This window comes from Streptomyces sp. NBC_00385 (assembly GCF_035917155.1).
Classification (GTDB): Bacteria; Actinomycetota; Actinomycetes; order Streptomycetales; family Streptomycetaceae; genus Streptomyces; species Streptomyces poriferorum.
In genome coordinates this window covers 1,489,837-1,545,909 of the sequence record NZ_CP107951.1, presented here as the reverse complement: position 1 = coordinate 1,545,909, position 56,073 = coordinate 1,489,837, and the positions used below count along the sequence as shown (strand labels likewise).

48 protein-coding genes, 10 pseudogenes and 1 riboswitch (2 of these 59 cut by a window edge) are annotated in these 56,073 nt (G+C 68.6%); of the genes and pseudogenes, 23 read left to right on the top strand and 35 right to left on the bottom strand.

The window, feature by feature from the left end:
• Positions 1-319: the 5' portion of a DUF6086 family protein gene (locus OG959_RS06720; RefSeq protein ID WP_326657235.1), read on the bottom strand. Its footprint begins 128 nt before the window's first position; 319 of the gene's 447 nt are visible here — the first part of the coding sequence; it begins with the start codon at positions 317-319; the stop codon falls past the left edge of the window.
• A 196-nt stretch (positions 320-515) separates the two neighbouring features.
• Between OG959_RS06720 and OG959_RS06715 the strand changes: the two genes are divergently transcribed.
• On the top strand, positions 516-944 hold the full coding sequence (locus OG959_RS06715) for a DUF6234 family protein (RefSeq protein WP_326657234.1): 429 nt from the start codon (positions 516-518) through the stop codon (positions 942-944).
• A gap of 116 nt (positions 945-1,060) precedes the next feature.
• Here OG959_RS06715 and OG959_RS06710 read toward each other — a convergent pair whose 3' ends face one another.
• From OG959_RS06710 to OG959_RS06695, 4 genes are all read right to left on the bottom strand, one after another.
• The gene (locus OG959_RS06710; protein ID WP_326657233.1) at positions 1,061-1,849 is read right to left on the bottom strand and encodes an ABC transporter permease; all 789 of its coding nucleotides are present in this window, start codon (positions 1,847-1,849) and stop codon (positions 1,061-1,063) included.
• Positions 1,846-2,838, bottom strand: a complete 993-nt coding sequence (locus OG959_RS06705) for an ATP-binding cassette domain-containing protein (protein ID WP_326657231.1) — start codon at positions 2,836-2,838, stop codon at positions 1,846-1,848. Before OG959_RS06705 ends, OG959_RS06710 begins: the two co-directional genes overlap by 4 nt.
• An 80-nt stretch (positions 2,839-2,918) precedes the next feature.
• Positions 2,919-3,764 (bottom strand): DUF4097 family beta strand repeat-containing protein, encoded by an 846-nt coding sequence (locus tag OG959_RS06700; protein WP_326657230.1) that lies wholly within the window; start codon positions 3,762-3,764, stop codon positions 2,919-2,921.
• 82 nt (positions 3,765-3,846) lie between these two features.
• Complete coding sequence (locus OG959_RS06695) at positions 3,847-4,365, bottom strand: toxin-antitoxin system HicB family antitoxin (RefSeq protein WP_326657229.1); 519 nt, start codon at positions 4,363-4,365, stop codon at positions 3,847-3,849.
• A 406-nt stretch (positions 4,366-4,771) separates the two neighbouring features.
• Here OG959_RS06695 and OG959_RS06690 point away from each other — a divergent pair, with 406 nt between their 5' ends.
• Positions 4,772-5,173, top strand: coding sequence for an SAV_915 family protein (locus OG959_RS06690; protein ID WP_326657228.1), 402 nt, complete (start codon positions 4,772-4,774; stop codon positions 5,171-5,173).
• Positions 5,174-5,238: 65 nt separating this feature from the next.
• A complete protein-coding gene (gene lysA, locus OG959_RS06685) occupies positions 5,239-6,570 on the top strand; it encodes a diaminopimelate decarboxylase (RefSeq protein ID WP_326666250.1) in 1,332 nt (443 codons plus the stop codon).
• A gap of 95 nt (positions 6,571-6,665) precedes the next feature.
• Here lysA and metE read toward each other — a convergent pair whose 3' ends face one another.
• From metE to modA, 5 genes are all read right to left on the bottom strand, one after another.
• Positions 6,666-8,984, bottom strand: a complete 2,319-nt coding sequence (gene metE, locus OG959_RS06680; protein WP_326657227.1) for a 5-methyltetrahydropteroyltriglutamate--homocysteine S-methyltransferase — start codon at positions 8,982-8,984, stop codon at positions 6,666-6,668.
• 160 nt (positions 8,985-9,144) lie between these two features.
• Positions 9,145-9,360, bottom strand: a riboswitch (cobalamin riboswitch).
• Between the two features lie 79 nt (positions 9,361-9,439).
• A complete protein-coding gene (locus tag OG959_RS06675; protein ID WP_326657226.1) occupies positions 9,440-10,084 on the bottom strand; it encodes a LysE family translocator in 645 nt (214 codons plus the stop codon).
• Positions 10,085-10,265: 181 nt separating this feature from the next.
• Positions 10,266-11,351 carry an ABC transporter ATP-binding protein gene (locus OG959_RS06670; protein WP_326657225.1) on the bottom strand — a complete coding sequence of 362 codons (1,086 nt, stop codon included), beginning with the start codon at positions 11,349-11,351 and terminating at the stop codon, positions 10,266-10,268.
• Entirely contained in the window at positions 11,348-12,208 is an 861-nt protein-coding gene (gene modB / locus OG959_RS06665) for a molybdate ABC transporter permease subunit (RefSeq protein ID WP_326657223.1), read from the bottom strand. The genes OG959_RS06670 and modB overlap by 4 nt, the downstream gene beginning before the upstream one ends.
• Positions 12,205-13,023 (bottom strand): molybdate ABC transporter substrate-binding protein, encoded by an 819-nt coding sequence (gene modA / locus OG959_RS06660; protein ID WP_326657221.1) that lies wholly within the window; start codon positions 13,021-13,023, stop codon positions 12,205-12,207. The genes modB and modA overlap by 4 nt, the downstream gene beginning before the upstream one ends.
• A gap of 280 nt (positions 13,024-13,303) precedes the next feature.
• On the opposite strand from modA, the gene OG959_RS06655 reads away from it, so the two are divergent.
• Positions 13,304-13,786, top strand: a complete 483-nt coding sequence (locus OG959_RS06655) for a molybdopterin-dependent oxidoreductase (RefSeq protein ID WP_326657219.1) — start codon at positions 13,304-13,306, stop codon at positions 13,784-13,786.
• Between the two features lie 101 nt (positions 13,787-13,887).
• Here OG959_RS06655 and OG959_RS06650 read toward each other — a convergent pair whose 3' ends face one another.
• Positions 13,888-15,066: an amidohydrolase gene (locus tag OG959_RS06650; RefSeq protein WP_326657218.1), complete on the bottom strand. Its 1,179-nt coding sequence runs from the start codon at positions 15,064-15,066 to the stop codon at positions 13,888-13,890.
• A 79-nt stretch (positions 15,067-15,145) separates the two neighbouring features.
• Complete coding sequence (locus OG959_RS06645) at positions 15,146-16,594, bottom strand: MFS transporter (protein ID WP_326657217.1); 1,449 nt, start codon at positions 16,592-16,594, stop codon at positions 15,146-15,148.
• Positions 16,595-16,748: 154 nt separating this feature from the next.
• On the opposite strand from OG959_RS06645, the gene OG959_RS06640 reads away from it, so the two are divergent.
• Entirely contained in the window at positions 16,749-17,774 is a 1,026-nt protein-coding gene (locus tag OG959_RS06640; protein WP_326657216.1) for an Lrp/AsnC family transcriptional regulator, read from the top strand.
• 67 nt (positions 17,775-17,841) lie between these two features.
• On the opposite strand, the gene OG959_RS06635 is transcribed toward OG959_RS06640, so the two are convergent.
• A complete protein-coding gene (locus tag OG959_RS06635) occupies positions 17,842-19,797 on the bottom strand; it encodes an FAD/NAD(P)-binding protein (RefSeq protein WP_326657215.1) in 1,956 nt (651 codons plus the stop codon).
• Positions 19,798-20,364: 567 nt separating this feature from the next.
• Positions 20,365-20,811, bottom strand: coding sequence for a winged helix-turn-helix transcriptional regulator (locus OG959_RS06630; protein ID WP_326657213.1), 447 nt, complete (start codon positions 20,809-20,811; stop codon positions 20,365-20,367).
• Positions 20,812-20,961: 150 nt separating this feature from the next.
• Between OG959_RS06630 and OG959_RS06625 the strand changes: the two genes are divergently transcribed.
• Positions 20,962-21,693, top strand: a complete 732-nt coding sequence (locus OG959_RS06625; protein WP_326657212.1) for an SDR family NAD(P)-dependent oxidoreductase — start codon at positions 20,962-20,964, stop codon at positions 21,691-21,693.
• On the opposite strand, the pseudogene OG959_RS06620 reads toward OG959_RS06625, so the two are convergent.
• A pseudogene (locus OG959_RS06620) lies at positions 21,690-22,932 on the bottom strand (IS256 family transposase). The gene OG959_RS06625 and the pseudogene OG959_RS06620 overlap by 4 nt on opposite strands.
• Positions 22,933-23,267: 335 nt before the next feature.
• Between OG959_RS06620 and OG959_RS06615 the strand changes: the two are divergent.
• Positions 23,268-23,441: pseudogene (locus tag OG959_RS06615) on the top strand (DUF5655 domain-containing protein); the annotation flags it as partial.
• Positions 23,442-23,448: 7 nt separating this feature from the next.
• On the opposite strand, the gene OG959_RS06610 reads toward OG959_RS06615, so the two are convergent.
• From OG959_RS06610 to OG959_RS06605, 3 genes are all read right to left on the bottom strand, one after another.
• Positions 23,449-24,069 carry an IS5 family transposase gene (locus OG959_RS06610; RefSeq protein ID WP_442805731.1) on the bottom strand — a complete coding sequence of 207 codons (621 nt, stop codon included), beginning with the start codon at positions 24,067-24,069 and terminating at the stop codon, positions 23,449-23,451.
• Between the two features lie 48 nt (positions 24,070-24,117).
• The gene (locus OG959_RS38635) at positions 24,118-24,810 is read right to left on the bottom strand and encodes a transposase (RefSeq protein WP_442805546.1); all 693 of its coding nucleotides are present in this window, start codon (positions 24,808-24,810) and stop codon (positions 24,118-24,120) included.
• A gap of 64 nt (positions 24,811-24,874) precedes the next feature.
• Positions 24,875-25,312, bottom strand: coding sequence for a MarR family winged helix-turn-helix transcriptional regulator (locus OG959_RS06605; RefSeq protein ID WP_326666249.1), 438 nt, complete (start codon positions 25,310-25,312; stop codon positions 24,875-24,877).
• A 123-nt stretch (positions 25,313-25,435) separates the two neighbouring features.
• Between OG959_RS06605 and OG959_RS06600 the strand changes: the two genes are divergently transcribed.
• Positions 25,436-26,272 carry an alpha/beta fold hydrolase gene (locus tag OG959_RS06600; RefSeq protein WP_326657210.1) on the top strand — a complete coding sequence of 279 codons (837 nt, stop codon included), beginning with the start codon at positions 25,436-25,438 and terminating at the stop codon, positions 26,270-26,272.
• Positions 26,273-26,281: 9 nt separating this feature from the next.
• Here the strand turns inward: OG959_RS06600 and OG959_RS06595 are convergent.
• Positions 26,282-26,443, bottom strand: a pseudogene (locus OG959_RS06595) (transposase); the annotation flags it as partial.
• 8 nt (positions 26,444-26,451) lie between these two features.
• Between OG959_RS06595 and OG959_RS06590 the strand changes: the two are divergent.
• Positions 26,452-26,748, top strand: a pseudogene (locus tag OG959_RS06590) (telomere-associated protein Tap); the annotation flags it as partial.
• Positions 26,749-26,750: 2 nt separating this feature from the next.
• Positions 26,751-27,317, top strand: a pseudogene (locus tag OG959_RS06585) (transposase); the annotation flags it as partial.
• 43 nt (positions 27,318-27,360) lie between these two features.
• Here the strand turns inward: OG959_RS06585 and OG959_RS06580 are convergent.
• Positions 27,361-27,930, bottom strand: coding sequence for a histidine phosphatase family protein (locus tag OG959_RS06580; protein ID WP_326657209.1), 570 nt, complete (start codon positions 27,928-27,930; stop codon positions 27,361-27,363).
• A gap of 116 nt (positions 27,931-28,046) precedes the next feature.
• On the opposite strand from OG959_RS06580, the gene OG959_RS06575 reads away from it, so the two are divergent.
• The gene (locus OG959_RS06575) at positions 28,047-28,178 is read left to right on the top strand and encodes a hypothetical protein (RefSeq protein WP_326657208.1); all 132 of its coding nucleotides are present in this window, start codon (positions 28,047-28,049) and stop codon (positions 28,176-28,178) included.
• A 223-nt stretch (positions 28,179-28,401) separates the two neighbouring features.
• Here the strand turns inward: OG959_RS06575 and OG959_RS06570 are convergent, their stop codons facing one another.
• Entirely contained in the window at positions 28,402-29,016 is a 615-nt protein-coding gene (locus OG959_RS06570; protein ID WP_326657207.1) for a hypothetical protein, read from the bottom strand.
• 68 nt (positions 29,017-29,084) lie between these two features.
• Positions 29,085-29,921, bottom strand: a pseudogene (locus OG959_RS06565) (helicase associated domain-containing protein); the annotation flags it as partial.
• 318 nt (positions 29,922-30,239) lie between these two features.
• Between OG959_RS06565 and OG959_RS38630 the strand changes: the two are divergent.
• Complete coding sequence (locus OG959_RS38630; protein WP_442805545.1) at positions 30,240-30,980, top strand: group II intron maturase-specific domain-containing protein; 741 nt, start codon at positions 30,240-30,242, stop codon at positions 30,978-30,980.
• Between the two features lie 339 nt (positions 30,981-31,319).
• Here the strand turns inward: OG959_RS38630 and OG959_RS06560 are convergent, their stop codons facing one another.
• Both OG959_RS06560 and OG959_RS06555 read right to left on the bottom strand, forming a co-directional pair.
• Positions 31,320-31,910 carry a DUF1707 SHOCT-like domain-containing protein gene (locus tag OG959_RS06560; protein ID WP_326657206.1) on the bottom strand — a complete coding sequence of 197 codons (591 nt, stop codon included), beginning with the start codon at positions 31,908-31,910 and terminating at the stop codon, positions 31,320-31,322.
• Between the two features lie 160 nt (positions 31,911-32,070).
• The gene (locus OG959_RS06555) at positions 32,071-32,433 is read right to left on the bottom strand and encodes a DUF2871 family protein (protein ID WP_326657205.1); all 363 of its coding nucleotides are present in this window, start codon (positions 32,431-32,433) and stop codon (positions 32,071-32,073) included.
• A 75-nt stretch (positions 32,434-32,508) separates the two neighbouring features.
• On the opposite strand from OG959_RS06555, the gene OG959_RS06550 reads away from it, so the two are divergent.
• Complete coding sequence (locus OG959_RS06550; protein ID WP_326657204.1) at positions 32,509-32,961, top strand: methyltransferase domain-containing protein; 453 nt, start codon at positions 32,509-32,511, stop codon at positions 32,959-32,961.
• 189 nt (positions 32,962-33,150) lie between these two features.
• Here OG959_RS06550 and OG959_RS06545 read toward each other — a convergent pair whose 3' ends face one another.
• From OG959_RS06545 to OG959_RS06535, 3 genes and pseudogenes are all read right to left on the bottom strand, one after another.
• Positions 33,151-34,404: an IS256 family transposase gene (locus OG959_RS06545; protein ID WP_442805730.1), complete on the bottom strand. Its 1,254-nt coding sequence runs from the start codon at positions 34,402-34,404 to the stop codon at positions 33,151-33,153.
• Positions 34,405-34,705: 301 nt separating this feature from the next.
• Entirely contained in the window at positions 34,706-35,356 is a 651-nt protein-coding gene (locus OG959_RS06540; protein ID WP_326657202.1) for an HAD family hydrolase, read from the bottom strand.
• A pseudogene (locus tag OG959_RS06535) lies at positions 35,340-35,703 on the bottom strand (transposase); the annotation flags it as partial. The pseudogene OG959_RS06535 and the gene OG959_RS06540, both read right to left, overlap by 17 nt.
• Here OG959_RS06535 and OG959_RS06530 point away from each other — a divergent pair.
• Both OG959_RS06530 and OG959_RS06525 read left to right on the top strand, forming a co-directional pair.
• Positions 35,694-36,227 (top strand): hypothetical protein, encoded by a 534-nt coding sequence (locus tag OG959_RS06530; protein WP_326657201.1) that lies wholly within the window; start codon positions 35,694-35,696, stop codon positions 36,225-36,227. The pseudogene OG959_RS06535 and the gene OG959_RS06530 sit on opposite strands and share 10 nt — an antisense overlap.
• Positions 36,228-36,316: 89 nt before the next feature.
• Complete coding sequence (locus OG959_RS06525) at positions 36,317-37,357, top strand: hypothetical protein (protein WP_326657200.1); 1,041 nt, start codon at positions 36,317-36,319, stop codon at positions 37,355-37,357.
• A gap of 133 nt (positions 37,358-37,490) precedes the next feature.
• Here the strand turns inward: OG959_RS06525 and OG959_RS06520 are convergent, their stop codons facing one another.
• Positions 37,491-38,024, bottom strand: a complete 534-nt coding sequence (locus OG959_RS06520) for a DinB family protein (protein ID WP_326657198.1) — start codon at positions 38,022-38,024, stop codon at positions 37,491-37,493.
• 176 nt (positions 38,025-38,200) lie between these two features.
• Between OG959_RS06520 and OG959_RS06515 the strand changes: the two genes are divergently transcribed.
• Positions 38,201-38,692: a hypothetical protein gene (locus OG959_RS06515; protein WP_326657197.1), complete on the top strand. Its 492-nt coding sequence runs from the start codon at positions 38,201-38,203 to the stop codon at positions 38,690-38,692.
• On the top strand, positions 38,689-40,983 hold the full coding sequence (locus OG959_RS06510; RefSeq protein ID WP_326657195.1) for a site-specific integrase: 2,295 nt from the start codon (positions 38,689-38,691) through the stop codon (positions 40,981-40,983). The genes OG959_RS06515 and OG959_RS06510 overlap by 4 nt, the downstream gene beginning before the upstream one ends.
• Here the strand turns inward: OG959_RS06510 and OG959_RS06505 are convergent.
• Together OG959_RS06505 and OG959_RS06500 are read right to left on the bottom strand one after the other, a co-directional pair.
• On the bottom strand, positions 40,949-41,302 hold the full coding sequence (locus OG959_RS06505) for a hypothetical protein (protein ID WP_326657193.1): 354 nt from the start codon (positions 41,300-41,302) through the stop codon (positions 40,949-40,951). The two genes, OG959_RS06510 and OG959_RS06505, sit on opposite strands and share 35 nt — an antisense overlap.
• A gap of 113 nt (positions 41,303-41,415) precedes the next feature.
• Entirely contained in the window at positions 41,416-42,009 is a 594-nt protein-coding gene (locus OG959_RS06500) for a TetR/AcrR family transcriptional regulator (protein ID WP_326657191.1), read from the bottom strand.
• Between the two features lie 108 nt (positions 42,010-42,117).
• Between OG959_RS06500 and OG959_RS06495 the strand changes: the two are divergent.
• The 3 genes and pseudogenes from OG959_RS06495 (at position 42,118) to OG959_RS06485 (ending at position 43,779) form a co-directional block, all read left to right on the top strand.
• Positions 42,118-43,040 (top strand): annotated as a pseudogene (locus tag OG959_RS06495) (TIGR03620 family F420-dependent LLM class oxidoreductase).
• A gap of 207 nt (positions 43,041-43,247) precedes the next feature.
• Positions 43,248-43,451, top strand: a pseudogene (locus tag OG959_RS06490) (tyrosine-type recombinase/integrase); the annotation flags it as partial.
• 16 nt (positions 43,452-43,467) lie between these two features.
• Positions 43,468-43,779 (top strand): helix-turn-helix domain-containing protein, encoded by a 312-nt coding sequence (locus OG959_RS06485; RefSeq protein ID WP_326657189.1) that lies wholly within the window; start codon positions 43,468-43,470, stop codon positions 43,777-43,779.
• An 848-nt stretch (positions 43,780-44,627) separates the two neighbouring features.
• Here the strand turns inward: OG959_RS06485 and OG959_RS06480 are convergent.
• Complete coding sequence (locus OG959_RS06480) at positions 44,628-45,830, bottom strand: IS110 family transposase (RefSeq protein ID WP_442805544.1); 1,203 nt, start codon at positions 45,828-45,830, stop codon at positions 44,628-44,630.
• A gap of 448 nt (positions 45,831-46,278) precedes the next feature.
• Positions 46,279-47,516: pseudogene (locus tag OG959_RS06475) on the bottom strand (IS701 family transposase).
• Between the two features lie 163 nt (positions 47,517-47,679).
• Here OG959_RS06475 and OG959_RS06470 point away from each other — a divergent pair.
• Positions 47,680-47,985, top strand: a complete 306-nt coding sequence (locus OG959_RS06470; protein ID WP_326657188.1) for an NUDIX hydrolase — start codon at positions 47,680-47,682, stop codon at positions 47,983-47,985.
• 544 nt (positions 47,986-48,529) lie between these two features.
• On the opposite strand, the gene OG959_RS06465 is transcribed toward OG959_RS06470, so the two are convergent.
• Entirely contained in the window at positions 48,530-50,059 is a 1,530-nt protein-coding gene (locus tag OG959_RS06465) for a helix-turn-helix domain-containing protein (protein WP_326657187.1), read from the bottom strand.
• 397 nt (positions 50,060-50,456) lie between these two features.
• On the bottom strand, positions 50,457-51,107 hold the full coding sequence (locus OG959_RS06460; protein ID WP_326657186.1) for a hypothetical protein: 651 nt from the start codon (positions 51,105-51,107) through the stop codon (positions 50,457-50,459).
• 460 nt (positions 51,108-51,567) lie between these two features.
• Here OG959_RS06460 and acnA point away from each other — a divergent pair, with 460 nt between their 5' ends.
• Entirely contained in the window at positions 51,568-54,294 is a 2,727-nt protein-coding gene (acnA, locus tag OG959_RS06455; protein WP_326657185.1) for an aconitate hydratase AcnA, read from the top strand.
• Between the two features lie 318 nt (positions 54,295-54,612).
• A complete protein-coding gene (locus OG959_RS06450) occupies positions 54,613-54,789 on the top strand; it encodes a hypothetical protein (protein ID WP_326657184.1) in 177 nt (58 codons plus the stop codon).
• Positions 54,790-54,802: 13 nt separating this feature from the next.
• Here OG959_RS06450 and OG959_RS06445 read toward each other — a convergent pair whose 3' ends face one another.
• A protein-coding gene (locus tag OG959_RS06445) for a polymorphic toxin-type HINT domain-containing protein (protein WP_326657182.1) crosses the window boundary here: on the bottom strand, positions 54,803-56,073 show its 3' end. 2,752 nt of this gene lie beyond the right edge of the window; only the last 1,271 of its 4,023 coding nucleotides appear in the window; the start codon falls outside the window, past its right edge; it ends in the stop codon at positions 54,803-54,805.

Below are 56,073 nucleotides of genomic sequence, written 5' to 3'. Positions count from 1 at the left end.
ACTCCCCTCCGGGCAACGCGTCCTCGATGCCCGCCCGCCGTGCGAGCGCGACGGCAACGGCGGAGAACCCGTCGGAGAGCGCGAGGATCACGCCGTGGCGCGTACGACAGTGCCAGGCGACGAGACCGTGTACGAACTCCGCATACACCGCCCGGTCCAGGACGACGGTGTCCGGGTCGCCCGCGTGCTCGCCCTGGCGGATTCCCGAGGGCAGGCCGAGCTCCGCCTCCAGGACCTCGACATGCCGCAGGAAGAGGCGGCCGGCACCGTTGGACGGGTTCCACAGCGTCGTGCCACCCATGTCGAAGTACTTGCTCATCGTCGATCCCCCGCTCAGCCGCCGACGACACAGGAGAGAAGACCGCGCGGCGTCGGGCTGCTGGACAAGGCGCAAACCGGCCCCAACTGAGCTGCGATGAAAGCCCGTTGCCCGCCTCCAGCGCTTCGCGGAGGCGGCTGCGTCAATGAGTGTGCGTACTCAGGCGCACCGGTGGCCGGTTCGGCAGCATGGGGTCATGACTCATGAGCTCCGCGCGCGTCTGGCCCGACGCAGTTGGCCCTGGTCGAACACGACGTCGCGCGGTTCGGACATCGCCACGGCCGTCATGCTGCTCATCGTCGAGGTCCTGGTCTTCGGGTGGACGATGTTCGGCTACGGGATGGACGGGTGGGCCGCGCAGGGGAACCGGGAGGAGACCGACGAGGCGGACCTGGCGAGCATCGCGTTCATGCAGCACTTCCTCATCGCCGTACTCGTCCTCTTCGCGCTCGCGACGCTGGCCCGCGCCCCATGGGCAGCGGTTCTGCAGCTCCTGACGGCCGGCGCCGTCGCGATGATGCTCGTGCTCAGCCAGCACGCGTACGAACAGTCGCACCCGGGTCCCGCGCCCACCCCGAGCGCCGGCTACTCGCCCTGCTACAGCGGCAGCGGACGATGCAACTGATCGGCCCAGCCGCCCACGGATGGTGTCCCGGCCCGCGGCGGCGGCGTACTCCGACATGGTGTCGGAGTACGCCGCCGCGCCGGGCCGGGACCTGGCCTTCGAGCTGCTGACCGGAACTACTTCGGGTCGTTGTTGAACTTGGCGGTGGACCAGAGGTAGCCGAGGACGGTGAGGGCGAGGCACCAGGCGAGGGTGAGCCAGCCGTTGTGGCCGATCTCGGTGCCGAGGAGGAGGCCGCGGAGGGTTTCGATGGCGGGGGTGAAGGGCTGGTATTCGGCGAAGGGCCGGAACCAGCCGGGCATGGTCTCGACGGGGATGAAGGCGCTGGAGAGGAGGGGGAGCAGGATCATGGGGAGTGCGTTGTTGCTGGCGGCTTCGGCGTTGGGGCTGATGAGGCCCATGCCGACGGCGATCCAGGTGAACGCGGTGGCGAAGAGGACGAGGAGCCCGAGGGCGGCGAGCCATTCCAGGGGGGTGGCGTCGGTGGAGCGGAAGCCGATGGCGAGGGCGACGGCGCCGACGAGGATGACGCTGGCGATGCATTGCAGGACGCTGCCGACGACGTGTCCGACGAGGACGGATCCGCGGTGGATGGCCATGGTGCGGAAGCGGGCGATGATGCCTTCGGTCATGTCGTTGGAGACGGAGACGGCGGTGCCGATGGTGGTGGAGCCGATGGTCATGAGGAGGAGGCCGGGGACGATGTAGGCGATGTAGTCGGCGCGGTTGGCGTTGCCGCCGATGCCGGCGCTCATGACGTCGCCGAAGATGTAGACGAAGAGCAGGAGCAGCATGATCGGGGTGAGCAGGAGGTTGAGGGTGAGGGAGGGGTAGCGGCGGGCGTGCAGGAGGTTGCGGCGGAGCATGGTGTTCGAGTCGCGGACGGCGAGGGCGAGGGCGCTCATCGGACAGTCTCCTTGGACTGGTGGGGCTGGGCCGGCTGGTCGTTGCCTGTCAGGGCGAAGAACACGTCGTCGAGGTCGGGGGTGTGGACGGTGAGTTCGTCCGCCTCGATGCCGGCCGAGTCCAGCCAGTCGAGGATGGAGCGCAGTTCGCGCTGGCTGCCGTCGCTGGGGATCTGCAGCGCGAGTGCCTCGTCGTCCCCGGTGGCCTCACCGAGGGCCAGGGCGGCGGAGCGGTAGGCGGCCGGGTCGGTGAAGCGGAGCCGGACATGCCCGCCCGGGACGAGGCGCTTCAGCTCGTCGGCGGTGCCCTCGGCGGCGATCTTCCCGTCGTTGAGTACGGCGATCCGGTCGGCGAGTTCGTCGGCCTCCTCCAGGTATTGGGTGGTGAGGAAGACGGTGACGCCGCCCGTGACCAGCTCGCGGATGATGCGCCACATGGTGTGGCGGGAGCGGGGGTCGAGGCCGGTGGTCGGTTCGTCGAGGAAGATGATCCGGGGGTTGCCGACGAGGGTCATGGCGATGTCGAGGCGGCGTTTCATGCCGCCGGAGTAGGTGGAGGCGGGCTTCCTCGCGGCGTCGGTCAGGTCGAAGCGTTCCAGAAGTTCGGCGGCGACCCGTCGTCCCTCCTGCTTGGGGAGGTGGTGCAGGTCCGCCATGAGGTACATGTTCTCCTCGCCGGTGATCAGGCCGTCGACGGCGGAGAACTGTCCGGTGACGCCGATCGCCGCGCGTACCGCTTGCGGGTCGGTGGTCAGGTCGTGGCCGTCGACGTGCAGGTCGCCGGCGTCGGCGGTGACGAGTGTGGAGAGGATCTTCACCGCGGTGGTCTTGCCCGCGCCGTTCGGTCCGAGCAGCGCGAACACGGTGCCTGCGGGGACGGCCAGATCGATCCCGTCGAGGACGACCTTGTCCCCGTAGGACTTGCGCATCCCGACGGCGGAGACGGCGTCCGGCAACGACCGGCCGTCACCCTTCCTGGATGTGGGCATGACAGATGAAGGCATGGAGCCCTCCCGTTCGAAGGCTGAGGGTGGATGGGGGATGGGCGAGCTGAGGGCTGCTGCGGGGGTCAGACCTTGGCGCGACGGATGTCGATGTTGCCGAACCGGGTGCGGGCGCGGATGCTGACGGTGTCGTCGGTCTTCGCGGGGGTCTCGGAGGCGGTGAGGGTGTTGCGCACCTGGCCGGAGCCGGAGTTGACGTCGAGCCAGGCGGCCGTGCCCTCGCGGACGCCGACCTCGATGGCTCCGTAGCTCGTCTCCAACTGGACCGATCCACGGACGACTTCGGCGACGCGCAGGGTGCCGTGGGCGGTGGTGGCCGTGACCGAGTCCTCGGCCCGGGTGATGTCGATGTCACCGTTGGAGCCGCTCACCCGCAGCTCGCCGGTCGCGGCGCCGACGGTCGTGGTGCCGTGCGAGTTCTTCAGGACGGCGGGGCCGTCGACGAAGCCGACGCGCATGCTGCCGGAGCTGGTGGTGATCTCGGCCTTGCCCTCGACGTGGTCCACGGTGATCGAGCCGTGCGACGCGGTCAGGTGGAGCGGGCCGGTCGAGTCGAGGCGGACGTCCCCGGACGAGGTCTTCACGCGGACCTCGCCGAGCCGGCCCTCGCCGAGCACCTGGGCCCAGGCGCCGGTCATGTCGATACGCGATCCGGTGGGCAGTTCGACCGTCACGTCGACCGTGCCGGTGCGGCCGATCAGATAGCGCTGCTTGGGGGTCCGGATGGTCAGCGCGCCGCCCGAGTACATGACCTCGGTCTGCTCGGCCGCCCGGATGTCCTGGTCCTTCTTCGGGTCGCGGGGCCGCGCCTCGACGACGGTGTCGGGGCGGTCGCCCGCGGTGAACTGGATGGAACCGGCCTCCACGTGAGCGGTGACCGAGATCGGTTCGGAGGTGTCGAAAGAAGGCATGGCTGTCCCGTCCTCTTGGCTCTTGGCGATGTCCCCGCTGGTGGGACGTGGGTGGGTGAAGTGGTGCGGGTGGTGGGTGCGGCTAGCGCACCCACCCCGTGTAGCCCTGTCCGAGCGTCTGGCTCTTCTCCGTCGTACGTGGCGCGGTGCCGCCGTCGACCGCGGCCGACACGGCTCGTACCAGCCACGCGTTGACCGACAGCCCCTCGCGGGTCGCGGCTTCCTCGGCGCGCGACTTCAGGTGGGCCGGCAGACGCAGGTTGACGCGTGCGGTGCCGCCGTCGTCGCCGTCCTGCGGGGCCGGGGCCTTGAGGGGTTCGGCGGGTACGGAGGCGGGCTCCGCGGGGGCGATGCCGGTGGCCGGCAGTGTCACGACGAAGTCGGGGTCGAGCCCGCGCAGCCGTACGTCGACGGAACCGGGGGCGAGCTCGCGGGTGATCTCGTCCATCGCGGCGGAGAGGACGTTGAGCATGGTCAGCCGGGTCGCCGACTCCAGTGGAGCGGTGAGCCGCTCCGCCAGCGCGCGGGCTTCGCCGCCGCCGGCCTCGGCGGCCACCGCGAGTTCGCGGCGGAGGGTGTCGACATACGGGGTGAGGTCCATGACGCCATGATGGCACCATGGTGGCGCCATGTGCAAGCCCTATAGCGCCAATCTTGGATGTGTGTCGGCACAAGCGCTTCTGACCTGCGTAAATGTGACGCATTCTGGTTGGGCGGGTGGGGTGTCATGTGTGCCTGCATGTCTCCATGCGTACAGGAGGGCGCCTCATGGCGCCTCGTGGCGCCACCTGGTGTCGCGAGGTGCCATGAGGTGCCATGGGTGCCGACGGCCGAGCCACGCGAGGGCCACCACCGGCAGGCGGCGTCAATCGCACGTCAAGGGTCGGTCACCCGGAATCAAGAGTCCGCCAACAGACATGTCCGGTCCGGCGGGGACACGCATAGCGTCACCGCATGCCCCGGCCGCTCAGGAGCCCGGGCGTCCCACCCGTCTCACGAGGAGCGTCATGAACGACAGTCAGTGCGCCGAGGACCCCGACCCCCTTCATGCGCACCGGGCCGGAGCGCTGTTCGTTCCGGTCCGGCCGGGGCCCGCGGGCTACTGCGCGCGCCTCTTTCGTACGCCTCTCGGTGTCCGTACCGCGGTCGCCTTCACCGACGAGCCACGACTGACCCGCACCCTCGGGCGGCAGCAGGCCTGGATCAGGCTCTCCGAACCGGCGGTCCGCGCGCTCGTCGCGCCCCTGGGCGTCGTCGGCCTCACCGTCGACCCGCTGATGGCAGCCCCCGGACCCGGCGACCGCACGGCAGGCCGGCCGCGGCGCGACCACCGTCCCGCGCGGGATCCGCGCCCGGCCGCAGCGCCACGTACGACCGGCACACCGTCACTGACCGCATCGACCTCATGACCGGCAGGGGGAACACCATGAACACCACACCACCGGCCCTGTCGGTTCCGGCATCGGTGCCGGCGATGCCGCACGCGGCCCCCGTACCGCCGGTCGACAACGCCGCCCTGTCCGTCTGGCCGGCTTCCGCACGGCTCACCGCCCGCGGCGATGTCGCGGTGGGAGGCGTCTCGCTCGCCGAGGCCGCCGAGCGGTTCGGGACCCCGGTCTACCTCCTCGACGAGGGCGAGGTACGGGAGCGCTGCCGCACGTATCTGCGGGCCTTCCCGGACACCGACGTCGTCTACGCGGCGAAGGCCTTCCTCTGCCGCGCGCTGCTGCACTGGGTACGGGAGGAGGGGCTCGGCCTGGACGTCTGCTCGGCCGGTGAGCTGGAGTTCGCCGTCACCAACGGCTTTCCGCCCGACCGCATCGTGCTGCACGGCAACGCCAAGAGCCCGGAGGACCTGAGCGCCGCTCTGCGTCTGGGCGTCGGAAGGATCGTCATCGACAGCGCCTGGGAGATCGCCCGGCTGTCCGCGCTCGTCCCCGACGGGGCCCGGCAGAGAGTGCTGGTGCGGGTGGTCCCCGGCGTCGGCGCGGGCGGCCACGCCGCGATCCGTACCGGTACGGACGACCAGAAGTTCGGGCTCTCCCTCACCGACGGCAGCGCCCGGCACGCCATCGACCGGATCCTCGGCCAACCCCGCCTGGACCTGGTCGGACTCCACTGCCACATCGGCTCCCAGATCACCACGGTCAAGCCCTATCTGACCGCGCTGCGACGCATGGTCGGACTGCTGGCCCAGGTCCACCGGCAGCACGGAATCGCCCTGGCCGAGCTGGACATGGGCGGCGGGCACGCGGTCGCCTACCGGCCGGGCGAGGAACCCCTCGACATCCCCTCCCTCGGCGACCGCATCCGCCGCGAACTGGCCACGAGCTGCGCCGCCGCCCGAATCCCCGCGCCCCGGCTCACCGTCGAGCCCGGCCGTGCGCTCGTGGGGCCCGCGGGTGTGGCCCTCTACCGGGTGCTGGCCGTCAAGCGGACCGGCGGCCATGTCTTCGTGGCCGTGGACGGCGGAATGAGCGACAACCCGCGGCCCGCGCTGTACGGCGCCCGCTACGCGCCCCGCCTCATCGGCCGCCGCTCGACGGCCGAACCCCGCACGGCGACCGTCGTCGGCCGGCACTGCGAGGCGGGCGACGTGCTCGCCGCCGACGCTCCGCTGCCGGGCGACATCCACCCGGGCGACCTGGTGGCCATCCCGGTCGCGGGCGCCTACCACCTCTCGATGGCGTCCAGTTACAACGCGGTCGGCCGCCCGCCCGTGGCCGCCGTGCACGAGGGCCGCGCCCGCCTGCTGATACGCCGCGAGTCCCTCGCCGACATCAACGGCCGTGACATCGGACTGTGAACCCGCGAGCCACGCATGGAACAGCCGGCGGTCCGCCGCTGACCACGCCGGGGCCGGGGCGCTGTCGGGCGCCCCGGCCCTCAGGGCTTCCTCGGTCAGGAGCCCGCCGACTCACCGCGGACCGTGCGGGCCGCCGCGACCAGGTTCTCCAGCGACGTCCTGGTCTCGGGCCAGCCACGGGTCTTCAGACCGCAGTCCGGATTGACCCACAGACGGGCGGCGGGAATCGCCTTCAGCCCCAGGCGGAGCAGGGCGGCGATCTCGTCCGCGTCGGGCACACGGGGGGAGTGGATGTCGTACACGCCGGGCCCGGCCTCGCGCGGGTAGCCGTGTGCGGCGAGTTCCCGGGCGACCTGCATGTGGGAACGGGCGGCTTCCAGGCTGATGACGTCGGCGTCCAGGTCGTCGATGGCCTGGACGATGTCGCCGAACTCCGCGTAGCACATGTGGGTGTGGATCTGGGTCTCCGCCCGCACACCGCAGGTCGTGAGGCGGAACGACTCGGTGGCCCATTCCAGGTAGGCGGAGCGGTCATCGGCGCGCAGGGGCAGGGTCTCGCGCAGAGCGGGTTCGTCGACCTGGATGACCGAGGTCCCGCCCGCTTCCAGATCGTCGACCTCGTCCCGCAACGCCAGGGCGACCTGGCGTGCGGTGACGCCGAGCGGCTGGTCGTCACGGACGAACGACCAGGCCAGCATGGTGACGGGCCCCGTCAGCATGCCCTTGACCGGGCGGTCGGTGAGCGACTGGGCGTACGAGGTCCAGCGCACCGTCATCGGTCCGGGCCGGGAGATGTCGCCCGCGAGGACCGGCGGCCGGACGTAGCGGGTGCCGTAGGACTGGACCCAGCCGTGCCGCGTGGCGAGGTACCCGGTCAGCTGCTCGGCGAAGTACTGCACCATGTCGTTGCGTTCGGGCTCACCGTGGACCAGGACGTCGATGCCGGTCTTCTCCTGGAAGGAGATGACCTCGCCGATCTCGGCCCTGATCCGCTCCTCGTAGCCGGCCACGTCGATCCGGCCCTTGCGCAGGTCGGCGCGGGCCGTGCGCAACCCGGCGGTCTGCGGGAACGAACCGATGGTGGTCGTCGGCAGCAACGGCAGCCCGAGGCGGGCCCGCTGAGCGGCAGCACGCTCCTCGTACGGCAGGGAACGGCGGCCGTCGGAACGGGTGACAGCAGCGGTCCTGGCCCGCACGGCAGGGTCGCGGGTGATCGGGGAGTCCGCACGGGAGGCCAGATCGGCCCGGTTGACGGCGAGCTCCGCGGCGATGGCGGCGGTGCCCCGGGTCAGCGCCTTGGCCAGCGTGACGATCTCGGCGGTCTTCTGGGTGGCGAAGGCGAGCCATCGAAGGATCTGGGGGTCGATGTCCCGCTCCGCCGCGGCGTCGACCGGCACATGCAGGAGGGAGCAGGAGGCGGACACGTCGACCCGGTCGGCGAGGCCGAGAAGCGTGCCCAGGGTGGACAGGGACTTCTCGTAGTCGTTGATCCAGATGTTGCGGCCGTTGACCACCCCGGCGACGAGCCGCTTGCCGGGGATTCCGCCCACCGAGGCCAGCGCGTGGAGATTGGCGGCCGCGGCGCCGGTGAAGTCCATCGCCAGGCCCTCGACAGGGGCGTTCGCCAGGACGGGGAGTGCTTCGCCGAGCCGGTCGAAGTAGGAGGCGACGAGGAGCCTGGGCCGGTCGGTCAGGCCGCCGAGCTCCCGGTAGGTGCGGGCGGCGGCGTTCAGCTCACCCGGCGTCCTGTCCTGGACCAGGGCCGGTTCGTCCAGCTGGACCCACTCGGCTCCGGCGGCGCGCAGGTCGGCGAGCACCTCGGCGTAGACGGGCAGCAGCCGGTCCAGGAGTGTGAGCGGCTCGAAGCCGGCCGCCACCCCGGGGGCCGGCTTGGCCAGCAGCAGATACGTGACCGGGCCGACGAGCACCGGCCGGGCTGCGTGCCCGAGCGCGAGGGCTTCCTTCAGCTCGGTGACCTGCTTGGTGGAGTCGGTGGTGAAGACGGTGTCGGGGCCGAGCTCGGGGACGAGGTAGTGGTAGTTGGTGTCGAACCACTTGGTCATCTCCAGGGGAGCGACGTCCTGCGTGCCGCGGGCCATCGCGAAGTACCCGTCGAGCGCGTCGGACCCGACGGCCGCCCGGTGCCGCTGCGGAACCGCGCCGACCATGACGCTGGTGTCCAGGACGTGGTCGTAGTACGAGAAGTCGCCGGTCGGAACCTCGTGGACGCCGGCATCCGCCAGCCGCCTCCAGTTGGCCCGGCGCAGACCGGCCGCGGTTGCCCGGAGGGCGTCGGCGGTGACCCGGCCCTTCCAGTAGCCCTCGACCGCCTTCTTCAGTTCCCGGTCGGGGCCCTGGCGGGGATAGCCGTACACGGTGGCTCGTGCCGCCGCGGCTGCGGGTTCGGTGGTCATGGAACTCTCCTTCGCGAGTTGACTCCTGAACATCCCGGGCCGGGACGCGGACGCGAAGGTGTGACGAACCGGACGGATCCCGTGCGCCGTCGGCGCGCGCTTCCGTGCGGTATGTACGCCGACCCGCCCACGAGGTCACCGGGATATCCGCACGCCAAGGGGCACGTGCGGGCAACGGGCAGGTCTTCGGACTCGCGGGCAGGTCCGCCGAGGCGGACACCTACTGGCCGTCGCTTCCCGGACCCGATCGGATCCAGTGCGTATGACGGCGGTCGTTCCCACTCACCGCTGCGGGGCAGTCCCGGATTTCCACCGGGTTCCCTCTTACGACGCGTCTGCCTGGCGGACAGGGCGAACCAGCTGCACCAGCCAGCCTAGAGGGTGGGCCGCACCGCTGGGGACCGCGGTTCACATTCCGGAACGGGGAGCCTGCGGATCGTGCCCGCTCACCCGGCTCAGGCGGAGACCGCGGTGCGGGACAGCGCGGTGCGCAACGCGAAGACGCCGAGCAGGCCGCCCGACGTGAGCCGTTGGGCCGTCATGGCGCGGGGCCGGGTGGCCAGATACCCCGAGATGCGGGCTGCGCCCAGCATGATCAGACCGTTCACGGTGATGCCCACGATGACCTGCACCCCACCGAGCTGGAGGAGTTGCGCCCACGCCGGACCTCCCCGCGGGTCCAGGAACTGGGGCAGCAGGGCGGCGTACAGAAGCGCGATCTTGGGGTTGAGCAGGTTGGTCAGCAGCCCCATCGAGAACAGACGGGCGTCGGAGACCGGAGGCAGATCCCCGGCCGGGTCGAACGGTGAGCGGCCGCCCGGCTTGAGCATGCTCCAGGCGAGGTAGGCCAGGTAGGCGGCCCCGGCAAGCTTGATCACCGTGTACGCCACCGGCACGGCGGCGAACAGCGCGGACAGGCCCGCCGCCGCGGCCAGCAGATAGCACACGAACCCCACTGCGGTCCCACTGAGGCTGACCAGGCCCGCCCTGCGGCCCTGGGTGATCGCCCGGGAGGCGAGGTGGATCATGTTCGGTCCCGGAGTCAGCGCCATGCCCAGTTCGATCAGTGCCACTCCTCCGATTGCGGTCAGAGTGATCACCGGTCAACCTCCAGGTCGTTCGTCGGGTGCCTGATGCGCAGCGGCTCACCCGGCTGTGGTGGACGGGTGCGACGCATGTGCCGTGCCTGTCCCGCCCGCTGCAGCATAGAGCTCGGCGTCTGGGCAACTTCGGCCGCCCCAGGCCCCGTTCCCGTCTCGACTCGGCGGGTGCGCGTCCGTCTCAGACGGGGTAGGCGTGGGTCTGCGCCGCCTTCACCGTCGCCCAGACCGCCGCGCCCGGGTGCAGGTCGAGTTCGGCGGCGGAGGCCGTGGTCAGGTCCGCGGTGAGACGCAGCTCTCCGGTGAGGTCGGCGCGGATCTGGTCGCCGTGCGTCTCCAGGCCCGCGATCTCGCACTGCCAGAGGTTACGGGCGCTGGAGCCCGCGGGGCGGTCACGGTGAAGGGTGACGGCGCTCGGCGGGAAGGCCACGAAGACCGGACCGGACAGGGCCTCCATGGTGGTGGCGGGAGGGCCGTCGTCGAGGCGGACGGTGTGGCCGTCGGCCGAGCCCCGGTAGAGGTTCAGGCCGACCAGACGGGCGATGTAGTCCGTACGGGGATGGCGGGCGATGTGGGACGGCGCACCCTCCTGGACGACCCGGCCGTCCTCGACCACGACCAGGCGGTCCGCCAGGACCATCGCGTCCAGCGGATCGTGCGTGACCAGGACGGCGACGGCTTCGAACTCGGCCAGATGCCGCCGGAGTTGCGAGCGGACCTCCAGGCGGGTGCGGGCATCCAGCGCCGCCAGCGGCTCGTCCAGGAGCAACAGACGCGGCCGGGTCGCCAGGGCGCGGGCCAGGGCGACACGCTGGGCCTGGCCGCCGGACAGGCTGCGTGGCTTGACGTCGACGTGCTCCGCGAGACCGAGGCGGCCGAGCCACTTCGTGGCCTCACTACGGGCCGCGGCCTTGGTCGCCCCGTGGCAGCGTGGTCCGAAGGCCACGTTGTCCAGGGCGGTGAGGTGGGGGAAGAGCAGGTAGTCCTGGAAGACGACGCCGACGGGGCGGGACTCCGGCGGCGTACGCTCCAATGCCGTTCCGTCCAGCCGCAGATGGCCGTCGGTGAGTGGTGTCAGGCCGGCGAGGGCGCGCAGGGCCGTGGTCTTGCCGGCGCCGTTGGGGCCGAGCAGGGCGACGACTTCGCCGGGTGCGACGGCCAGCGTCACATCGAGGCGGAAGGTGCCGCGCTCGACGACGAGGCGGGCGTCGAGGCCCTCCTGGGGCGTGTCGGCGCGCGGGGTGGGGGCGGCGGGCTCGGTGGTCATCCTGCTGTCATCCAACGGTCGCGGAGGCCGGCCAGCACCGCGATGGACACGGCGAGCAGGACCAGGCTGAGGGCGATGGCCGCCTCCGGATCGCTCTGCAGGGCCAGGTACACGGCCAGCGGCATGGTCTGGGTACGGCCGGGGAAGTTGCCCGCGAAGGTGATCGTCGCGCCGAACTCGCCCAGGGCGCGGGCCCAGGCCAGGACGGCTCCGGCTGCGATGCCGGGTGCGATCAGCGGCAGTGTGACCCGGCGGAACGCGGTGAAACGGGAGGCGCCGAGTGTGGCGGCAGCCTCCTCGAAGCGAGGATCGGCGGCGCGCAGGGTGCCCTCGACGCTGATGACGAGGAACGGCATCGCGACGAACGCCTCCGCGATCACCACCCCCGCCGTGGTGAACGGCAGGGTGATCCCGAACCAGTCGTCCAGCGTCTTCCCGACGATGCCGTTGCGTCCGAGCGCCATCAGCAGAGCCACACCGCCGACCACGGGCGGCAGGACGAGCGGCAGGGTGACAAGGGCCCGTACGAGGCCGCGCCCGGGGAACTCGACACGGGCCAGCAGCCAGGCCAGCGGCACACCGATGACCAGACTCACCGCGGTGGCGGCCGTGGCGCAGACCAGGGACAGCCGGAGCGCCTGCCATACCTCGGCACTGGTCAGCAGCTCGGGCATGCTGGCCCACGGGGCCCGTACGAGCAGCGCGACCAGCGGCACGATCAGGAACGCCAGGCCGATCAGCGCGGGGACCAGGAGGGGCAGCGGAACACCCCGGCCGACGCCCGTCCGGACACGCCGGCGCCGCGGTCCACCCCGGACGGGGCCGGTCGCGGTGCCGGACTTGCCGAGATCCGTCACGGCTTCAGGAACCCCGCCCCGGTCAGGACCTTCTGGCCCGCGGAGGACCTGACCAGGGCGATGAACGCCTTGGCGGCCTCGGTGTTCTGCGTGTCCTTGAGCTGGACGATCGGGTAGTCGTTGATGGCGTTCGCCGACTCGGGGAAGTCCACGCCTTCCACCTTGTCACCCGCGGCGTGCACATCGGTCTTGTACACGACGGCCGCGTCGGCCTCCTTCAGCTCGACCTTGGTCAGGGCGGACTTGACGTCCTGCTCGTACGAGACGGGTGTGAGTTCGAGCTCGGCGGCGTCGAGCGCCTTCTGGGCGGCGGCGCCGCAGGGCACCTCCTTGTCGCACAGGACCACCTTGAGGCCGGACCCGGTGAGGTCCTTCAGGGAGGAGATCTTGTCGGGGTTGCCCGGGAGCGTGGCGATCTCCAGCTGGTTGCGGACGAAGGTGGCGGGTGTGCCGGAGGCGTCCCCGGCATCGGTGACGATCTTCATCGTCTTGGGGCTGGCCGAGGCGAAGACGTCGGCCGGGGCGCCGCCGGTGATGCTCGCGGCGAGCGAGTCGCTGCCCCCGAAGCTGAAGGTCACCTTCGTACCGGGGTGCTGCTCCTCGAACTCCTTGCCCAGGGCCGTGAAGGACTCCTTGAGGGAGGCGGCGGCGAACACGGTCACCGTGCCGGACAGTTGGTCCGGGGAGCCGGACGCGGAGGAGTCCGACGTCGAGGAGTCGTCGGACGAGGAACAGGCGCTCACGGCCAGCAGCGCGGCAACACCTGCACCGGCAACCTGAAGCGTCCGGCGGGTCCGGCGTGCGGTACGGCTCATCACGGGTCTGCTCCCTCTGGTCCTGACGGACACATCACCTGTGGTCCCGGCGGACCGTCCACGGTCTCCCGACGACCACGTCGGTCGACTTGATCACAGCAGCCGCCGGAACACCGGGCGCCGGCTCCGGTAGCTGTGCGTGCGCTGATGATAATGCCGCAGATGCGAGGGAAAAGTCTCCTGTCGCTTCGCATGAGTCCGGGCAATGCTTGCTGTGGCTGGTATGTGCGTTTGTACGGTGCCCGCGCCTGGGTACCGGTCAACCGGGAGGTGGTAGTCCGTGAGCCAGTCCTTCGCCACTGCCGGTAGGACCACAGGACCGGTGCCGGAACTCGCCCTCACCGGCGACCTGGGCCGCCCGGCGCGGCTGACGGTGCCCGACCTGCTCGCCTGGCGGCAGCACGAGGCCGACGTCAGCTTCGAGTGCGCCACCAGCGGCGTCCAGCACCACCGCTTCACCGGACCGCTGCTGCACGACGTGCTCATGGGCGCCGGGCCCCGCTTCGACCCGGCCCGCCGCAAGGACCGCCTGCGCTTCCTGATCGCGGTGACCGGTGCGGACGGCCACCACACCCTGCTGTCCTGGGCGGAGATCGATCCCGACTTCGGACGGGCCCGGGTGCTGCTCGCGGTCACCATCGACGACACCTCGCTGGACCGCGCGGGGCCGCAACTCGTGCTCCCGCAGGACCGCTGCGGAGCGCGGCACATCAGCGGCATCACCGCCGTGCGCGTGGACGGCGGGTACGCGTCGTGGGCGTGACGCCGAGCGCGGGCCGACCTTGCGGACGGAGGTCCAGGGCTGCATGAGTGCCCGCACACGCGATCGCAGGCAGCGGCCCGATGCGCGGCAGGGACCCGTTCTCAGCGGGCCCGACGTTCGGCAAGCCGTGCCAGCAGGCGGGCGCGGTGGCTTTCGTCGGCGGCGAGCCCGATGGCCGTCCACGCCATGGCCAGACCTCCGTCGAGGACCGCCCGGTCGGCTCCCGCGCTGGTTCCGTACCGGGTGAATTCGGGGTTGTGCATGATGGTGTCGCCGCAGTCGTAGCCGATGCTCGGGTGGATGGTCGGCACGAGGTGGGAGACGTTGCCCATGTCGGTGGAGCCTCCGCGCATGTCGTGGGCGCCCTCGTCCACCGTGCGGCCCAGGCCGTGGAGGCTGTCGCGGAACACCCCGCACATCTCCAGGTCCTGCCGCAGGTCGGCGTAGTCGTTGCCCACGGCCTCCAGTGCCAGTTCCGCTCCGCTGGCCAGGGCGCCGGCCTCGAAGCAGGCGCGCACCCGGGTCTGCAGTTCGGCGAGGTCCTCGGCGGACTCGGCCCGGCAGTCGTAGTCCGCGGTCACCAGGCCCGGGATGACGTTCGGGGCTTCCCCGCCGTGCGTGACGATGCCGTGCACCACTCCACCGGGGATCATCTGCTGCCGGTAGGCGCCGATGGCCACCTGGGCGATCATCATGGCGTCGGCCGCGTTGACGCCCCGGTGGGGCATGGCCGCGGCGTGGGCGGTGCGGCCGCTGTAGCGGACCTTCCAGCTGCCGATGGCCAGCGAGGTCATGCCGACGCCATCGGCGGGGGCGGCATGGACCATCATCGCTGCCGCGACGTCGTCGAAGGCGCCGGCGTTCAGGAGGTCGACCTTGCCGCCGCCGTACTCCTCGGCCGGGGTGCCGAGGAGCTTGACGGTGAGGCCGAGATCGTCGGCGACCGCCGCGAGGGCGAGGGCCGCGGTCACGGCCGAGGCGCCGTTGACGTTGTGTCCGCAGGCGTGGCCGATGCCGGGCAGGGCGTCGTACTCCGCGGTGATCGCGACGACGAGGGCGCCGTCACCGGCCGTGGCCTCGAACGCGGTGTCGAGGCCGTGGATGCCGCGCGTGACGCGCAGCCCGGCCGACTCCACCAGGTCGGCGATCTTCCTGGCCGACCGGTGCTCCTCGTAGGCGAGTTCGGGCTCGGCGTGCAGGCTGTGGCTGAGGGCGATGACGTCGTCCTGCCGGCGGGTGACGACGGACCGGGCGCGTTCGCGCAGAGCTTCCTGGTGCATGGGTGTTCCTTGTCGGGGTCGGAAAGGCCGGGGGACGAAGGGCCGGGGGAGGAAAGGCGGAAGTCCGGAGGTCCGGAGTTCAGGCAGTGACGTCCGGGCGGAGGTCGGAACGCCGGTACAGCAGCGCGACCAGGGCTCCGAGCAGGGACACGCCCACGCACACCGACCACGTCGTGGTGTAGGCGCCGAAGCCCGGCAGCGACGAACCCGCGGACGTATGGGCGGCGGTGACGGCGAGGACACAGGCCGCGCCCAGCGAGCCTCCGACGTTGATGAGCAGTTCGTTGATGCCGGAGCCGACGGCGGCCTGCTCGTCCGGGACGGACTCGACGGCGAGGGTACGCGTGGACTGCTGGAGCAGACCCGTGCCGATTCCGGCCACCACGGTCGAGAGCAGGTAGGGCGTCAGGGTGCTGTGGAAGGCGAGGGTGAGCGCGTAGCCGGCGGCCATCAGCAGTGAGCCGAGCACCAGGGTGGCGCGGTCGCCGATCCTCGCGGCCAGACGGGGCGCGGCCATCGCGGCCAGGGCGATGACGGCCAGACCGGGAATCGTGGCGAAGGCGATCTGGAGCGGGGCGAGTCCCATGCCGTAGCCGACGAGTTCTCTCGGCGTGCCCAGGAAGACGGCCCCCGCGACCTGCAGCCCGATCATGCAGAAGGAGAAGGTGGTCGTCACGAGCGCCATGACCGTGACATTGCGCCGGCGGAACAGACGTACGTCGATCATCGGCTCCGGTGAGCGCAGTTCGACGACGGCCCACACCGCGGTCACCGCGGCGCCGCCCACCAGGCACCCCAGCGTGCGCGGCGAGGCCCACTCCCAGCCCGGCAGCCCGCCCTGTCCCAGGCCGAGCATGATCGCGACCAGGCCGACGCAGAGCAGGGCGCCGCCCCGCGCGTCGAGGTGGCCGCCCGGGCGCTCGGTGGTCTCCGGCAGCAGCGGCCAGGTGACCAGCAGCGCGATGCCGACCGCGGCGGCCGGCACCCACAGGGCCGATGTCGGGGTGTCGACATAGTGGGCGACCAGGCCGCTGGCGACCATGCCGACGCAGAGCCCGCCCACGAGCCCGGCCACCATCACCCCGATGCTGCGGCGGCTTTCCGCCTCCGATGTGCGGTTGCGCAGGATGCCGACGAGCAGGGGGAAGAACCCGGCGAACGCGCCCTGGAGGATCTGCCCCAGCAGCAGCGTGCGGAACGATCCGGACAGCCCCACGACGACCGAGCCGAGCAGCACCACGGCCAGGTTCCACCGCAGGACCCGGCGGTGCCCGTGCAGGTCGCCGAGGCGGGAGAGCAGGGGGGTGAAGGCCACGCTCGCCATGAGGTTCGCGATGCTGATCCAGTTCAGCTGGGCGGCCGTGACGTGCAGGACGTCGGTGAGGCTGCGCAGCACGGGGGCCAGGAATCCCTGGGTGATGCCGCTGGACATTTCGACGAGCACGATCGAGAGGACGATGGCTGCCGTCGTTGTCGCGCGGCCGGGGGGAGCGGAGGCGGGCGGTGCCTTTGCGGCGGCCTGAGTCATGGGCGTACCTCTGCGGATGGCCGGAAGCCGGCGGTCGGATGCTGTCCGGTAATCTGCGCTCACTACCGGATCCGAGCAACGGAAGCCGGTGAGAAAGCGTGAAACCGGCGTGTGACCGCCCCACGTGGTGGAATCAGGCAAAGAGGAGGGGAGCGTGGTGGAAACCGGTGGCGGAAACGAGACCCCGCTCGACGCGGCGGATCTCGGCATCCTGGAGTACCTCGCCCGCCGCCCGCGCGCCTCGTTCGCCGAGGTGGGCGAACGCGTCGGTCTGCACGAGCGGACGGTCGCCCGGCGACTGGGCCGGCTGCTCGACACCGGCGAAGTGCGGTTCATCGCCGACCTCCCGACCGAGTACCTGGGCGAGGGCATGGTGGTGGAGCTGGCGGTGCGCTGCGCTCCGGGGCGCCTGGAGGAAGTCGCACGGGCCGTCGCCGCGCGCCGCGACGCCCGGTCCGTGGAGGTGGCCACCGGCGACCTGCTGGTGCTGGCCGAGATGACCGTCGCGGACGAGGCGGACCTCATCGACCTCGTCGACCGGGCCGTCGGACGGATGCCGGGCGTCCTCGACATCCACTCCGCCGTCGTGCTCCGACTGCTGCTGACCGCTGCCGACTGGGCGCCCTACGACCCCGAGCCGTCGCCCCTGCGGCAGCTCGCCATCGAGGGCGCACAGCCTCCTCCGCCGATCGCGGTCGACGCGTTCGACCGCGAACTGGTGCACCTCCTCGGCGAGGACGCGCGGATGCCGATGAGCACGCTCGCGGCGCGGCTGCGGATGAGCGAGTCGACCGTGCGCCGCAGGCTGAACCGCCTCATGGCTTCACACGTCTTTCACCTGCGGCTCTTCGCGGAACCCGCGCTGCTCGGCTACCCGGTGGAGACCCGCTTCCAGCTGGAGGTGCGCCACGCCCACCTGGGAGCGGCGTTGCGGCGCCTGGCCCGGGAGCCCTCGATCCGGCACCTTGTCGTCACCACCGGCCGCTCCAACGTGCTGGGCTACGCCAGCCACGCCACCACCGCCGAGATGTACGACTTCCACGCCCGGGCCTTCGCCGGGCTCACCGGCCTGCGCGAGGTGCGGACCGCGCTGCTGATGCGCACCTACCGGCGGGCCGGCCGGCCGGTGGGCGAGGGCCGCCCGTTCACCGCCCGCCCGTTCCGCCGGCCCGCGGTCTGACCCGGCGGACTCCGGCCTCCCCGCCACGCCGGCAGGTGCCTCCTTGCGGAGCCCGGCGCAGGGTGGCTCACAAGAGGTGAGACACCGCGCGGACAGCCGCGTCGAAGGCGGCGTGTGTGTAGCCGAACGCCTCGGAGTCGGAGTTGGCGATCGCGATCCGCCCGACCGGACGGCGGGCCTGGGCGTACGGGCGCTGGGACTCGGGCCGGAACAGGGACGGGTCGTCGAGGGAGTTGTACTCGTACGCGTACCCGTGGGCCCAGCGGTTGACGGTGACGGCCGTGATGTCACGGGCCGGGTCGAAGCCGAATGCGCCCAGCGAGCGGGTCATCGAGTCACGGATCTCGCGCTCGAAGTCCTCGAACGGCATCCTGATCAGTGTCCGGCGGCCTGCCTTGTGCTGCTCGCGGCAGATGAGGCCGGGTGAGCCGGGGGTCGCCGAAAGCGAGACGACGGTGGGCAGTTCGGGGCGGTGCGGCATTCTGAAGTCACCTATCTCGGTGACCGTCGGCAGTCCGAAGCTGGAGAAGAACATCGACGGTGTGCTGACCCTGGACACACGGGCGGCGGCGAAGGCACGCCAGTCGCGCAGGGCCACCCGGGCGTACACCAGGGGCACCTTCGTTCCGTAGCGCATCGCGGTGACCTGCTCCGCCGGCAGCTCGGGCATGACGTACGAGGACACCGAGTTCCAGCAGGCCATCACCACACCCTTGGCGCGGACCCGGTAACTGCGGCCGCCCCTGGAGTAGTCGACCACCGCGCCGCGCCGGCCGTCGTTGCGTACCTGGAAGGCGGTGCTGGACAGCCGGATGCGGACGTGGTTGTCCGAGTCGTCGAGGCGGGAGTAGTCCGCCCTGGCCGTGACGATCTCCTGCCAGTCGGGCCGGCGCTCGTCGAAGGCGTCCGGGACGAGCTTGCTGACCAGCAGGCGGGCGAGCGAGGCGTTGCCCTCGGGGAAGTAGAAGTTGCCGTCCTCCTCGGTCTCGTTCAGGTGCATGAGCGGGGTGAGCCCGGCGCCCGGCCACGGGGTGTGTGCGAGACCCAGTCCGCCGAAGCCCGGCTGGCCGGTCGCCCACGCGTCGGCGGCGGCCACGTGATCGACGTTCACGCCCCACAGCCCGTTCGTGCCGCGCTTGACGACCTCCAGGGCGTCGTCGTCCAGGCCGACCTTCTGGCGCAGGTAGGTCTCGTACGGGGTGCGGGCGAGGATCTCCTTCTTCTCCGCGTCCGAAAGACCCGGGTAGAAATCCTCGTTCGTCGTGTACAAGCGCACCAGAGCGGCCCGGCCGGCCTCGCTCATCGGCAGCTTGGCCGCGTAGGAGGTCCAGGACTCGCCCGTCTCGCGAATCACCAGCTGGTCCTTGCCCCAGCGCTCGGAGTTGAAGAGGGTGCCGCTGCGCAATGAGTACGGTGCGTAGGCGTCCCCCTTCACCGTCGCCTCCAGCGCTTTCAGGTCGACGCCGAGGTCCTTGGTGAGCAGGTCGCGGGCCGCGCGTGACCAGGTGCTCGGGGTGTCGATGTTGACGGTGCCGCCGTTGGACAGCAGCAGGGTGCGGCCCACCTGGAACTCGTTGCGCCGGGCGTGACCGCCGAAGTCGTCCAGGGCGTCGAGGATCAGGACACGGGCCCGTGGGCCGGCGTGCTTGCGGTACAGGTACGCGGCGGCGAGACCGCTGAGGCCGCCGCCGACCACCACCAGGTCGTAGGACTCCCGGGTCTCGACGATGCGGCCCGGTGCGAAATCACCGTCCCGCACGGCGTGCGCCACGTCGTAGGCACCCGGCTGCTGTCCACGGAGGCCGGTGGCGGTGGGCGGGTACGGCGCGTCCGGCCGGCCGTGCCCGTGTCCGTGTCCATGCGCCGGGGTGTGCCGGTGCGATGTCCCGGGCGCGGCCTGGGCTGTGGCGGGAAGGGCCAACGCGGCTGCTGCGCCCGCGGCGGTGACGGCCACCCCGTCGAGGAAGTCGCGGCGGGTGACCTTCCGGTGCATTCCGAGCTCGTGATCACTGAGTCTGGGCATACGAGACCCCCACATCGATCTACGGATTTCGAGGCAGAAAAGCGTTGCCGGAATGCTATCCACTTGTATCGCTGATGCGTAGCGCGAATTTCGTTGTCTGCAGGGCCAGTTGCTACGAAATCAGCAGATCGGTCGAGTCGGTGCCCGTTGCAGTGCGGCCGTCGGCGCTCGGCGCGCACGCGCCGATCCGCGCCGATCCGCGCCGGACGGGGGATGGGTGATCACCCATCCGCGGAACGGTTCAGAAGTCGTGCGCTGCGGTGGGCTGGGCCTGTTGGTTCCACTGGTTTCAGCAGCAACAACCTTGGGAGCGGGTACAGCAGCAGCCCTGCGCTACGCGCTGCCGCAACTGGATGCCCGGGTCCGGTGCCAGGCGTCGTCCTGCCGCATTACTTTTCGGCGTACACGTGTTTCCGACCAGTGGTTGAACCCTGCCGCCGGGCTGGTCTCCGTTCTGATCACCGGGGCCTTCGTCCTGCGCGCGGCCTACGCCCCCGTCTGGTCCGCATGGGTCTGCGGTGCCGTGGCGGCGAGGAATTGTCCAATTCTGTGGATTGAGCAGGGGCTTCAGGGCGGTGTTGGCGTTGGGTGTGTGGCGTCGTAGCGGTTTCGGTTGTCGTTGATCTCGTGGCGGTGTGTGGTGGCCCAATCTCCGAGAGCGACGACGGAGTCCAGTAGTGTCGCGCCGAGCCCGGTCAGCGTGTAGTCCACGCGTGGGGGAACGCTGGGGTGGACGGTACGGGTCAACAAGCCGTCGCGTTCGAGTTGCCGCAGCGTCAGGGTGAGCATGCGCTGGGAGATGCCCTTGACGGTGCGATGCAGTTCACCGAAGCGCAGGGTGCGGTCGCGGAGTTGCCCAATGATCAGGATGCTCCACTTGCTGCCGATCAACCCGAGGATCTGGAGCACCTGCCGGCACGCTTCCTCATCCGGCTCGCTGCCGGTGCCTGCTGTCGGAGGCTGCGTGGAGCCGCGGTGCTGCGGGGCCGAGGAGATGTTCCTGCGAGGCGCCAACGGTTACCTCCGTGTGTGTCACTGACATAAATGTGCCGTCTTGCCCCGGCCCTCCCAGTAACAAATCATGGGGCCACTCACAAACAGTAAGTGACCGGCGCGGAGTCGAGGTAGCACCGGTCCAATCGCGGTGACCGGAGAGGATTCTTCGTGGTGAAGACGCTCGTTGTTGTCGGTGCCGGCCCGGGGCTGGGGATGGGGGTGGCTCGCGCGTTCGGCCTCCAGGGGTTCCAGGTCGGGTTGATCGCCCGTACCAAGGGGAAGCTGGACACCCTGGTCAGTGAGCTGGCCGAGCTGGGCATCACCGCTGCCGCGTTTCCCGCCGACATCCGCGATCGTGACGCGCTCACCACCGCCCTCACTGCGGCGAGGGACATGCTGGGACCGATCGACGTGCTCGAATACAGTCCCAGCCCGACCGGGCCGATCACCCATGCCGCACAGACCACGGTCGACTCCGCCGCCGCGCAGTTCGAGCTGCATGTGCTGGGCGCGGTGACGGCCGTGGGCCAGGTACTGCCGGAGATGCTGGCCCGAGGTGAGGGAACGCTGCTGCTGACCACCGGCGTCTCCTCGACGGTCCCCGCACCCTTTCTGGCCAACGTGGGAATGGCCATGGCCGGCCTGCGCAACTGGGCACACACCCTGCACGCTGAACTCAAGTCGCAGGGCATCTACGCGGGCACGGTGACCATCGCTTCCGGGGTCGTCCCCGGCGGCGGCGAGGCCGACCCTGACGCCATCGGCGCCCGCTACTACAGCATGTACCAGCAGCGGAACCGCGTCGAAGAGGTCATCGGCGACCTGGACGCCTTCCGATCTCTCGTCGCCCAGACAGGGAGGCGCGGCAGTTCGGCCATACCGATCAGTCCCGCAGACTAGGCCGCATCCTCTCCGGAGCGTTCGACGAGACGTCCCCGTTCGAAGCGGGATCCGGCTCGGACGAGGGCGACGAGGTGAGGCGCGTTCACGGCCCGCCAGCGGGCCTGTGCGGACTCGACGAGTTTGAAGACCATGGCGAGGGCGGCTGCCGCGCTGCCGGCGCCCTTGGTGACCTTGGTCCGTAGCCGGACGGTCGCGAACGTCGACTCGATCGGGTTGGTCGTTCGCAGGTGGATCCAGTGCTCGGCGGGGAAATCGTAGAACGCCAGCAGTTCCTCCGTATCGTCGGCGATCTTCTTTGCGGCCTTGGGCCACTTCGCTCCGTAGGCGTTCTCGAACGAGGTGACAGCCTTCAGCGCGTGTTCGCGGTCCTCGGCGTTGTAGATGTCCTGAAGCGCCTTGCGGGCGCCGGGCTGGGCCGACTTCGGCAGAGCGTTGAGCACGCTGGCCGTTTTGTGAACCCAGCACCTCTGATGCCGGGAGGCGGGAAAGACCTCGGCCAGGGCCTTCCAGAAGCCGAGCGCGCCGTCGCCGACTGCGAGGACCGGGGCGCGCATCCCGCGCCGGGCGCAATCGCGCAGCAGATCGGCCCAGGACTCGGCCGATTCGCGGTAGCCGTCGGTCATCGCGATCAGCTCCTTGGTGCCGTCCGCGCGCACGCCCATCAGGACCAGCACGCAGGACTTCGCTTCGGCCAGGCGGATGCGCAGATGGATGCCGTCGGCCCACACGTAGACATAGTCGGAAGCCGACAGATCGCGCCCGGAGAACCCCTGATGGTCGGCCTGCCACTGCGTCGTCAACGGCCGGCGAGAGGCCGGCCGAGCTGCCGAGGAACTGCTCGAGCGCGGGAACGAAGTCACCGGACGACAGGCCGTGGAGATAGAGCAGGGGGAGGACCTCGCTGATCTTCGGGCACTTGCGGCACCAGGGCGGCAGGATCGCCGAGGAGAACCGTTTACGCTCGCCGGTGGACACATCGATCCGCTTGTCGTTCACGCGCGGCGCTTTGACCTCGACCGTTCCGGCGCCCGTGGCGACGTTCCGCGGCTGGTGGTAGCCGTTGCGCACGACCAGGCGGCGGCTCTGGTCGTCCCGCTCGCCCTCCAACTCGGCTATATAGGCGTTGACTTCGGCCTCCAGAGCGGCGGCCAGCATCCGCCTCGCGCCCTCGCGGACAATCTCGTCGATCAGGGAGCCGTTACGAGTGGCTCCGTCGGCGTTTAACACGCTGATCACGGGCGTGCCTTCCCAGCCGACGTTCGCAGCGTCGGCCTACTCGGTGACCTTCAATCGATCACTCGGGAAGGTACGCCCGCTGCGTGCTCCCCCCAGCCTCGATCCACAAGTCCTGAGCATTGCTCCGTGGCGGCGGTCGCCCTTCTCTGCGGGGTGTATCAGCAACGTCGCAGCAGCGCGCACTGAGGGCGAGCTCGGTCGGGGCGTTCGCGACCTCGATGTGTGCGTCACACAGCGGAGCAGGGTGCCGAGGCAGGGTGTGCGCGGTCCTGCCAGGCCAGGGCCTCGGCGACCTCGTGGGCGGCACCCCGAAGGCTCATCGAGGAGCTGTGCTGCTGATGGATCACCACCGCGAGTTCGAGCACCTGGTCCGTGACCGGCTTGGGACGGCGGCGGCGGCCCAGGTCCTCTGGAACGGACCGAGGCTGGTGTGCATCGCTGGTGACTTCACGCGCTATGACGTGCATGCGGTCCGCGAGCACCGACGCAGCATCGACCTAGGCCGTTTCCTCCGGATCACCTTGCTGACCAGACGAAGATTCCTGCCAGGTGAAGAGCCGCGAGGTAGATGGTGGCGGTCTTGTCATAGCGGGTGGCCAGGCCCCGCCATTGTTTGATCTTGTTGATGCACCGCTCGACCGTGTTCCGCTGTTTGTACGCTTCGCGCGCGAACGTCGGAGGGCGCCCACCGCGGCTGCCAAGCCGCTTGCGATTCGCTGCTTGGTCGACGGGCTGAGGGATCACCGCCCGGATCCCGCGATGTCGCAGGTAGGTGCGGATCGCGCGAGACGAATACGCTTTGTCCGCGAGGACCGCGGTGGGCGTCGTTCGGGGTCTGCCGACCGGCCGAGGGACCCGGATCCCCGTCATCACGTCCGGGAATGCCGGGGCGTCACCAGCCTGGCCGGGGGTAATTACGAAGGCCAGCGGGCGGCATCGGCTGTCGGCCGCCAGGTGGATCTTCGTTGTCAGCCCACCAGAGACCGCCCCAGTGCATGATGGTCGGGTTCCTCGACCGGGGCCCCTTTTTACGGGCCCCGGCCGCGTGCTGGTGAGCACGAACGACCGTGGAGTCCACCGCGACGACCCAGTCCAGATCGCCCTTTTCCAGGTGCCGTCAGGTGCCCATTTCCGCAGCCTGTTGTGGACGCCCTTTCACGAACCGAAGTGCTCAGGCAGGTCCGTTCAGGGAATCCCGGTGCGGTACTTGAACGCGATCGCGTCGATCACCTGCCGGTGCTCCCGCCACCTCCCGCCCCGCCTCGGCGTCCGATCCGGCAGCAACGGCTCGATCCGCGCCCACTGCGCGTCACTCAACGACATGCCCCAACGAACGACTCGCATCTGCAGAGGCAACGGCTGCCCGCCGTACCGATCAGAAAGGCCGCAGTACCTGATCAGGCTCTGTGAAGCAGCCCCGGCGAACTCTGCGAAGCCCTCGTTGCCGAGCGCCAGGCCCACCTGGACGCCGTGCACCGCGGCAGGCAGGGCTCGAAACTCCCGAGGCTCGGGCGACTCGATGAGTTCCTGGTAATAGACGAGGTCAAGGCCACTCACATCTTCCCAGACGGTCGACAGAGCCAGCAATGCTCGCGCCGGCGACTGCATGGTGCCGCGGTCAGCAATAAAGACAACAATCAGGTCCTCATCCACCACGGCGGCAAGAACCTCGTCGGCCGTCGCTCCTGACCAAGCAGGCGCATCGACCAGCTGCACTGCTGCGGCAAACTCACCGCCCGGTCCCCACGGCCGGTGCAACTCCCCAACCACCGCGTTCCACGCCTCGTCATTGCTGAAGTCGGTCCTGATGACGAGAACGTCGAACAAGTCGCGTCCGATCTCAGGCAGCACTCGCTCAGGATTCTCCGGCAGCATCATGCCCAGGACTCTCCCACCCCGCACAGACAACCAGCTCCTGCGGGAGAGATCCGGAGGAAACGGCCTAGCAGGGCGGCTCGGCGTTCGAGGCATCGACGTCGTCGAAGAGCTCTAGCATCCGGCCCAGCACCCGGACACAGGCGGCGACGTCCGTGTTGGTAAGGTCGCCGCCCGCCTGGCGCAGCATGGCGTGCTCGCGGGCGGTTACGGCGGTGATCGCCGCGTGGCCGCCGTCGGTCAGTCGGATCAGCGAGGAGCGTTGGTGCGCTGGGTTCGGGATGCTCTCGACGAGCTTCCTCTCAGCGGCGTCGTTGACCATCCGCTGTACGAACTGGCGGCTCAGCGATTGGGCCCGGCCCATCTGCGGCACGGTCATCGGACCGTTCTCGCGCAGCAGGTCCAGCACGGCGCGCACGCCCACGGAGAGCCCCTGTGCGGCGTCCAGCTCGATCCGGCGCTGTACGCGGCGGTAGAGCGGGCCGACGAGCGCGAAGACTTCCATGAGGCGTCCCGGCAGCTCGTCGGGGGAGAGGGGCTCGGAGGCTGGTTCGGTCACGGGACCACTGTCTCACACCATATGACAACCAAGTTGCCATTCTCGCTCATTCATGACACCTTGGTTGTCATGAATGAGATCACATTCGAGACCTTCCAGTCCGCCGACGGCCTGCTCACCTACCGCGACGATGGGCCCCGCGACGGCGAGGCGCTGGTGCTCCTGCACAGCGCCTACGCGGACAGCACCCTGTTCGACAACCTGATTCCGGGCCTGACTGCCCGCGGCTACCGGATCATCGCCCCCGATGCTCGCGGCCACGGCCGTTCCGCCAACGCGACCAAGCCGTTCCGACAGGCTGACGACCTCGCGGACCTACTGCGGCACCTGGGCCTGCGTCAGGTCCCGCTCGTGGGCATCTCAATGGGCGGCATGATCGGCATCGACACGGCCGTCGAGCACCCCGAACTGGTCAGCGCCCTGGTCGTCAGCGGCCGGGGCCTGGGAGAGCCAGACCTGACCGGCGCCTGGTCCACCGCGATCGCCGAGCGGCAGCGCACGGCGCTGGTCGGCGGCGACCTCTCGGGCTACCTGGACGGCATCGTGCAGTGGATCGCGGGGCCGGAGCGCAGTCTTGACGAGGTCAATCCCGCGATCGTGGCGCACGTCCGCGACATGGCCCTGTGCACCCTGATGAAGCACACCCCGGACGAACCGGACCACCGGGTTCCGGTCGAGGATGTGGCCTCCCGCGCCAAGGGCATCACCGTTCCGGTCCTGGCCATCGACGGCGCCCTCGACATGCCCGGCCTCCTCGACACCGTCACCGCCCTGATGGACGCTGTCCCCAACGGCCGCAGCGCGCAGTTGGGCGGCGCCGCCCACTACACGACGATGGAGCAGCCGGAGGAATTCACCCGGATCCTCGTGGACTTCCTGCGCGAGGTCCACGCCCAGGAGGGCTAAGACCGTGTCCTATGTGGTGAGTCGGAGGAGTCGCTTGTAGCAGCAGAGGGCTGCGGCGAGGCCGAGAAAGGCCAGGTAGTTGCGGGGGTGGCGTTCGTATCGGTGGTTGAGTCTGCGGTATCCGGTCAGTCAGGACATGGTGCGCTCGATGACCCATCGGCGGCGTCCTAAAGAGTGTTATGACCAAGCGCGGGTTCGGGCCGTGGGCGCGGATCTACCGCCCCGCGCAGGGTTCGGAGCGGGCATGCGTGCAGTTGTGCATCCCGTCGTGGAACGCACTGGACTCCCGGCACTGGGGCGAGGCCGGACAGCTCCCGCCGGCGGACCTCGCCCGGGTCCTGGGTGTGTACGCGTCCCGGGTGATGACGCCGCGCGGCTCCACGGCGGTGACCGGTCTGGAGCTGATGACCGCCCTGCACCCGCCGACCCGCGCGTCCGAGCCGGGCGCCGACGGCAGGCGGCACTCCGAGTACAACCGAAGACCTGGAAGACCTCCAATGATCCGGACTACGCGGCCAAGAAGGCCCGCGTCGAGCACCTCGGCCGAGCGCGGCGGCAAGCACAAGAATCTCGACCGTGAACCCCGCCGGCGGCGCCGGGCGACCTACAACCGCTACGGCGGAGTACGCCACCTGTTCGCCGGCCTGGATCCAAGGACAAGCTCTACGGCCACATCAAACCGGTCAAGAAGCGGACGCAGTTCCTGGAGTTCTGCCGCTACCTACGCACCCTCTACCCGCGAGAGATCCGAATCGCGATCGTCAGTGACAACTTCTCCCCGCACCTGACCACGAAGAAGCGCCAGCGAGTCGGCACCTGGGCTGCGGCCAACAACGTCGAGATGGCCTACACCCCAACGAACTCCTCCTGGCTGAACAGGATCGAAGCCCAGTTCACGGCCCTGCGCTACTTCACCCTCGACGGCACCGACCACGCCGACCACAAGGAACAGGGCAGCATGATCCGCCGCTACATCATCTGGCGAAACAACCACGTCACCGATGCCCGACTCAGGCGGGTGGTCTCCCGGGCGAACGTCGCCTGACATGCCAGTAGCTACACCTTGCACTGGGTATGGACAGCCGCCATTACGGCAGGTTCCACCCGAGCACGACCGGCAGCTCGTGCTCGTAACCCAGCGTGTTGATCGTCCCCGGATGCGGGTGCCCGAACTGCCGCCCGGCCGACGCATCAAGCCCAAGCCACCGCGCGGTGAGGATGCGTGACAGGTGGCCGTGCGCAACGACGGCCACGTCGCCCTTGTCCAGCGGCAGCCGGACCCGGCCGAGGAAGGCGTCGACCCGCACCGTCACGTGCCCGAGGTCCTCGCCGGCGTCGACGCCGTCGCGCCACAGTTCCCAGCCGGGCTTGAGCTCCTGGATCTGCTCGGCGGTTAGCCCCTCGTAGCGGCCGTAGTCCCACTCGATCAGGTCGGCGTCGGGCTCCGCTCTACTCAGCCCCGCCAGTTCAGCGGTCCGCACGGCGCGAGTCAGCGGGCTGCTGTAGACGGCAGCGAACTCCCGATCGGCCAGCCGAGGCGCGAGCGCACGCGCCGCGTCCTCCCCTACCTCGGTCAGCGGCAAGTCGGTGCGGCCAGCATGCTGCCCGGTCCGGCTCCATGCGGTCTCGCCGTGCCTGATCAATACCAGTTGGCCCATGGCTGAGGACCGTATCTCACATCGAACACAGAGCAAACGTTGCCTGATGCGGCACTAGGGAAAGCGCCGTCCGTGCGGTACGTGTCGCGCTACTGTCCCCACCTTGCGGCACTGACATGTTGGGAGATAACGATGGATCGGACAGAGCCAAGATCGACGAGCTGATGCGCCAGTACGACGAGAAGGAGATTGACGGTGCAACCTACGCCCAGGCGATGATGGATTTGACTGCCTCCGCCCAGGAGTGATGCCCGGTCCGCAGCCGTGTCTCATCGGCAGGTGCCTCTCAGGCGTCGGAGGCCGACGCACCATCGACGGTGACTGCGGTGGTTGGCCTGCTGTCCGCCTTCGATGAGACGGGCCAGCATCTGTCCATCTTCAGCGAGACACGACCCAATTCCAGTGACACAGGTCAATCGCGGCCCCGGGGTCTCCTGCGGCAGGGTCAGGCTCAGCGCCGCGGCTTTGAGGTCAGGGTGTGCGGATGTACCGCACTGCGGTTTCATCGAGCTCGGCAGACAGGGTGAGGTCCGGCGCGAACCCCGCCGGGGCACCGAAGAGGTGGCAGATCATTTCCCCGGCGCCGTTGACGGCCTCGGCGACAGTCCGCCCGAAACTCGCTTCGGCCAGAGCGGCAAGAGAGGCGGCGTAGTAGCCGTCCGACCAGCTCACGCGAAGGCGGAAGGGGTGGCTCTTCAAGAGCTTCCAGGAGTCGGCGCTCGCCATCTCGATGATCGAGGGGCTCGGCCGCCGCGCAGCTTCCTCTCGGCCCATGAGCCACATCTCCACGGCGGTGGTGTCCGCTGCCACGGTGTCCAAGTCCGCGCCGTGGTCGTAGCAGTGATACCGAAGGTCTTCGGTCACGTGGATTGCCAGGCGGCTCTCACCCAGGACGCCGAGACACCACAGGGCTTCACCACGGTTGACGACGTCGAAGTGCCATCCCGGCCGATGAGCGAGGAGGTTCCCCAGCTCCCGCCAGGCAGGAAGACGATCGAAACCGCCGCCGAAGGTGTCACACACGTTGTCGTAGTCGCTGTTGTCGAAGTTGACCTTGACCGACAAGTAAGCGGGGATCTCGTTCATGCTGCGGATCGTAAGGGAGCGAAGGGGACTTGGTGCCCCCGTGCGCTGTTCGCGCACGGAGGCACGGCTCACGCCCATTCCATGCCCAGCTCTGCGAGTGCGGTGAGCTGTTCGGCGTCCAGCCGGTCCCTCCTCGATTTCGTGTTCGAAATCCATACGCCCAGCTTCACGACCACCGGCTCCGCCTCGCCGTCGACCGCGATCTGCTCGCTGTGCCCCCTTGGCACCGGCCGGTCCGCACCCTCCCGCTCCACCCACTGCGCGAAGGCCGCCAGCCCGCGCCGGAACGCCGCCTGCGCCTTGCTCGGGCCCTTCGTCGTACGAGCGGCCGTCGGGGCGGGAGACGCGCTCTCAGCGGGCTGCACGCCCAGCTTCGCCAGCCGCTCCTGCTGCTCGGGGAGAAGCTGCGCCCAGGTGCCCGGGTTTTTCTGCCGCTCCAGCCACTTGCCCAGATCGTCGCCCTCGAACAACACCCCCGGTTCGATGGCCGGCAGGACGCCGTCGGCGTCGACCAGGTCCGCGAGGACACGGCAGTGCCGCTGCCAGTCCAGCGGCCACGGGCAGTCCCAGTCCTCATCGACCGCGGCCAGCTGCTGCGCGCGCTCCGCCGCCCGATCCGCGTCCTTGCCCAGGCCGCCCTTCCGGCGCAGGTTGGCCATGTGCTGCCCGACCGGCACCAGCGCCTCGCCCTCGCCCCACACCGCGTCCTGACGCGGCGCGAGGTGCCCCATGGCCCGCCGGTAGGACCGGAGCGAGGCGAGCTTGTTCTCCCACGCCTCCTCGCCCGGCTCCCAGACCATCCCGGCCTCCGGCGCGTCCAGCAGCGTCTTGCGCCGTTCCTCCAGCTCACCCGCCCGCAGCGCCTTCCTCTGCTGATGCACCCATCGACCAAGCGGAAACGACTCATGATGAGGAACGGGCGTGCGAACAGGCGTAGAGATGAGAGCCGATGACATGGCGCGGGCGTGATCCCCTGGTCGGACGGTATGGCGTAGGAACCTCCATCCGGACCGGACCACGCCCGCGCACCTCTTCCACCCACAAAGCCCCACGTCACAGGACTACAGCACGACTTTGCCGGGGCCCTGCCTCATGAGCACAGGCAGTTCACCTTTCTCGGATACACGTTCCACGCGCGCAAGTCGCAGGACAAATGGGGCCGGAGGTTTCTGTCCTTCGAGCCTGCGATCAGCAAGTACGCCTTGAAGGGGATAGGTAGGGAAGTGCGCAGTCGGCGTCTCCACCGCCGATCCGATCTCTCCTTCGTGGAGCTCGCCCGACGAATCAATCCGATCGTGGCGGACTGGATCAACTATGACAGGCGCTTCTACCCAGCGGCCTTGATCCCCCTCCTGCAACGCGTCAACGCCTACTTGGTGCGCTGGATCCGCAAGAAGTACAGGCGGCTCGCGGCGCCGCACAGGGCCCTTCGCAAGATGTGGGAAATCGCCCAGCCTTACCCCCCCCCGCATGTTCGCGCACTGGAAGTTGACCACCGCAGCGTCCTCGGGTTGGGATCCGGATGGCAAGAGCCGTGTAAGGGGAGGTCTTTACGCACGGTTCCGCGAGAGCCGGGGGTGATCTTCCCTCCGGCTACTCGGCTCTTGCCCGGCACTCGCAATTGGGTGACGACCTGGCCGGCGCCGTTGACGGCGGCCAGCAGGGTGGGCGGCCGGGGTGTCGTCGTGGCGCGAGCCGCGGGCGCTCTTGCCATCCACCGCGAGGGTCTGGGCGTGCGCCGGATCGGACCCCAGCAGGTCGGCGAGGCCGCCGGGGCAGACCCGGCCGATGACCTGGCGGATGGTGGCCGCGCTCGGCGGCAGGCGCATCCGAAGATCGAGACGGTGCGGGCGCCGAGTCGGCCGGGTGGACTGCGGGGCGCTGCGCCCACTGGCCGATCGCTGCGAACGTGCGGGCCAGCCACCGCGGCGGAGCAGGCGATCAGCACGCTTGCCAGGGAGTGACGCCTGCCCCGCCGATCACGCGGGTCGGGCAAGGGGACAGCCGGCCTGGCAGGTGGGATGGCGCGATGCGGGCGCGAGGGCGACTTGATCAGGCGCATGGTGGCAGACTGGCGGCACATCGAAGGTCCTTTAGTTCAGGGCGACTTGTCGAGGTCAACCGCCAATCGGAGCTTCGTTGCGTAGGTGTCGGCCCCCGCCGCAGCATCACGCAGCCGTGACCAGCACACATCCGTGATCACCCGGCCTTTGAACCGCCCTGGTTGGAGACCTGGTCGACAGCAGCAGGGGTGTCAGGGGAGGCGGTGGCCGCGCGTCACGCCGCCGTGACCTGGGCACCTGTCATCGCTGCATGTTGTTCCCTGCCGGTCCGCTCCTGGTGACGATGACGCCGAAGAGGGCGAGGCCCCGAATGGTGATCACCGGGGCGCCGTGCTCGGCCTGGCAGGCTGCACGCTTTCCGAACAGGCCGAACAGTCCCACGCCTCTGACGTGGACCTCGACGTCGTCGGGCACCGTGATCCGGGTTGCGCCCCACAGCGCCACAGCGGTGATCGTCGTCTCGCGGCTGACGAAGCGGGCATTCCTCAGGTCCAGCCGTCCGCCGCCGAACATCGACCATGAGGTGAACCGGGGAGGTACGGTCCACTCGCCGGCCCGGACGAACCCCCCGAAGGCTCCCGTTGCGAAGCGCGAGGTGGGACGATGGTCCGGCAGGTGCGCTCCCCTGCGGCCGGGCGAAGGGAGGTCACGAATCGCGGGCTCCAACTCGGCGCGAGACGTGGCCTGAAAGATTTCGCCGATCCGGTGGTCAAGTTCGACGGATGTCAGGCGGCCTGTGGCGAAGGCGTCACGAACCTGCTCCGCTGCCCGGTCGCGTTCGTCGTCGGAGACACGGAGCAGGTCGTCGGATCGCCCAACTTGATCAGTCATACAAACAATTCTCGCAGGGGCACGCCCGCCAGGCTCTCCATCTCTACATATTGATGGTTGCGTAGTTGCGGTCGCCCTGCTGGATACGGGGCGTCAGGGGCCGGCAGGCCGGGCGGTGGGGTGGCCGGCGATGAGGGCCAGGGAAGCCCCGGCTCTTGGCTCACGACGGCGTACCGGTCGGGAACTCGGTGCGGTCCGGTTCCTTCAGTCGCTTTCCCAGGGTCACGAACAGCAGGATGAGTCCGACGGTGAGAAGGATGTGTCCGGCGCCGGCGAGAGCGGGCACTGTGTCGGGCACGTGCTCGTTCAGGACTGTCAGGCAGCCGTGCAGGCCCATCATGGCGACGGTGGTGAACAGCCGCGTCCCCGACAGCCGGACCTGCTTGTCGAGGGCCAGGATGATCAAGAAGCCCAGCATGCCCAGCGTCAGCAGGTGCGTGTGTATCAGTGCGAGCTGCGTCTCGCCGGTGAAGTCCTGGGCTTTGGTGAACGCCGACCAAGCCGATGCCGGCCAGGTCACCACCGGTCACCCCACCTCGTCCTCCACACTGCCGAGCCTGGTCGTGACGATGCTGCGGCAGGCCGGCTCACCCCCGGCATGCGACTGCTGGACCTGGCCACCGGCTCCGGCTACAGCGCCGCCCTTGCCTGCCATCGGCTCGGCGACGACCGGGTGACGACGCTAAACGTCGACCTGCACCTGACACAGGCCGCTGCTGAACGCCTCGACCGGCTCGGCTGGCACTCCACCGTCGTCACCACCGACGCCACCAAAGAGCTGCCCGGCACGTTCGACCGGATCGTGTCCATGGTCTCCGTGCCCCGTATCCCCCGTCAGTGGCTGACCGCTCTGGAGCCCGAGGGGCGCCTGGTCACCACCATCGCGGGCACAGGATTGATCATCACCGCGGACAAGAACCACGACGGTGGCGCGACCGGACGAGTCGCGAATGGGACCGGGCCTCGTTCATGGCCGCCCGCGCGAGCGACGACTGCCCGGCCGCCCTCAGCGACTTCTTCGCCATCGCAGCACAAAACGCCGGACAGGTGACCACCTCCCCGTTCCCAGTCCTTGACGTGATGCCGGCATGGGATGTCTGGTCGATGCTCTCCCTGACTGCACCCGGCATCGAGCACCGCACCGGAACTGGAGATGACGGCAGCCGCATGACGTGGATGCTGCATCGTGACGGCTCATGGGGGGTCTGTACAGCGAGTGGTGTAACTCAGGGGTTGGTTGTTACTGCTGTGCTGCGGTGAGTCGGCCTTCGAAGGCGATGTCGAAGGCCTGGAGTGCCGGCTTCCATCGCCTGGTCCAGCGTTTCGCGCCGGTGCCGGTCGGGTCCAGGCTCATGACCGCGAGGTAGACACACTTGAGGGCGGCCTGTTCCGTGCGGAAGTGTCCGCGGGTGCGGACGGACTTGCGGATGCGGGCGTTGACGGACTCGATCGCGTTGGTCGTGCACACGATCTTGCGGATCTCGACGTCGAACTGGAGGAAGGGCACGAACTCTGCCCAGGCGTGCTCCCACAGCCGCACGATCGCAGGGTACTTCGCACCCCAGGCATTCTGGAACTCGCCGAACCGCGCCGTCGCGGCCTCCTCGGTCGGCGCGGTGTAGACCGGACGCAGAGCCTTGGCGAGCTTCTCCCAGTCCTGCGGGCCCGCATAGCGGAAACTCCTGCGCAGAAGGTGAACCACACAGGTCTGCACGATCGTCGCAGGCCAGACGGTATTCACCGCATCGGGCAGACCGGTCAGCCCGTCGCAGACGAGCATCAGGACGTCCTGCACGCCCCTATTTTTGATCTCGGTGAGGACCTGCAGCCAATACTTGGCCCCCTCGCCTCCGTCGCCCACCCACAGCCCGAGGATGTCGCGAGTGCCCTCGGCCGTCACGGCCAGCGCCATATACACCGGCCGGTTGGCAACCTGCCCGTCCCGCACCTTCACGTGGACACAGTCGATGAAGACGACCGGGTACACGGCATCCAGCGGACGGTTCTGCCATTCCGTCATCCCCACGATCACACTGTCGGTGATCGTGGAGATCGTGGATTTGGAGACCTCGGCCCCGTACACCTCGGCCAGGTGCGCGGAGATCTCCCCATGGGTCAGGCCCTTCGCGGACAGCGACAGGACCATCTCGTCGATGCCGCCCAGACGCCGCTGCCGCTTCTTGACCAGCGCCGGCTCGAACGTGCCGGCCCGGTCACGGGGAACGGTGATCTCCACCGGTCCAGCCTCGGTGATCACAGTCTTGGCCCGGTGGCCGTTGCGGTAGTTCTCCCGGCCGCCCTCGGCCCGCTCACCGTGCTCATGACCCAGATGATCGGTCAGCTCCCCTTCGAGAGCCGACTCCAGCACCCGCTTCGTCAGCTGCTGCAGCAGCCCGCCCTCACCGGTCAGCTGCAACCCGCCGGCCTGAGTCCGGGCCACCACCTGAGCCACCAGAGCATCATCCACACCGGCCTCGTCCGTCCCGGCGCCCATCGTCACGTCAGTCATCAACTGCCGCTTTCTACTTGGGAGTTACACCGTTCACGGTACAGGCCCGGCGCCAGCCACCCTCGAGCAGTGGCGCTTGACGGGTGACCCCTGTCGCATCGCCCTGCCCTTCCGAAGCTTCGTTGTGCCGCAGACTTCCACTGAGGTGTGACACATAGGATTCTGGGAGGCACGCAACCTGGGGTTGCCGACGAAATGGGCCGACCCAGGTGACGAAACACAGTCGGCTCGGTGGAGCAATGGTCAACTCCTGTGGATGGTCCGGCGGAAGAGTCAGGAGGACGGGTTATTGCTCGGTGATGAGTGTGGGCAGTTTGCGCATGTCGTGGAAGACCGTGGTTCCAGGGCCTTCGAGCTGTTCGGCCGGGGTGAGCCCGCCGGCGTATCCGAAGGCGCGCATGCCGGCTGCGCGGGCGGCGCGGACGCCGGGCTGGCTGTCCTCGACCACCACGCAGGCGGCGGGATGAACCCCCATCTGCCGGGCGGCATGCAGGAACAGGTCCGGAGCGGGCTTGCCGTGGGCGACTTCGGTGGCGCTGTAGATGCGGCCCGCGAAGCGTTCGTAGAGTCCCGTGCGACCGAGGGTGTGGCGCATCTTGTCGTGGGAGCCGCTGGAGGCCACGCAGGTCGGCAGGGTGACCGCGTCGAGTGCCTCGGGCAGTCCCTCGACGGGGGCGAGATCGGTGTCCACGGCCTCGCGGTGGAGTTGTTCGAACCGCTCCGACCAGGTTGCGGCAATTTGCTCGCCGAGCCGGGCAGCGACCTGCTCGCGGATGGAGGCGTGCGAGCGCCCGATGAAGCGGTCGACGACCTCGTCTTCGGTGAGGGGCCAGCCCAGCTCATTTCCGAGGGAGACCTGGACGCGGACGGCGATGCGTTCACTGTCGACCAGCACGCCGTCGCAATCGAATATGACGAGTTCAATCGGTTTGATCATCTCGGCAGCATAGGTGCTTGCCCGCGAGTCGTCCGCGTTCGAAGCGGGCTCCGGTGCGGACGAGGGCAACGAGGTGAGGTGCGTTGACCGTTCTCCAGCGCGCCTGGGCGGATTCGACGAGCGTGAAGAGCCAGGGCAAGCGTGGCGGCCGCGGCGCCGGCGCCTTGGTGACCTTGGTCCGCAGCCTCACTGTCGCGAAGGCCGATTCGATGGGATTCGTGGTGCCCAGGTGAACCCAGGGCTCGGCCGGGAAGTCGTAGAACGCCAGCACCTCGTCCACGTCGTGGGTGATCTTCTTGACGGCCTTGGGGCACTTCGCGGCCGTAGGTCTTCTCGAATGCGGCGACACGTCGACCTGGTCCTGGTGGACGAGCTGCACAACCTGAACCTCGGCTCCCGGGCCGGGGCGGAAGCCTCCGACCAGTTGAAGTACTTCGCCGAGCGCCTGCCCGCGACCTTCGCCTACGCGGGCATCGACGTCGAGAGCCAGGGCCTGTTCGCCGGCACCCGGGGCCGGCAGATCGCCGGGCGCTTCGTAGTCATCCCCGCCGCCCCGTTCTCCCACGCCACCAACGCCGACAAGGACGCCTGGCGAGGTCTGGTCAGCACCCTGGAGACGATGCTCCGCCTCCACGAACACGCCCCGGGCACGCTCACGGCGATGAGCGACTACCTCTTCCACCGTACCGGCGGAATGATCGGCAGCCTGTCCCAGCTCATCCGCGGCGCCGCCGTGCTGGCCATCGAGGACGGCAGCGAGGCCGTCACCGAGGAACTGCTCGAACTCGTTCCCATCGACTTCGCCGCCGAGCAGTCCGAACAACTCACCGCCCCGGTCAAGGCGACCGGGCGGCGAAGGCGCGCGGCCTGACGCTCCTGCGCACGCTGCCCGACCCCGTTCCTCCCGCCCGGCACGAGATCCCCCCGTCCTACATCAGCCGCCTGGCCACCCTCCACGGAGTGGACATCGACGGTCTGTGGTCACAAATCACCCGCCCCGCCCACCCCGGGGCCAGCCGCCGCGTCGTCGTCCCCGAACGGCTCGCCGCACTGACCGGCCGCAGCGTCCACGCCCTGGCCGGGGCTATGCCGGAACTCCGCGACCCGCCGCCGAACTGGGAGATGTTTCGCCACCAGCCGCAGACTGGCTGCCACCTCTGCGACGCCCGCCACCCCGGCGGCCGGGTCGTCCGGCTCCTGCCCCACCACACCTACGTCTGCCTGCGGCACCACACCTGGATCGGCCCGCCCGACATCGACCACCCCGCCGTCGACCTCACCCGACTCCCGAACATCGTCGACGCACAGCGGCGCCACCTGCTCCTGCTGCGGCGCTACGGCTGGGCCGCCACCTACGACGCGGTGCTGACCGGCCTCATGCTCTGCGCGCACATCTGGTCTCCGGACGGGCGCCCGGTTGCCTTCGGCACCTGGGACGCCTGGGACGACCGCCTGGACACCCTGATCCCCTTCGACCCGGAGAAGCAGGACTACGTCGACTTCAGCACCTCCCGCCTGTTCGCCGCGGTCTATCCCGAGGCCGTCTCTCTCGCGCCGCTGATCGCCTCGGCCTCCTGGCGGCGCCTGGCCGGCGGCGCCGAGGCGGAGCAGAACCGGTTCTTCGCGGAGGTCGCCCGTCGCATCACCCACCCCTACAAGCCGGCCGACCGCAGCGGCGATGCCGTCGCGCACTGGGCCCTCGCCGACTCCTGGCGCCCGCCGAGCTGGCCCCTGATCACCTACACGCCCGGCCGCGTCCGCGGCACCCTCCCCGGCCTCGCGGCCAACCGCCTCGCCCGGCACGAGAGGAGCGCGAAGTGGTTCAGCCGCAGCCGCCGCAACCAAGGTCGCTACCTCCTCTTCCACGGTCATCTCAAGCCCGTTCTTCTCCGCGAGCGCGAAGACCAGCGCGTGAAGTGGGAGGGCACCGTCTGGCACAGCGAGCGCACCGACGACCTGATGAAGGAACAGCTCGCGAAGATGCGCCGAGCAGCCGACTAGAACGACTCCCGCCCGCCGCACCGACGACCGGACATTTCAAGATCAACTGACACACTTCAGGGCCGCCAACCCTGCCTCAATCCTTCATCGTCCACCTAGGGTTGTCCCGCAAAGCCTCAGTGCCACAAGTAGCTCACTCGCCGGTCTGGCCGTCGATGAGCTCGCGCGCGACGTCGAGGTGACCGACGTGGCGGGCGTACTCCTGAAGTAGGTGGAAGAGGATCCGCCCGAGCGAGGGGGCTTGATCGGGCGTCTTGAAGCGTCCCCCGAGGCGTGCCTTTTCGGTCAACAGGGCACGCACGGTAAGGGAGTTCGCTACGGCCACCTCCGCTTGGTAGCCGGCGATCAGCTGGGCGGTAGAGGCGCTGGCGGCGACCACCCACTCCTCGGCATCTCCGCCGGGTGGATATGCGACGACGTCCTGGGCGCCGAACCCCCAGCGCACCCATCGGCGTTCGACCCAGCCGAGATGCTGCACCAGGCCGAGCGGCGACCAGCCGAGCGGTGCGACGGGCGTGCGCAGTTGGTCGTCGGAGAGTCCGTCGAGCTTTCGCATCAGGGCCTCGCGATACCACTCCAGGTAGCCGAGGAGCAGTTCATGCGCGTCGGAGACGTCGGCGGGCGGGCCATCGAGGAGTGTGGGGCCCTGTTCCGGAGGCAGTTGCATCCCACGAACCTAGCGCGGGCGCGGAGTCGGCATCGCATCTGCTTTGCCCCGCCGATGAACGAGTACCGGACAAGGGCGGCGGCCGGGCCACCATCGACCCGAACCACACCCCCGCCGTCGAGGGCGACCACTATCTGTCGGCCGCGACCCCCGCCCAGCAACGTGCGGTCGAGGCCGTGATCGAAGACGCCCAGCATGACCTGCTGCGCCGGTCGCATCCGCCGACGGTGATCACCGAGGACGAGGCCGCCGTCCTGGCCGAGGGTTATCCGCAGCTGGTGGCGGACCTTGCGCTGGACGACGAGGTGATCGCCGAACTCGTCGGCGGACAGCGGGATGTATTCACCGCTGCCTGCGGCGATCAGCTGTCCGGACTGCACGGCCCCAAGGGCAAGCCCTGTCCGGCCCGCCCCTGGGTCTGCCTGTTGAGTCCCCTGGCGGTATTCGCACCACGGCATGCGGTCAGCCTGCTGCGGCTGAAGGCGTTCTTCTCCCGGCAGTGGCAGCAGATGCCCGCCGCGCACTTCATGGCGGTCTTCGGCCCCTACGCCGCCCGCATCCAGCAGGTCCTGGACCGCTTCGATCCGGCCGTGGTCACCGCGGCCGCCGCCCACGTCACCGACCGGGACGACGAACTTCCCCTGCGACCCGAGGAGATGACCGCATGAGCGCCGCTCTCGCTCCCGCCTTCGACGGACGCTCTGCCGTCTTTGCGGGCGCCGATATCTGCGATGAAGCCGGGCTGGCCCTGCCGGACAACGCCGCTCGCCCCGCGTTCGAGGACGACATCTGGGACTTCACCCACGTCATCGGCTTGCCGACTCAGCTGAGCCCCTCGGTGAGGCGCTTCGATTTCACCCTGATCACGGAATCGCGTTGGCGGCTGGTGGCCAAGGAACTCCTCCTGGCGATGCTCGCACCCCGCCACCAGTCGGTCGCACCCTTGCCCCGGGCCTTCCGTAACCCGCTCCACGTCACCAGTTGCCGTGCCCGTCTCGATGAACTCGTCCGCTTCTTCAACTGGTTGAGCGGGCGGGCGACCGGCAGCCTGCAGCAGATCACCACCCGGGACTGCGAGGCATACCTGGCTCACCGCCGCTACGTTCTCGACGAGGACGGGGTCGTCGTCGGGGAACAGAGCCACGGAACCAGGCGGTCGGCCGCCCAGGTCGTCGTCGACCTGGTGAACTACCGCGACCTGTTCACCGCCGACCGCGTCCCCGCCGAGCTGCAGCCCTGGGGCGGCGCCACCGCCTCCGCCGTCGCCGAGATGCCCAGCGGCCGAGACGAGAACAAGACCCAGCCGGTCGCGGACGAGATCATGCAGCCGATGCTCGCGGCCGCTCTCTACCTGATGTCCACACTGGGCCCGCACGCCGTCGACCTGGCACACAAGGTCCGCGAATCAGACCTTCACTCGGCACGGCGAGCCCAAGAAATCCGGCGCGTCGGCCCCAAGAACCGCGTCCCGGTCCGGGAGCTCAGCGAAATCCTCGCCGAGTACATGCGAACGTGCACAGCCCTGCCCATGCTGGACGACCACTACATCTCGAAACGCCTCGCCCAGGGCTGGGCCGAGGGCGATCCGCTTCTCCCGGTGGCCATGGGCACCCTCGCCCGCCGGGCCGGGCTGAGCCAGTTCTGCCACCCGTGGCTGCCCACCATGCGGCCTGCGCTGGAAGACGCCCTCGCGCAGGTCGGCGTCGAGAGACCGTTCGGCCGTGATGCCGGCCCGGTCCCCGCAGCCGACGGAACAGCGTCACTGCCCTGGACCCTGCCACTGTCCCGGCCCCAGGCCGTCGCCCTGGTCGGCATCGTCCGCACCGCCGCGATCATCACCGCTGCCGCCATCTCAGGCATGCGCGCGAGTGAGCTGATGGAATTGCGCATCGGCTGCCGACGACCGTCCGAAGTGTCGGTCCCGGGCCTGACCCGCTACAGGATCGCAAGCAAGATCGTCAAAGGGCAGCCGCTGGGCGGCACCGCCGACGAGTGGGTCGTCATCGAGCCGGTCTATCGCGCGATCGAACTCCTCGAGCAACTGTACGACGCTCCGGCAGAAGGAGCCCTGCTGATCGGCAGGTTCTCCTTCAACGTCCGCTTCAAGTGGTTCAAGAACTGGGCCAACTCCGAGGCCGGCCAACGACTTGGCCTGGCACCAATCCCCGAGGGTGCAGTCAACCTGCGGATGCTGCGGCGCACGTTGTCCCTGGAAATGGCCTACCGACCCGGCGGCGTCCTGGCCACCAAGATCCACATGAAACATATCGCCGTGGCCACAACGGAGGGCTACGCCTCGCGCCCTGGAGGCGCCCAAGCCGAGCTGTTGGCCGAGGTCAATAAGCACGAGAGCGAGCGCAATCTCCAGCTGGTACTGGAGGAGTTCCGAAACTACCAGGAAGGCGTTCTGCCCGCCGGTCCCGGCGCCCGCAGCCTCACCGAGTTCTTCGCCGGCATCGACGCCCAACTCGATGCCGCCTCGGCCACTGCCCCGAAAACCCAGCGCAACGACCGCGACGTCCTCAACCTCCTGACCAAACGCGCCAACGTCCTGCACCTCGGACCGGCGAACTACTGCTGGTTCACCGACCCGTCCCGGGCGCTCTGCCTCAAACTCGCGGGCACCCCCACCGCGGACCGCCCGCTGATCGGGATGTGTGACTCCGCCCGCTGCCCGCAGGCCACCCACCACCCCGGTCACCGCCCCGTCTGGGCCGAGCACGCCGACAGAACAAAGATCTTCATCGGCCAGCTCGGCACCACCCGCAAGACCGAACGCACCCGTCTCCAGGCCGACTACGACCGAGCTCTCCGCGTCGTCGCCGAGATCGATGCCGCCAGCACCACGGACGGTCCGCATGAGAATCTCTGCAGCACAGCGGACCGAGAACGAGAACCGCGTCCGAGCCGTCATCGACCGGCTTCTACGCGGCGAGATCCCGCCCGGCGGAAAATGTGACATCAAGACCCTCGCCAGCGAGGCCGCCGTCGACCGCACCGCGTTCTACGGCACCCGCCCCTACGCTCACCTCCGCGTCGAGTTCGAACGACGACTCCAGGCGATGCAGGATGCCGGCGAGATCCCCGACCCGCGCGAGGCCCAGATCTCCCGGCTCAAGGCAGAAAACAACAAACTCAAGGAACGACTCGACCGGTCGGAGCAGAAAATCGAGGACCTCACGGATTTCCGCGGCCAGGCCCTCGCCCAGCTGGCAGCCCAACATGAGGAGATCGTCCGGCTCCGCGAAGCCGCCGCCGGAACAGCACGGGTCAGTCACCTTCCTTCACCTCGAACCACGGTGATCGGAAGCTGCAGTTGAGTCACCCTGTCGGTGTACGAGCTTATGTACGCAGTCAGGTACAAGCTGACATGCAGTGGACATCGCTGCGATCACCCGTTCTGAAGTGGTGCCCCGTACATGGCATCAAGCACCAGAGTGAGCAGCCGGTCGGGCTGTTCCGCGTCGTGGCCGCGGGCTGTGGACAGCGCAATCCCGACGACAAGTTGGACCAGGTCGTCGGCGGTCAGGTCGGCGCGCGCCGTTCCCCGCCGCTGGGCCTGGGCAAGAAGATCGGCTGCCGAGTCCAGGATCAGCCGATGACAGTCGAGCCCCAGCGCGACCGGCTCTTCAATCATCAACGCGCCCCCAAGCCCTTGGTTGACCCTGGCATGGACGAGGAACGCGCGCAGCCATTGCGTCAGCGCCTCGTCGGCGGATTCCGAGGAGGACAGCGTCTCGGCCAGCTCGCACAGCGTCTCGATCCGGTCCCTGAGGACCGCGGTCAGCAGGGCGGAGCGGTTCGGGAAGTGACGGTACAAGGTCCCCGGGCCGACGCCGGCTCGGCGGGCGACCTCGTTGAGGGACGCCTCTGGTCCGGCTTCAGCGAATACTTCCTGCGCCGTGGCGATGAGACGTTCCCGGTTGAGTCGAGCATCGGTACGCCGCGGTCGTCGCGCGGGGACGTGCCCGTGTGTGGTCGTCATCGTCCCGCCCTTCGGTCGAGTTCTGGGTAGTTAAGCGGAGTACCTCTCCGTATAGTAGCGTCCGCCAAGCGGAGAACCTCTCCGGAATGCGTGGCCTGAGGAGTGCGGATGACGGACAGCGGGCGGATCAAGCTGGGGCGAGTCGGGATCTGGACTTTCGCCTACGAGGGGCAGCCTGCCGGGCGGGTACGGGAATCGGCCGCGGAGATCGAGGAGTTGGGCTATGGGGCCATCTGGTACGGGGAGGCGTTCGGCCGCGACACAGTGGGCCAGGCGTGGCTGTTGCTGTCGGCGACACAGCGCATCGTTGTCGCCTCCGGCATCGCCAACATCGCGTTCCGGGACCCGATCGCCACCGCTACCGCGACACGTGCGCTGGGCGAGGCGTTCCCCGGACGCTACGTACTCGGCCTGGGCGGACATCGCGTCGACGACACCGTCCACGAACTGGACGGCTACCCCGTACCGGCCCGCGGCAGAGCGGTGACCACCATGCGCGCCTACCTGCAGGCCATGGATGCGGTACCCGCCCACGGCCCCGTAGCGGATCCGGCTCCGCGCCGCGTACTGGCCGCACTCGGTCCGAAGATGCTTCAGCTGGCCGCCGAACACACCTGGGGCGCGCACCCCTACTTCGTGTCCACCGAGCACACCGAACGGGCACGCCAGATCATGGGACCGAACGCCTTCCTCGCTGTGGAACAGGCAGTGGTGCTCGACACCGACCTGAGCCACGCCCGCCAGGTGGCCACGGCCCACGTCGCCGGCTACCTCTCAGCACCGCATCAGGAAGCGAACGTTCGACGACTCGGGTTCAACGACGAGGACATCGTCGGCGGACCGAGCCGTCGATTGGTGGATGCCATTGTTGCCTATGGGGAAGTAGAAGCAATCCGCCGACGCGTCCAGGAGCACCTCGACGCAGAGCTGACCACGTCTGCCTGCAAGTACTCACCGCCGACACCGCCTCTCTGCCCGAGCGCGAGTGGCGGGAACTCGCCGCTGCTCTCCTGCCCCACCACACAGCATGAGTGACGCCCCGCCTCTGCACGTGATCTCGTACTTCGGCCTGCGCATGAGCTTGTACGCGGACACACCCACAGGAGTGTGAGCTGCACCACGGGTGGAGCCACAGAATGCAACACACCCGATGGTCTGCATCGCGAGACCGGCCGCGGCGATCCCACTGCTCAATCGCTACACGAGATCACCCGCACACGATCTCTGCAGACACAAGCCACAGTTACGTGACGCATCTGATCGAGTTCGGCTACCCCGAGCGGTTCGTGCAGGACCAGGTCGGACACCGGCACGGATCCACGACCGCGCTCTACACCTGGGTCTCGGACGAGTATCGAAACCGCCTGCTGGAGGCCCACTTGCAGCGCCAGGCAGTCCGGCCAAGCGCACGACGTTCGCGCACAACGAAGGGAAACTCCTGATGACCAAGACCAGGGAGTGCGCTGGAACCTGCGGAAACTGATGGCCGCGCAGGACCTGTTCCAGACCACCGAGCTCGTGCCGTTGCTGGCGGAGAGGGGCATCCACCTGTCTCGGGAACAGGTCTACCGACTCGTGACACAGCCACCCCAGCGCTTGTCGATGGACACGCTGGCAGCCCTCTGCGACATCCTGACCTGCACACCGAACGACCTAATCGAAGTCGTCGAGGTCCGCCAACAGGTCGCCAAGCCGACCGCCACCGGGGAGATCGGAGCCGCAGCACCGCCGGCGCGACGCACCCAGCTCCGGCGCCCGGAAGGGCTGTGAGCCGCCAGGCGGATGGGCCCGCTGCTGCCGCGACCCACAAGGCCCTGACCGGGAAGACCCTGGCAGGCTGCCCCGGAGACTGGCACCGGAGGTGGCGGCCGCCGTGGTCGCTGAGCTGCCCAAGCAGGCCCGATTCGCCGCCCTTAAGTAGGAAACCGCGCCCATCCATCAGACCGCGAACCACCGAGCCGCCTCGGTCGGAACCGCTCAAACCGTGAATATCAATCACTACAGCCCCACCGATGAGAAGGACGCTTAGTCGCTGTAGCTACGGAGCCAGATGAGTTGGAATTGCATCCGGCCCTGACATCGCTCCTCGCGACGGGGCAGTCGCGCTAAACCGCTGAGCCCTCGGATTCTAATTCCGCTCGCCGACGGAGATCCGCACGGTTTTGCTGCGCGGGGGGGCCTATGCCTTTGGTCAAGGCATTGAGGCGTCCGCAGAGGCTTTGGGGCGTCAGTGGACCGTGACGGGTGCAATAGTTGGCGCCGCGCGAGGCGAATGGGCTTGTTAACTGTGGGGGGGGGAACGGGTGGAGCGGATCACTGAGGACCAAGTCAACCGGCTGGTCCGTTTCGTGCGGGACCGCATCCCTGACTCGGCTTCGCTTCAAGGTGAAGCCCGCCGCACGGCGACAGCCCTTCGTCTGGCCGCGGACAAGCAGATCTTTGCAGTGCGCTTTCATCGGACCGCTCCGCCCGCGAACGGGGCAACGACTGATGTGGCAGCCGCCGCATGGAACCTTTTGGTCGCCCTCGCTGGAATCTGGCACGACCACCCTGAGTTCCCCGCTGATGCCGCCAGGGAGACGTTCGAGTTTGACTGCGATGCGCCTCTCTAGCGGTTCTCACGCCGGTGTGGCAGGCCGAGGATCGTAGAAGGTTCCGTCGCGGAGCATCGCAAATAGCACGTCGGCCCGCCGTCTGGCGAGGCAGAGCAGGGCCTGGGTGTGGTGCTTTCCTTGGGCGATCTTCTTGTCGTAGTAGGCCCGCGATGCCGGGTCGCCGAGTGCAGCGAACGCGGAGAGGAAGAAGGCCCGTTTGAGCTGCTTGTTTCCTCTCCGGGAGGGGTGTTCACCGCGGATCGAGGAGCCCGAACTCCGGGTGGCAGGGGCGAGACCGGCGTAGGCGGCGAGGTGGCCGGCGGTCGGGAAGGTGCTGCCGTCGCCGACCTCGATCAGGATCCGTGCTCCGGTCCTGACGCCGACTCCCGGCATCGACCTCAGGACCTTCGAAAGAGCGTGGTCCTCCAGGAGTTCCTCGATCTGCCCGGCCAGCAGTCTCCGCTGGTCAAGCACGGCGGTCAGGGACCCGGCCAGGCTCGGGACGATCAGCGCGGCTGCCTCGGTCCCCGGAACCGTCACGGTCTGCTCGTCCAACGCGGCGATGATGTCCTCGACCAGACGCTCGGCCATCCTCGGGGCCTTCGGCCGCAGGAGGGTGACCAGGCGGCGTCGGCCGGCCTTGCGGATCTGGGCCGGTGAACCGAACCGCTCCAGCAGCGCGAGGACGGCCGGGTGCTGCAACCGCGGCCCCAGCACCCGTTCCAGCGACGGATGGATCTGGGTCAGCAGGCCGTGGAGCCGGTTCGCGACCCGAGTGGCCTCGCCGGCCAGGTCGTCGTCGAACCCGACGACCATCTCCAGCTCGGCGATCGTCTCGTCCTCACCGTCGATCGCCCGCAGCGTGTGAGGCATCGCCCGGGCCGCGTCCGCGATGATGAACGCGTCCTTCGCATCCGTCTTCGCCTCGCCCGGGTAGAGATCGGCGATCCGCCGCATCGTCAGCCCCGGAAGGTAGGCCACGGGGCAGCCCATGTCCCGGGCCACGGCCAGCGGCAGGGCCCCGATCGAGGCCGGCTGGTCGACCACGACCAGCACCGTTCCGTGCTTGGCCTGCAACTTGGCGAACAGCTCGCGGAGCTTGGGTTCGGTGTTGGGTAACCGCTTGTCGAACGCCTTCTTCCCGGCCGGGGTGACGGCGGTGGCGTGGTGTTCGCCCTTGCCGACGTCCAGGCCGAGGAAGACGTCGATGTCGCCGGTGTCGATCACGTGCAGGCCCCTCCGCTCACGCTTTCGTCCGGCCTTGCCTCGGCACCGAGCTGCCACATCCACGTTACGGAGAGCTCTTCCGGCTCGGGTGAAGCCGGTGCTCAAGCCCCTCATCAGCGGTCCGTCGATGCCTCCGGGCCCGGTGACACCACCCCCCGGATCATGAACAACAAGGGGGGGGAAGTCATGCCGGACCCGAAGGCCGGAGGCCCCATTGCGGAGCCACGAAAAAGGTAACGGGGGGGTAGGACAAACGACTGTTGCTCTGGCAGTGCCTACCTCGGGGGCTACGCGATGCGAAACCGGTCCAAGTCTGCGGTTGAGTCTGCTTTCCTGACCGTTCAGGACCCCGCTAAGTAAATGGGCATCTCGGTGAACACCCCCTATATCTGGCGCCACCCTTGGCAAGGGCCGCCCCGCTTAATACTCCAGCTGTAGATCGTGATCTTCATGTCTGGGCTGCGGCTTGTCGGCGGTAATGGCTGATCTGTGATCGTGCCTGGTGGCGTCGTCGCCAGTCGGACCAGCCGAGCCGGTGGGCGAGGTCGTTCAGCGGCCGGACGGTGACGGCGAGGAACAGGTGCTGGATCTCGTTGCAGGTCAGCGGGGCCAGGTCGTCCGGTCCGGCGCGATGTGTGTGTTCGTCTGCGCGGACGACTGCGAGGAAGGCATGAGCGAGCATGGCGAGGGTGACCCAGCGGCTCCAGGACGGGTAACGGCGGACCTGGTGTTCATCGAGTCCGGCCAGGCCCTTCTCGATCTGGAAGGTCTCCTCCACCCGCCACCTGGATCCGGCCGTCCTGACCAGGGTGTGCAACGGGACCGGCCCGGTGGAATGGCAGCGGTAGTAGGCGAGTTCTCCGGTGGTGCGGTTGCGCCGGATCAACAGCTGACGGTGGCCGGGCGCCGGGTCGGTGAGGTCGATGACGGCCCAGTCGTAGTAGCGGTGCCCCTTCGCGCCGCGTCCGGCGGACAGTTTCTGCCAGGCCCGCTTCGGGAGCTTCCTGGCCAGCGCGTCGGCGCGGAACGTGCCCGCACCGGTGGTCACTTCGGCCGAGCAGGCCACTGCGAGGACATAGCCCAGGCCGCGTTTTTCCAGGGCGGACCTCAGTTTCGGGTTGCCGCCGTAGACCTCGTCGCCGGTCACCCAGTCGATGCGGTGCCCGGCGTCCAGGAACCGTTCGATCATCGTGCGGGCCAGCTCCGGCTTGGTGGCGAAGACGGTGTCCTCGACGAGCCCGGCCGCCCGGCATCGGTCCGGGTCCGAGGTCCACGAACGCGGGACGTACAACTCCCGGTCCACCGCCGCGTGCCCGCGGGCGCCCGCATAGACGAGGTAGACGGCGACCTGGGAGTTCTCGATCCGTCCGGCGGTTCCGGTGTACTGGCGCTGAACCCCGACGGTGCGGGTGCCCTTCTTCACATCGCCGGTCTCGTCCACGACCAGCACTGCCGCCTCGTCGTGGACATGTTCGACGACGTACTCGCGCACGTCGTCCCGCACGGCATCGGCGTCCCAGGCGGCCCGGCATAGCAGGTGCTGCATGCCATGCGGGGTCTCTCCCCGGCCCACTCCGCGATCGTCCAGCAGTTCTTGCGCGGCAGGTCTGACAGCAGCCCCAGTACCAACCGCCCAGCCCGCAGCCGGGGCTCGACCCGGGCAAACCGGCCTGCGATGCGGCCCATGGCCACCTCGAACACCTCCCGCCAACGGCCTGGATCTATGCTGTGACCTGCGGCCACTGTCTCTTCGTCAGTCCACACAACTCACGATGATCAACGGGGGCCGCACCCGTCACCGCACCGGCCCTGGCTATCCGCGCACTGGCCATCACGTACGGTCTGCGGCATGACGGCAGAGGATTCGAAGGCCCAAAAACCCCGGGTGCAGTTGGTCATTGGCATCATCCGCCAAGGCGACGAGATCCTGCTCGTGCGAGAGAGTCTCGGCGCCGCCGGCGAGATCCTCTGGTCGCTGCCCGGTGGCGGGGTCGAGGACGGCGAGCTCATGCACGAAGCCCTCCGGCGCGAGCTACGGGAGGAGACCGGCCTGCTGGTAGGCGACCCGGTGCGGACCGCATTCCTCATGCATCGACTCCGAGCCCTACCCTTCGGCACTGGCCGCTGCCTTCGAGATCGACGAGTGGTCGGGTGACATCGCGCCACAGGACGACGACATCAAACAGGCCGCCTTCTTCCCCCTGCCCGACGCCCTGAAGCTGCTCGGCGAGCTGGACAGCGCAACACAGCGGGAGCCCATCGTCGGCTATCTGACCGGGGATGTCGCGCCCGGGACCACCTGGCTGTACCGCAACCGAGGTAGAGACGAGACGCTGGTCGCCCGCTGGTGACGCCAGACGATGGCCACCACACGAAGATCACGATCTACAGCTGGAGTATTAAGGGTGGGGACGTCGGGCAGGTGGCGGGGCCCCTCGTCGATCAGACGTGGTCGTTTTGACGCGACCGGCATCGGGCGCCGCGAGGTCGCTACGGCGACAACTGTGCGTAAAGAGTGATGACCCATCAGGTGTTTCTGACGCACCGTCATGCAATCAAGATCATCTTGCACGTGCGTTGCACAAGGTGCTGAAAAGCAACAGTGATCAGTGAAGGGCCCTGAAAGTAAGTATTAGCAGGTCAGATGGCACGTTGCGGTGTTGTGCCCCGTGGGCTCAAGGGGCACAACACCCCGCCCCTCAGATGTCCCGGAAGATCTCGATCTGCGCCCCCACCGAGTTCAGCCGCTCCGCCAGCTCCTCGTAACCGCGGTTGATCACATACACGTTGCGCAGTACGGAGGTTCCCTCGGCCGCCATCATCGCGAGCAGCACCACCACGGCCGGGCGCAGGGCCGGCGGGCACATCATCTCCGCCGCGCGCCACCGGGTCGGGCCCTCGACCAGGACCCGGTGCGGGTCGAGGAGCTGGAGCCGGCCACCGAGGCGGTTGAGGTCGGTGAGGTAGATCGCGCGGTTGTCGTAGACCCAGTCGTGGATCAGGGTCTGGCCGTGGGCCGAGGCCGCGATGGCCGCGAAGAACGGCACGTTGTCGATGTTGAGGCCCGGGAACGGCATCGGGTGGATCTTGTCGATGGGCGCCTCCAGTTTGGAGGGCCGGACCGTCAGGTCGACCAGGCGGGTGCGCCCGTTGTCAGCGGCGTACTCCGCGGTGCGGGCGCAGTCGACGCCCATCTCCTCCAGGACCGCGAGCTCGATCTCCAGGAACTCGATCGGCACCCGGCGGATCGTCAGTTCCGACTCCGTGACGACGGCGGCGGCGAGCAGGCTCATCGCCTCGACCGGGTCCTCGGAGGGGGAGTAGTCGACGTCCACGTCGATGTTCGGCACGCCGTGCACGGTCAGCGTCGTCGTGCCGACACCGTCCACCCGTACGCCCAGCGCCTCCAGGAAGAAGCAGAGGTCCTGGACCATGTAGTTGGAGGACGCGTTGCGGATGACGGTGGTGCCGTCGTGCCGGGCGGCGGCCAGCAGCGCGTTCTCGGTCACGGTGTCGCCGCGCTCGGTCAGCACGATGGGGCGGCCCGGGGCGACGGAGTGGTCGACCTGCGCGTGGTAGATGCCCTCGGTCGCGGCGATCTCCAGGCCGAAGCGACGCAGCGCGATCATGTGCGGCTCGATGGTGCGGGTGCCGAGGTCGCAGCCGCCCGCGTACGGCAGCTTGAACCGGTCCATGCGGTGCAGCAGGGGGCCGAGGAACATGATGATCGACCGGGTCCGGCGGGCCGCGTCCGCGTCGATGGCGTCCATGTCGAGCCGGGCCGGCGGGATGATCTCCAGGTCCGTGCCGTCGTTGATCCAGCGTGCGCGCACCCCGATGGAGTTCAGCACCTCCAGGAGGCGGTAGACCTCCTCGATCCTCGCCACCCGGCGCAGCACCGTACGGCCCTTGTTGAGCAGCGAGGCGCAGAGCAGCGCCACACACGCGTTCTTGCTGGTCTTGACGTCGATGGACCCGGAGAGCCGGCGCCCGCCGACCACCCGCAGGTGCATGGGGCCGGCGTAGCCGAGAGACACGATTTCACTGTCGAGTGCTTCACCGATGCGGGCGATCATCTCAAGGCTGATGTTTTGATTGCCGCGCTCGATGCGGTTCACGGCGCTCTGGCTGGTGGCGAGCGCCTCGGCGAGCTGACTCTGTGTCCAGCCCCGGTGCTGACGGGCGTCACGGATGAGCTTGCCGATACGTACGAGGTAGTCATCTGACATGCCGGAAGGTTATCTCAGATATGAGATGAAGATCTTGGTGGGGTGTGGCGTTCGGGTGACGGGAGTGTGGGAGGGGTGCGACCGTACGTGCCGTGGCGGTGGGGCCGTTGCTCATGTTCCGGCCGGTGGCGCCGTTCGGCGCGTGTTGCGCACCCATCGGCGCAGCCGGCGGGTGGGGGCGGGTGGCGGATGTCCGGACCGGGCGCATGGGTGCGTTGCTCCCGTACGGCCGGGTGCGCCACCGGAGGGCCCGATCGGGTGACAGGGGCCGGCCTGTTGTCCTTGGGCAACGGAACCAGTCGTCCGCCGCGCGCTGACCTGCGGCGCCTGGCTTGATGGGCAGGGGATCACGTGACGGCGCCCTCGTCCGTCGGCACCGGGACGTTGGGGTGGTCGCCTAGTACGCGCTGCCGGCTGCCGACGGCATCGGCGGCCCGGCCGTCGCCGACCTGCGGCGTCGCCAGTACGCGTACGTCAGGATGCCGAGCATGGGGCCCCACAGCACCAGAGGGGCGTAGGAGGCGTAGAAGTAGACGGTCTCCCAGCCGCCGGCCTTGCTCGGGAAGTCGGCCGGCAGTGGATCGCCGTTGATCTTGGACTGGGTGGCCGTGGTGATGATCGCGATGACCGTGAAGACCAGGGTCAGGATCGTCGCCCCGATCGCGGCCGGGACGACCGCGGCGGCCGGCGGTACCCGCCGCCCGCCGAATCCCGGCATCCAGCGCGGGAACACCTCGCCCCAGCGGGCGACCAGTCCGACGGCCGTGAAGGCAGGGATCTCGGAGATGAGGGTGAGGAAGACGACGTAGCCGTTCATCGTTCGGTCCGCGATCGATCCGCCACGCTTGTCCGCGGTGAGCAGCACGCCCAGGCGCCAGATCCCGGACGGGAGCACCACCAGCGGCACCGCGTAGGCGGCTCGCCGGGCCCAGCGCGGCACCCCTGCGGCGGGCTCGTGCAGCGCACGCCACGTCCGAGGCGGGCGGCCCTCGCGGCGTGGCGTGTTTGCTGCTTCGTCGCTGGTCGTGGTCGGCCTGGCCTGGAACATCTGCGCTCCTAGTCCACGGGGCGGATCGGCCCGTGCGCTTCGAGACTCGCAGCAGGCGAGGCCGGTCGGGATCGCTCCACGGACCGAACAGCCTTCGCCGGGCGGGCGAGCGCGAATCCGGACGCTCCGCCTCGGGGATGACGGGTCACCGCGGGACGACTCGTCCGTGCGGCTGAGTTCACTGGCAAGGAAGCCGGAACGACTGGGTCCGCTGTCGAACGCCTGTATTCAATGACAGCGGACAGGGGTGGCCGGACATGACCCGTCCACGGTGATGTACTAGAGTTATCTCGACATCGAGATATATGCCGAAGGCGCACAGCGGGCCACCGTTCGGTAAGGGTTACCTAACTAAGCCTTACCTTAGCGGATGTCCGGCTCGCCGAAGGCGGCACCACGCGGCGCCCGCCGAAGTGAGGCGCGGCGCGGAGTTACGCGCACATTGATGAAGGAGACTGTCGTGTCGGCGAACAGCTTCGACGCCCGCAGCACGCTGCGCGTGGGCGACGAGTCGTACGAGATCTTCAAGCTGGACAAGGTCGAGGGCTCCGCGCGCCTCCCTTACAGCCTGAAGGTGCTGCTGGAGAACCTGCTCCGCACGGAGGACGGCGCGAACATCACCGCCGACCACATCCGGGCGCTCGGCGGCTGGGACTCCCAGGCCCAGCCCAGCCAGGAGATCCAGTTCACGCCGGCCCGCGTGATCATGCAGGACTTCACCGGTGTGCCCTGTGTCGTGGACCTCGCCACCATGCGTGAGGCCGTCAAGGAGCTCGGCGGTGACGCGACGAAGATCAACCCCCTCGCCCCGGCCGAGCTCGTCATCGACCACTCCGTGATCGCCGACAAGTTCGGCACGAACGACGCGTTCGCGCAGAACGTCGAGCTGGAGTACGGCCGTAACAAGGAGCGCTACCAGTTCCTGCGCTGGGGCCAGACCGCCTTCGACGAGTTCAAGGTCGTCCCCCCGGGCACCGGCATCGTCCACCAGGTGAACATCGAGCACCTGGCCCGTACGGTCATGGTCCGGGGCGGCCAGGCGTACCCCGATACCCTCGTCGGCACCGACTCGCACACCACCATGGTCAACGGCCTCGGTGTGCTGGGCTGGGGCGTCGGCGGCATCGAGGCCGAGGCCGCGATGCTCGGCCAGCCGGTCTCCATGCTCATCCCGCGCGTCGTCGGCTTCAAGCTGACCGGCGAGCTCCCGGCCGGCACCACCGCCACCGACCTCGTGCTGACCATCACCGAGATGCTCCGCAAGCATGGCGTCGTCGGCAAGTTCGTCGAGTTCTACGGTGAGGGCGTCGCCGCCACCTCCCTCGCGAACCGCGCCACCATCGGCAACATGTCGCCGGAGTTCGGCTCCACCGCCGCGATCTTCCCGATCGACGACGAGACGCTGAAGTACCTGCGTCTGACCGGCCGCGACGCACAGCAGGTCGCGCTCGTCGAGGCGTACGCCAAGGAGCAGGGTCTCTGGCTCGACCCGGCCGCCGAGCCCGACTTCTCCGAGAAGCTGGAGCTCGACCTCTCCACGGTCGTTCCCTCCATCGCCGGCCCGAAGCGCCCGCAGGACCGCATCATCCTCGCGAACGCCAAGGCGCAGTTCGCCCAGGACGTGCGCAACTACGTCTCGGACGACGAGGAGGCGGGCAAGGAGTCCTTCCCGGCCTCCGACTCGCCGGCCGCGACCAACGGCGTCCCGTCGAACCCGGTCACCGTGACCGCCCCCGACGGCACCACGTACGAGCTGGACCACGGCGCCGTCACCGTCGCCGCGATCACCTCCTGCACCAACACCTCGAACCCGTACGTCATGGTCGCCGCGGCGCTCGTGGCGAAGAAGGCCGTCGAGAAGGGCCTGACCCGCAAGCCGTGGGTCAAGACCACCCTCGCCCCGGGCTCGAAGGTCGTCACCGACTACTTCGACAAGGCGGGTCTGACCCCGTACCTCGACAAGGTCGGCTTCAACCTCGTCGGCTACGGCTGCACCACCTGCATCGGCAACTCCGGCCCGCTGCCGGAAGAGGTCTCCAAGGCGGTCAACGACCACGACCTGGCCGTGACCTCGGTGCTCTCCGGCAACCGTAACTTCGAGGGCCGGATCAACCCCGACGTCAAGATGAACTACCTGGCGTCGCCGCCGCTGGTCGTCGCGTACGCCATCGCCGGTTCGATGAAGGTCGACATCACCAAGGACGCCCTCGGCGTCGACCAGGACGGCAAGCCCGTCTTCCTCGCCGACATCTGGCCGTCCGAGGCCGAGGTGAACGACGTCGTCGCCAACTCCATCGGCGAGGACATGTTCAACAAGTCCTACCAGGACGTCTTCGCGGGCGACGCCCAGTGGCAGGCGCTCTCGATCCCCACCGGCAACACCTTCGAGTGGGACGCCGAGTCCACCTACGTCCGTAAGCCCCCTTACTTCGAGGGCATGACGATGGAGACCACCCCGGTCTCCGACATCACGGGCGCCCGCGTCCTCGCCAAGCTGGGCGACTCGGTCACCACCGACCACATCTCCCCGGCCGGTGCGATCAAGGCCGACACCCCGGCCGGCAAGTACCTCACGGAGCACGGCATCGAGCGCCGTGACTTCAACTCCTACGGCTCGCGCCGTGGTAACCACGAGGTCATGATCCGCGGCACGTTCGCCAACATCCGCCTGCGCAACCAGATCGCGCCGGGCACCGAGGGCGGCTTCACCCGCGACTTCACCCAGGCCGCGTCTGCGGGCGATGCCCCCGTGTCGTTCATCTACGACGCCTCGCAGAACTACCAGGCCGCCGGCACCCCGCTCGTCATCCTGGCGGGCAAGGAGTACGGCTCCGGCTCGTCCCGCGACTGGGCGGCCAAGGGCACCGCGCTCCTGGGCGTCAAGGCCGTCATCGCCGAGTCCTACGAGCGCATCCACCGCTCGAACCTCATCGGCATGGGCGTCCTCCCGCTCCAGTTCCCGGAGGGCCACACCGCCGAGACCCTGGGCCTCACCGGCGAGGAGGCCTTCTCCTTCACCGGCGTGACCGAGCTGAACGACGGCACCACCCCGCGCACCGTCAAGGTCACCACCGACACCGGTGTGGAGTTCGACGGCGTCGTCCGCATCGACACCCCCGGTGAGGCGGACTACTACCGCAACGGCGGCATCCTGCAGTACGTGCTCCGCAGCCTGATCCGCAAGTAGGCATCAGCGGCAGTACGGCGAGAGGGCCGCACCCCCGGCGACGGGGGTGCGGCCCTCTCGTATGTCAGTTGGTCCGGGGGGTCTGGATGGATGAGTTCCCTAGCGCGGGCAACGCATGCTCCACATGACGTCTCGTCGTTGTGGCAGATCTTCCGGGGAGAATGCGTCGTCGATACCACGCACCGCGGTTACTCGCTGGCACTGGACATATCCCTCGACGCTCGCTGACCTGAGAGCGACGATAAGGCGATGTCGCCGCCATTTTGGATCCAGTCCGGATGCCCGATAGATCTTCTGGGATTCGCGAACGCCAACCGAATGAACCTCAAGGCCTTCGTACCTGGTGGCAAGCTGCATGAAATCGACACCTTCGAAGAGGAGGTCAATTCCGTGAAAATCCGTATCGTCGTCACCGGCAGCGCGAAGCAGCAACTGGGAATGCCCGACACCGTACCGCCATACCTTGAAGGTGTGCTCGGACTCGAAGAGAACTGATGACTGGCTGCTGCTACTCAAAGGGGTTGTCAACCTTAATACCTCCCTCGTACCAGGTTATTCTGCTCCAGGCTCCGGGCGACTGGCTGATTTGGTAGAGCTCCCAGTCGGTAAGGCCCTCGAAATCTCTTGCCGGATCAACACTTTCCCCTCGGGCTGCCGCCGCTCGGGCGTTTCCGGAGCCGATCCCATTGAGGTTGAATGAGATGCGGGTGGTACTGTCGGACTTGAGGAACTCCTTCACGTGATTATACCACTGCTTATTATCTGGCCAGTGCTTGTACATCTCTGCGCCATGGTCCATTGCAAATTCTTCCAATTCGAATGGATTGGTCGACGTTTCAGTCCGCCCCAGTGCTATATGTGAGCAACCGGAATTATGGACCAAGATCGACGTCTGGCCGGCCATGACGTAATAGGTGTGCAGATCGTCGACCGTGAGGTTATAGGTTCGTGCATACCGCGCGGATGAAACATTCTTCTGCACTGTGACGCGGGATCCGTTGGCACTCAGCAAGGCTGTGCCGGGTCTGAGATCGGCTGCCCGAGTCCACTTTCCCGCAGAAGAATTCCAGAAAGGGTGCTCGTAGGTTGCTGTGACCTTTTCCGTACCCCTCCGCGTGCCCATCGTCAGCGTGTTGAAGAGCTTGTCGTGTTCGGTGACGACGAGGCGGGTGACATGCCGCGTACCCTTTCTTCCGCTGAGAGGGTCGGCCGCCATGACCTTATCGCCGAGCTTCACGTCCTCGATGTTTCGCGTCTTGCCGTTGCCCAGGAGTACCTTCGTACCCGCGGGGAAACACGTCTCGCATATTGTCGTAAGGGCTCGGAGGGTTTCGTACGAAACCTTCAACAAGCGAAGCTTGGAGCTGATGGTCACATCTTTCATCAGCTCGGCGCAAGCCCACAGGTCGTGGTTGATGCAATCTTCCAGGTCGCTGAGACCGGAAATTGCCTTGCCGATCTCGAACAATGCTGTGATGGTAGGTTCGAGCTTTTTGGACAGTGAAAGCGTGGTGCAGAACGGATCGGTCGGGGGCTTCTTGTCGCAGTAGAACGGGTCATTTTCTGGCGGGCATCCCAGAATCCCGCACTTGCGCATGCGTTCGGCCGGTGTGTCCTGGCGAAGTTTCTCGCGCTCGGCTTTTGCCTCCTCCTTTATCTTTGCGATAGCAGCCTGCAATGCCTCCGTGCCGGCTGTGCGGGCGGCTTCGGCGTCTTTTCCAGCGTCGATCGCAGAGGCGCGTGCATTTTTGGCTTCGGTCCATGCGCTGGCTGCCGAAA

Excerpts from the sequence above, each read along its gene's own strand:
- OG959_RS06710 (WP_326657233.1), bottom strand. The coding sequence starts at position 1,849 with ATGAGCGCCCTCGCCCTCGCCGTCCGCGACTCGAACACCATGCTCCGC.
- OG959_RS06700 (WP_326657230.1), bottom strand. The coding sequence starts at position 3,764 with ATGCCTTCTTTCGACACCTCCGAACCGATCTCGGTCACCGCTCACGTG.
- lysA (WP_326666250.1), top strand. The coding sequence starts at position 5,239 with ATGCCGCACGCGGCCCCCGTACCGCCGGTCGACAACGCCGCCCTGTCC.
- OG959_RS06530 (WP_326657201.1), top strand. The coding sequence starts at position 35,694 with ATGCGGCGACACGTCGACCTGGTCCTGGTGGACGAGCTGCACAACCTG.
- OG959_RS06520 (WP_326657198.1), bottom strand. The coding sequence starts at position 38,024 with ATGCAACTGCCTCCGGAACAGGGCCCCACACTCCTCGATGGCCCGCCC.
- OG959_RS06600 (WP_326657210.1), top strand. The coding sequence starts at position 25,436 with ATGAATGAGATCACATTCGAGACCTTCCAGTCCGCCGACGGCCTGCTC.
- OG959_RS06570 (WP_326657207.1), bottom strand. The coding sequence starts at position 29,016 with ATGAACGAGATCCCCGCTTACTTGTCGGTCAAGGTCAACTTCGACAAC.
- OG959_RS06580 (WP_326657209.1), bottom strand. The coding sequence starts at position 27,930 with ATGGGCCAACTGGTATTGATCAGGCACGGCGAGACCGCATGGAGCCGG.
- OG959_RS06470 (WP_326657188.1), top strand. The coding sequence starts at position 47,680 with ATGACGGCAGAGGATTCGAAGGCCCAAAAACCCCGGGTGCAGTTGGTC.
- OG959_RS06450 (WP_326657184.1), top strand. The coding sequence starts at position 54,613 with ATGAACCTCAAGGCCTTCGTACCTGGTGGCAAGCTGCATGAAATCGAC.
- OG959_RS06575 (WP_326657208.1), top strand. The coding sequence starts at position 28,047 with ATGTTGGGAGATAACGATGGATCGGACAGAGCCAAGATCGACGAGCTG.
- OG959_RS06500 (WP_326657191.1), bottom strand. The coding sequence starts at position 42,009 with ATGACGACCACACACGGGCACGTCCCCGCGCGACGACCGCGGCGTACC.
- OG959_RS38635 (WP_442805546.1), bottom strand. The coding sequence starts at position 24,810 with ATGATGCTGCCGGAGAATCCTGAGCGAGTGCTGCCTGAGATCGGACGC.
- OG959_RS06670 (WP_326657225.1), bottom strand. The coding sequence starts at position 11,351 with ATGACCACCGAGCCCGCCGCCCCCACCCCGCGCGCCGACACGCCCCAG.
- OG959_RS06550 (WP_326657204.1), top strand. The coding sequence starts at position 32,509 with ATGCGACTGCTGGACCTGGCCACCGGCTCCGGCTACAGCGCCGCCCTT.
- OG959_RS06605 (WP_326666249.1), bottom strand. The coding sequence starts at position 25,312 with ATGGAAGTCTTCGCGCTCGTCGGCCCGCTCTACCGCCGCGTACAGCGC.
- metE (WP_326657227.1), bottom strand. The coding sequence starts at position 8,984 with ATGACCACCGAACCCGCAGCCGCGGCGGCACGAGCCACCGTGTACGGC.
- modA (WP_326657221.1), bottom strand. The coding sequence starts at position 13,023 with ATGAGCCGTACCGCACGCCGGACCCGCCGGACGCTTCAGGTTGCCGGT.
- OG959_RS06635 (WP_326657215.1), bottom strand. The coding sequence starts at position 19,797 with ATGCCCAGACTCAGTGATCACGAGCTCGGAATGCACCGGAAGGTCACC.
- OG959_RS06460 (WP_326657186.1), bottom strand. The coding sequence starts at position 51,107 with ATGTTCCAGGCCAGGCCGACCACGACCAGCGACGAAGCAGCAAACACG.
- OG959_RS06645 (WP_326657217.1), bottom strand. The coding sequence starts at position 16,594 with ATGACTCAGGCCGCCGCAAAGGCACCGCCCGCCTCCGCTCCCCCCGGC.
- OG959_RS06650 (WP_326657218.1), bottom strand. The coding sequence starts at position 15,066 with ATGCACCAGGAAGCTCTGCGCGAACGCGCCCGGTCCGTCGTCACCCGC.
- OG959_RS06690 (WP_326657228.1), top strand. The coding sequence starts at position 4,772 with ATGAACGACAGTCAGTGCGCCGAGGACCCCGACCCCCTTCATGCGCAC.
- OG959_RS06540 (WP_326657202.1), bottom strand. The coding sequence starts at position 35,356 with ATGATCAAACCGATTGAACTCGTCATATTCGATTGCGACGGCGTGCTG.
- OG959_RS06465 (WP_326657187.1), bottom strand. The coding sequence starts at position 50,059 with ATGTCAGATGACTACCTCGTACGTATCGGCAAGCTCATCCGTGACGCC.
- OG959_RS06705 (WP_326657231.1), bottom strand. The coding sequence starts at position 2,838 with ATGCCCACATCCAGGAAGGGTGACGGCCGGTCGTTGCCGGACGCCGTC.
- OG959_RS06715 (WP_326657234.1), top strand. The coding sequence starts at position 516 with ATGACTCATGAGCTCCGCGCGCGTCTGGCCCGACGCAGTTGGCCCTGG.
- OG959_RS06560 (WP_326657206.1), bottom strand. The coding sequence starts at position 31,910 with ATGACTGATCAAGTTGGGCGATCCGACGACCTGCTCCGTGTCTCCGAC.
- OG959_RS06695 (WP_326657229.1), bottom strand. The coding sequence starts at position 4,365 with ATGGACCTCACCCCGTATGTCGACACCCTCCGCCGCGAACTCGCGGTG.
- OG959_RS06510 (WP_326657195.1), top strand. The coding sequence starts at position 38,689 with ATGAGCGCCGCTCTCGCTCCCGCCTTCGACGGACGCTCTGCCGTCTTT.
- OG959_RS06545 (WP_442805730.1), bottom strand. The coding sequence starts at position 34,404 with ATGGGCGCCGGGACGGACGAGGCCGGTGTGGATGATGCTCTGGTGGCT.